Genomic DNA, 57,671 nt, shown 5'->3' on the forward strand with positions numbered 1-57,671 from the left:
TTTTAACAGCAGAAGGGACACTTATTGCCGACAGAGGCACATCTCTATCGCAATGAAGGCGCTTCTATAGGCATCCGTGACTAGAAGAATTGCTCCCTTAAAAGGTAGGCGTGCTGATCGCGGTCGAAGCTCCAGCAGCGTGCCGAGAAGGTAAGGAGCTAGGCTTACTTTGAAGCGGAACGCCGGCTTTCGTACTATTGCTTGTCCCCTAAGCGCTGCGCGGCTGAAACAAATGCGATATACCGCGCAGGCTTAGCTAACTTATAGCGGGCCGTCTATCACTTCAGATCGAACGTCAATGAGATTATCGACGCAACCACTCGGTATTCTGTGCGGCGGCCCAATCAGAGACCAATGTGTGATCCGAAGTCATACACCACCAGTAGGCCTAACACAGTGCCATTTCCGCTGACCTCGGAGACTGGGTTGTAAAAATTGCTCGGATTGAAAATGTATTGGACGCTTGGTTCGAACGCCAGATAGCGCGTCGCCTGCCAATGCATATTGAGCTCGACGCGTGACTCCCCTCTGGACATGTGTTGATCCCGCCCTGTGACATCAAGGCGTTGCTGGTTCTGGTAGTCGTACTGCTTTTCCGACAGCCGCAGATAACTTGCCTTCAAACTGATGGAATCCTGTGGCCGACCAAACGGTCCCACCCGGGTTACTCCGGCCTCCACAAAGTGCTGGAAGGGTTGAGAGTCGTCCGCATTGAATGACCAGGCGCCGAATACCTGCCAGGCCTGGCCAAGCGACTGAGCATCCGCAACTTCATCGCGTGCGATGGTCTGCCGGAAACGGAAAATTGCGCCGCTGCTACCTCGATGCTTCGTGCCATCAGAAATGTCTACCTGCTCAGCGCTATTGAAGAAACCGTTGAGCTCATAGTGGTAAGGATAGGGATCTTGGGCAATGGTCTGCTCAACGCCGATACCCGCAAGACTGGTGACCCCGCTGGCATTATCGGGATTCCAGTGCCACCCGTGGGTCTTGTCGAGATAGTCGTTGGGATTCGACTCGAACGCCCCTCCATGCACGTACCAGCGGTCGTTCACCTGATACTTCGCGTATCCGCCCCAGCTGCCTTAGGGAAATGGAAGGATGCCAGTTGTGTACTCGACCAGCGGGTCGTTGCAGGCAACGATGGCGCCACAATTGGAGAGATAGAAGTAACGCTTGGCGTTGGTACGCCCTGCCGTCACCTGCAACTGTCCATCGAGAAGCTTTTGCTCGTAGGCGAAGAGCGACAGGTAGCCCGTATCGATATCGTTGTGCATGACGGAGCCGGCCAAGCCACTGCCAACCGCGCCCTGCCAATGGTCCTGGGCGGGAATCCCTGCATTGTGCATCCAGGGAAAGAAGGTGTAATCGAACTTCAGGGTGCCGGCCTGGTTATCCAGCAATTTGCCCAGATCCAGATCCGCCCCCACGAAGATGGCGCCGGCATTTGCAACGCTATAAGGCCGGGGGCCGATGTCCAGGTTCTTGAGCGTCTGGTTGGTGATGACGACATGCGGTTTGAACGCGCTGTCATCAGCTCCAGCGAAACCCCCAGCGGCAATACCAATAGACGCCAGTACTGCATTCACACAAAAACGACGGGCACACGGGCGCCCTGAACCCTTGTTCTTTTTCATGATTTGTCCAAACCGTTTATGAATGATGATCGGCGGTGATTAACGAGCGATAGCGGGAATGGGGCCTGGCCCCCAGATGGACTCGAGGGTGCGACCTATGGCGAGCAGTTGATCGTCCTGGCCTGGCAGGGCATCTATCTCCATACCCACCGGAAGTTTCGTTTCTTCGCCAAGACCGACCGGGATACTCAGGCCAGGCATCTTCACGTTACTGCCGGGATCCGAGTTCCTGATGATGCGAAGGAAGTGGTCTGGAGTGCCCGCCCCTGGCCCGCTCTTGATGGCGACTTCCGGCACGGCGGGAAACAGTAAGGCATCGAGTTTGTGTTGCTGGAAGGTCTGCTCATAAACCGCTGCCAACGCGGGAACGCCCTGCTTGATTGCCTTCTCGTAGAGCGGCTGTCCCGGCACCATCCTTCCTGTTGCATCCGGTACGGTTACCGGTACCACCATGGTCTCGAAAATGGCTTTGACATCAGGGCTCGCGATCCCAGACGTCAGCTGTTCGAACGAGACCCCGGTGCCCTGCTCTTTCAAATAGGCCGTGAGCGCCCTCTTCGCTTCGACGATCGCGACGGGCGTCGCCACCGCTGCCACGAGGTTTTTCATGCCGGGCATCTGCACGGGTATCAACTGCACACCCGCGGCCTTGAGCTTGGCCAGGGCTTGCTCGGCTTTTCCGGCGACGTCGCTGTCCAGATCGGCCCAGAAGTAATCGGGCAATCCGAGGCGAATCTGTCTGGCCGGCTTGGCGGGCAGCGGGGTTTTGCCGCTGAGCACGGAATCCATCAGCACGATGTCACCCAGGCTGTTCGCCATCGGCCCGGCGGTATCACGAGTGGACGAAATGGGAGTGATGCCTGCACCGCTGTAACGACCCACGGTAGGACGGAAGCCAAGGCAGCCATTCAGGGCGCAGGGCTCGCGTGTCGATCCGCCGGTGTCGGTACCCATGGCGATCGGCACCAGCCGGGCGCCGAGGGCCGCGGCGCTGCCCGAGGAAGATCCGCCGGCGATGCGCGACTGGTCGAAGGCGTTGCGTACACCAACGACGTTACCTACGTGGTAGGCAACGTTATATCCAGTCGCCCCGAACGCCAGCTCGTGCATGTTGGTCTTGCCAACGATGATCGCGCCGGCCGCTTCCAGCTTGTCGATAATGGGCGCATTCACCTTGGGCATGAATTGCCGCAAGGCGGGCGTGCCGGCGGTGTTGGCGAAGCCCACCACCTGGATGTTGTCCTTGATGGCAATCGGCACGCCTTCAAGGGGACGACATTGGCCGCCGCTGGTGAGCCGGGCGTCCGCTTTCTTCGCCTCGGCGATCGCCCGCGGGTGGTCCAGGGAGATGAAGGCATTGAGTTCGGGGTGAGCATCCACACGGTCCAGCCAATACCTGACAACCTCTTCGCTGGAAACCTGCTTGTTGCAGATCAGCTTGGCGGTTTCTTCCGCACTGAGGCGGTAAAGCGGGGTAGCCGGTAGCGCCGCGAAGGCGCTCGAGTTCGCCAAGGCAATCGCCAAGGCCAGAAAGGGAGACTTGTTCATCACGGTGAAATCCTGAGGTCTGCCCGATGCTCGACTGGCATCGACAACTCATTTATTCACACGCTGGATTTGGCCAAAATCCTCATATTTGAGGAGCCGCTACTGCGGTCGACCCCGTACCGCAAGGTCGGTCCTGTTGCTCGCGCCAGTCTTGTGCATGGCGTTTTTCAGATGCGTTCGCACCGTGGTGAAACCTATGCCCATCAAGCGGGCGATTTCCTTGTCGCTACAACCGGCCGCGACATGCTCCACGACCGCCTGTTCACGTCGCGTCAACAGGGATGGCGGCTGCCGGGCCGGAGACAGCGACTCCTCGAAATAAGGGGTCAAGGCCTTGAGCAGCAGGACATCCCTGATGCCAAAAGGAGGTTGATCGGCACCTCGCCAGATGCGCAGGTCACCGATGTCTCTGCCACCCTGGAAAAAAAATACATTGATCCCGTAGTGCATCCCGCACGGCTTTAGGAATTCGTTGTAGTGCTCACTGGCTTCCAGCGCCCTCCGGTCGATCACATCGTCCACGCGCGCGGCTTGGCGTTGAGCCCTCATCTTCCGGGTAATGCAGTCGGCGAGGTGGTGATGAGCCTGGTACTCGCCGAGTTTGACCTGGTCGATATTCAGCGAAACGCAGCGGGTGGAAACGTCTTTCCGCTCGTCATAGACATAGGACGCGCCGTAATCGGATTTGAGGAGCTGCGTGACATCCAGCAGGATCTGCCGCCTGACCTCTTCCTCGCACCCGCCGGCATGGCGCAACCGCCAAACCACCTGGGTGAAGAGGTCCAGCTCGTTACAGGTCAGGTCAACCTTGACGTCAAGCACGCTGACCTCCCTATCTGGCGGGCCATCCGAGCAATACGCACCAGACCGAACGTCCTCAGCAAGAGTGCGCAGCCTTTAGCCGAAATTCCTTGGGCGTCATTCCGGTTTCTTTTTTGAAGACGCGACTGAAATGCGCACAGCTGCTGTAGCCCCAGTCAAACGCGATATCGCCAATGTGCTTATGGGCGAGATGTTTGCACAGCAGGTCGCGCTTGCAATTCTCCAGGCGCCGGTGCCAGATCCATTGCGACAGTGTCAGGCGTTCGGATTCGAAAATCCGATAAAGCGAACTCATCGAGAGCTTGAGATCCGCGGAAATACGTTCCACGTTGAGGTTGGGATCCTGCAGATTGTCCAGGATGTAGCGCTTGACTCTATGCAGGTGGAACGTCTGCAACTTGCTGCATTCCGCCCCTGGGGCCTCGGGTATGGATTGCAGTCCACCGATGGTCACCTCGATAAACGCCCTGGCCAAAGACTCCTGAACGGAGACGCTGGATGAGGCCGGGCCGGAAAACAGCGCGCTGAGCATCGCGCCCAGTACGAGCCCCGCCTCTGAATCCTTGCTGACGGTCATGCCACACAGCCGTTGAGGCTGGGAGATATGAGCCTGCAGTTTCGCTCGAGGTATGCGAATCACGTACTTGCAGAAGTCTCCGCTGTAGGACATGGCGAACGGTCGCCTGCTGTCATAGAGGACGAAATCTCCCGCAGTCTGTATTGATACCTTCTCGTCTTGCTCCAGCACCCCCTCGCCCCGGCGCTGATAACTGAGCATGAAGAAGTCCGACGCGTCCTTCTGCACCAGCTTGCTGCTTCTCGCCACGGCGTGCGCCGACGCTTCCAACCGCATCAGATCAAGATTCGCCAACTGCAGGACATCGAGATTCGCGGCAAAAGGGACAGCGTTCCTGGACTCGAAATCCAAGGCCATGAAGCGATCGGCAATCACTTGACGCCAGAAGGCCTGGCGATCCGACGGCGGCACATCGCTCGTGGTGAGTGTATTGAGCATCTTCCATCACGCTGAAGCATCAGTAATGTAGCGGCTGACTAGCAAGATGGGCGCCATAAGCGCCGTTTTCCCGATCTGCAGGAGATGCAGACGAAAAATGAGGAAGAGCGAGATAAAAATGAGCGTGAATCAGGGCTGGCGCAGGCTCTACTGCGCTGGATGAGGGCACGAAAGCGCCCTTTTGCCTCAGGACAGAACATCGTAGAGCGCGCTAACCAACGTCGGGTGTTACATCGCCACCTTTGGTAACGCCTGCAGATCCCTGTAGCGGGAACCCAGTAGGCAGCCCATCACGGAAACAGGAGCAAGATCGGCAAGACGCTGAGCACAGCACTTGGCGTCTCTTTGCCTAACCATCTCGATCATCGCCCACTCCTTCGGATCGAGACCCCTATGAATGTCATTCACAGCGCTTACAAGGTGGCCGTTGTACAAGCCGCGCCGGTTTTCATGAATCGCGACGCCACCCTTGATAAGTGCATTCGCTACATCGAAGAAGCGGCGCGTAATGGCGCCCGGCTGATCGCCTTTCCAGAAAACTTCGTGCCCGGGTATCCCTGGTTCTTTTGGCTGGGTACGCCTGCCTAGGCCATGCAGTTCATGCTCAAGTATCACCAGGAGGCCCTGGTGGTGGGCAGCGAAGAGTTCAAAAGGCTCGAAGCCTGCGCCAGGGACAACAAGATCTTCGTTTCCATCGGCTATACCGAGAAAGACGGCGGCAGCCTCTACATGGGGCAAGCGCTGATCGATGACGAGGGTAAAACCCTGGGGACTCGCCGCAAGTTGAAACCCACCGTCGCCGAGAGAATGGTCTTTGGTGAAGGCGACGGCAGCGACATCCAGGTCCACCCGACCGCTCTCGGCAAGATGGGATCTCTGTGCTGCTGGGAACACATCCAGCCGCTGGCGAAGTTCGCGATGTTCAGCGAGCACGAAGAGGTTCATATCGCTGCCTGGCCAGGCTTTTCGTTGTACAACGAGGTCACCCCGGCGATCAGTGGCGACGTCAACAATGCCGTGAGCAGAACCTATGCGGTCGAAGGCCAGTGCTTCGTCCTGGCCCCCTGCGGCATGGTGTCCAGCGACGTGATCGAGCTGCTCTGCACCTCGGAGGAGTCACGAGGATTGCTCAAGGCCGGCGGCGGCTACGCGCGGATCTATGGCCCCGATGGCGCAGAACTCGCCACCCCGCTACCGGTGGATGAAGAAGGCCTGCTCTATGCGCAGGTCGACCTGGCTGCCGTCACCCTGGCGAAGGTCGCCGCAGACCCAGTAGGCCACTACTCCAGAAGCGACATCACCCGGCTGGTGATCGATCGCCAGAGCCGCCGTCCCGTCGTGAACAAGGCCACTAGCCACCACAGCGATGAGTCTTCTTCTCTAGACAAACACACCGACGACTTTTCGGACTGATGGGCGTACCTAACCTCGACCGCACGGAGATCGATTATCTATGAGCACGTTATCCTCTTATGAATGGAAGATGGTCTGGTTATTGGCCATTCTGTTCGGTGTAGTGGGTCTGGATCGCTTGGTTGTCGTTTATCTCTTCCCGATCCTGATCCCGGAGTTGGGTCTGAACAACACCCAGGCCGGGGCCATCGCGTCCATCTTGGCCTTGACCTGGGCTCTCTCTACCTGGGTACTGGGCAGCGTCAGCGATCGCTATGGACGTAAGAAGGTACTGATTTGCTCGGGCGTGTTCTTCTCGCTCATGGCGTGGCTGACCGGGGCAATCAAGAGCTTCACCGGGATGCTGGTGGTACGGGGACTACTGGGGATAGGCGAAGGTGGCGTCTTCAGCACCAGCGTTGCAACACTGGCGCAAATTTCTTCACCAACGCGCAGGGGCATGAACCTGGGCATTCACCAAGCCTTCTTCCCGCTGCTGGGTATCGGCCTGGGTCCTATCATCGCTACCCAGCTAACCCAATACCTGTCATGGCAATGGGTGTTCTTCATCCTGGGTGTACCTAGGCTGATCTTGACGCTGATTCTGGCGAAGGTGATGAAGGAGCCCAGGCGCGCTGCCATCCTTACCCCTGAACACCCCCGTAAAGGCGCGACGTCGGTACTCAGGTACAGGAATATCTGGGTGAGCACCGTGATTGGCTCGCTGTTCCAGACCGGGCTATTCGTTTTCTCCACCTTCGTGGCGCTCTATCTGACCCAGGTCGTGGGGCTGTCACTGGCGGAGACGGGCCTCATCGTCTCCGGCTGGGGATTCGGTGGCTTCATCGGCATGATCGCCATCCCTGCGCTCTCCGATCGCCTCGATCGTAAACCGGTGCTGGTGATCTGCGCAGCTATCTACGGCGCCTTGATGCTTACTTTCGCGATGAGTCACGCGAGTTCGCTCGTGATGTTCTCGATCCTGTTCCTGGCCGGTGTCTTTGGTTTTGGGATCGCGCCGCTGTTCCTGGCGATCATTCCGGCCGAGTCCGTGCCGAGCCAGGTGACGGGGGCGGCAGTTGGGGTGCCCACGGGCGTCAGCGAAATCATCGGCGGCGTAGCAATGCCCATCGTCGCCGGCAGCCTGGCGGACCACTTCGGCCTGATCGTGCCGATACTGATCGTCGGCGTGGTGTCGCTGCTCGCGGCGGCGTTCGGCCTGTTCCTGAAGGAAACGGCGCCGAGCAAAAATCCGGAACTGGCGATGACGCCTACCGACGTAGCCAGCGCCTAAAGAAAGGTTCCTAGGCCAGGATGCAGCCGCCTGCCATGGCGGCCTTGCTCCGCCCGGTCATCCCGTACGGAGGCAGAAGCGACATCGCTGCTCAATCTATAGACAGTTCTTATACAAGCATCATCAACTATCGATTTGATGAATCTTTTGCGACTACCTAGATTGAAGTCCATTTTGATCGGGTTCTGCCTTGAGGGATGTCATGCGCTCAGCTTTTAACGTCGAAGGCTATCGAGAACTGGCTCGGAAACGGTTACCCAGGATGGTGTTCGACTACCTGGACGGCGGCGCGGATGACGAGAAAGGCCTCCAGCGCAATAGGCAGGCCTTCGACCGCCTGGAATTTCTGCCGCGGCGCCTGGTGAACGTGGCCGAGCGGAGTCTTACGACTCAGGTGTTCGGCAAACGCCAGGCATTACCCCTGATGGTGGCACCCATGGGGCTCAATGGAGCCTTCTGGCCGAAGGGCGATCTCGAACTCGCCCGCGCGGCCAAGCAGGCGGACATTCCCTTCATTCTGTCCACCGCAGCCAATGCCTCCATCGAAGAGGTGGCCGACCAGGTCGGTGGCGACCTCTGGTTCCAGCTGTACGTGGTGCACCCTACCCTTGCCGATCAGCTCGTCGCCCGGGCACTGGCGGCGGGCTATCGAACCCTGGTCCTGACTACCGACGTTGCGGTCAACGGCAAGCGAGAGCGCGACCTGCGCAGCGGCTTCGGCCTGCCGTTCAAGTACAGCCCCAGGGTGATACTGGATGGCATGCTACATCCGCGTTGGTCTTGGCGCCTGCTCACAGGGGGCATGCCGCAGATGGCCAATTTCGCCAGCCGGGAAGCCTATGACGTGGAACTACAGGCCGCCCTGCTCTCGCGGAAGATGGATGCGAGCTTCGATTGGAACGCCCTGCAGCGACTGCGGCAGCGTTGGCCCCATCGCTTACTGGTCAAGGGCGTGCTGCACCCTGAGGATGCGGCCCGCTGCATCGAACTGGGCGCCGACGGCGTCATCCTGTCGAACCACGGTGGGCGCCAGCTGGACGCTAGCTGTTCGCCGCTAGCGACGCTGCCGGACATTGCTCAAGCGCACCCCGGTAAGGTGCTGGTCGACAGTGGCTTCCGCCGGGGGTCTGACGTGGTGAAGGCACTCGCCCTAGGCGCCAGTGGTGTACTCATCGGCCGCCCCCTGCTCTATGGGCTTGCCGCCGCTGGAGAGAAGGGGGCGAGCGCGGTGCTCGACATCTTCCAGGATGAGATGAATCGAACCTTGGCCAACCTGGGCTGCGCCTCGGTCGAAGGGTTGTCGGCGGAGCTGGTGATCCGCACGTCTTGAGGAGCGGCGCTACGGGATCGCCCCGTAGCGCCGCTGATACAGGCCGGCGTCCTGTTGGCTACCAATCACCAGCCTCCCGCTGACCCGAGCGAGAGGCTGGTTTGGCTACCTAACCTAGAACGCGTAATGGCGGGGAGTGGCCTGCACGCTGATCCAATGATCGGTGGTGAATTCTTCGATGGCCCAATCACCATTGAAGCGGCCAAGTCCCGAGTTCTTTTCGCCGCCGAAGGGCGCATGGGCTTCGTCATTCACCGGGATGTCGTTGACATGGGTCATGCCGGCCTTGACCTGCCGCGCGAACCGTACTGCCCGCTCCACATCGCCGCTGAACACCGCGCTGGACAGACCGAATTCGCTGTCATTAGCCAACTCCAGGGCGTGGGCTTCATCGCGGGCACGCTGGATACCGACGAGGGGTCCGAAGATCTCTTCGCGGGCTATCTCCATGTCCTGGGTGACATCGGCGAACACATGTGGCGGCAGCAACTGACCTTGCACCTCGCCTTCGACCACCGCGCGAGCACCCTCCTCCTTGGCACGTGAGACCTTTTGCAGCAAACCCTGCAACTGCTTGGCATTGATGATCGGACCGACCACCGTGTCAGCGTCGTGCGGATCACCGACCTTCAGCGCCCTGACCTTCTCGGCATAGCGCTGGACGAAGGCATCATGAATCCCCTCCTCGACGATGATCCGGTTGATCGCCATGCAGATCTGTCCCTGGTGCAGGAACTTGCCCATCACCGCCGCGCTGACAGCCTGCTCCAGATCGGCATCGGCCAAGACCACGAAGGGACTGTTGCCACCCAGCTCGAGCGCGACGTGCTTGAGATGCTTGCCACCCGACGCCAGCCGGCCGATGTTCAGACCGACCGGCGTCGAGCCGGTGAAGGAGATGAATTTCGGTATCTCATGCTCGACGAAGGCATCGCCGATCTTGGCTCCCGCGCCGACCACTACGCTGAGCAGTCCCGCGGGGAGGCCCGCCGCCTCGTAAAGACTGGCCAGCAGCAGGCCTCCCGTGACCGGGGTGTCGCTCGCCGGCTTGATCACCACCGCATTACCCAACGCCAACGCGGGTGCCACCGAGCGTTGCGACAAATGCAGCGGGAAGTTCCAGGGGCTGATCACCCCGACTACGCCCAGCGCCTCGCGGTAGACGCGGTTTTCCTTGCCGGGCACGTTGGAGGGCAATAGCCGACCATGCACCCGGGCCGGGAAGGAGGCCGACTCCAGGGTAATGCTGCGCGCCGCACCCCACTCGATCTGCGCCTTGATACGGGTGCTACCGGATTCACGGATGATCCAGTCGATGATCGCTTCGCGATGCTCATCGAACAGCTGTACCACCCGATGCATCACCGCTGCCCGTTCGGCAGGACCGGTAGCGGCCCACTTCACCTGGGCTTCGGCAGCCTGGCGATAGGCCTCGTCGAGGTCGTCACGATCGGCCTGGACAATTTGCGCCAACTGGCTACCGTCGAACGGATCGGTCACCTGCAGCACACTGCTATCGCGGCCATCACGCCACTGACCAGCAATGAACTGTTGATCGAAGACCGGGAATCGATTGGCAAGGTGAGTCATGAATTACCTCTGCTTGTTAGACGATATGGGCATCGTCGAAAGAGTCGTCGATGACCTTCAGAAAATTAACGTCGCGGACCCGCAAGGCGGGCCAACCTGACTCTGCGATGGCGCCAGGCTCGACCAAGGCGCCCACTTCAATGCTGTTAAGTTCGTCAAGGAGAATGCCGGCCTCTGGAAAAAGCCCATCCACTCGTGCAAACGCCTGGTATCACGGACCCCGACCTCAACCAGCCTTGGCCATACCGCTCGGCAGCCTGGGCATAGCTGGCAAGGCTGCTAGCCCTGGCCCTGGCCCTGGCCCTGGCCCTCACTGACCTTGACCAGGTTGTACAACGCCTGCAACACAAGCGTGGGGACTTCCAGGCGCTTGCCTTGAGCCACTACCGCGCCATTGATGAAGTCGATCTCGGTCTTTCGCCCAGCCTCCAGGTCCTGCAGCATCGAAGGCTTGTGCTGCTGGTGGTTGGCCAAGGCATAGTCCACCGCCGCCTCGACCCGCCGCCGGTCGACGGCGATCCCGGCCGCCCGGGCGACAGCCAGCGTCTCCTCAACGAGATTACCCAGCACCTGCCGGCCGTATGCGGAGCGGCCCACGGCACCTACGGTCTGGCGAGTAACGGCGCACACCGAGTTGAGTGCCGCATTGAAGGCAACCTTTTCCCAGATCGCGACCTGTACCTGCGAATCAGCCGTACAGGGTAGACCCGCCTGACTGAACACAGTGGCCACCTCATGCACCCTGGAAGCGTCCTCTCCGTTGAAAGACCAGAGGTTGATATGGCCCTCACCCTGACTGTGGATCACCCCGGGCGCCACCAGATCAGCGGGCAGGTTGGTCATACCGACGATCACCCGCTCAGCGGGCACTACGCTCGCGATAATGTCGGCGTTACCCAGGCCATTCTGTACCGACAGCGCCCAGGTGTCGGGCCCCACCAGATGACGTACCGAATCGATTGCCGCGGCGGTGTGAAAGCCTTTGGTGAAGATCACCAGCAGATCGAAGGAGCCAGAGAACTGCGCTGCTCGGGCAATGGGTACCTGGACGGTCGTCTGCACCTCCGGAGTCTCCAGCCGCAGGCCTTGTCGGGAGATGACCTCGATGGCTTGAGCGGAAGCCTCGACGAAGGATACCTCTTGCCCTGCCAAGGCCAGACGGGCGCCAAACAGTCCTCCCATCGCTCCCGCACCTACAATCGCAATCTTCATTGCGGCTCCTTTGTGTCAGTGAAACGGACTCGAGACGTCAGCTATCAGGATTGAACATCCAATGCCCGCCCGGGCGTGGCAGGCATCGTACTGCGCCCCTTGCGGATCATCGCGATCGCGAAGATAGCTATCACGCCAGGCACTGCGCAGAGGATGAAGTTGAGTTGCAGCGGCAAATTCATGCTCAACATCAACCCGCCTAGCGCGGGGCCTGCGACCCCACCAAAGCGGCCTATGGCCGAGCACCAGCTGACGCCGGTAGAGCGGATTTCGCTGGGGTATTGCTGGGCAGCGAAGGCATGGATTACCGCCAAGGTGCCAATGGTGGTGGCACCAGCGATCAGCAACATGACGTTCAGCAGCAACGGTCCAGGCTTGATGCCCAGGGTGCACAAGGACACTACGGCAAGCAGGAAGAACAGCATCAGCGTCCGCTTGCAGCCCCAGCGATCAGCCAGCCAGCCGCCACCCAAGGCTCCCGCCGTAGCGCCTAGGTTCAAGGTCACCAGGAACATGAGGCTGGAACCCAGCTCGAAGCCACCGGCAACCATGATCTTCGGTAGCCAGGTATTGAGTCCGTAAACCATCAACAGGCACATACCGAAGCCCAGCCAGAGGAACAGGGTGCCGACCCCGCGGCCCTCGGTGAACAGACGCGAGAGGGGCGCTGCGGAGGAAGTCCTGACCGGTGCGTCCAGGTTGACCTGGCGGGTATCCACCTGGGGGTCGATGCGGGTGAGTAATTGGCTGGCGGCAGTGCGATCCTTCTCAAGCAGATAGTGCAGCGACTCGGGTAGCTGCCGTGCCAACCATGGCAGGAATAGCAGCGGCAGACCGCCGATGATGAAGGTCGCTTCCCAGCCATAACGAGGGATGATAAGCATGGCGACCAAAGCGGAAATCATCGCGCCAACCGAATAAAAGCTGAGCATGATAGTGGTCAGCGAACTGCGTCGAGTGGTCGGCGCTAGGTCATTCATCAAGGCAACGATGTTGGGAATCGCTCCACCCAGCCCTACTCCGGTGAGGAAACGCGCTAGGGCGAAGCTCGGTGCATTCCAAGTGAAGGCCGTGCCAAAGGCACAAAGGCTGGCGAGGCCGATCGAGCCAATGATTACTTTGCGCCGCCCCAAGCGATCCGCCTGAGGGCCAACCGCGACTGCACCGAACATCATGCCGAACAGCGCAGCGCTACCCATCCAGCCGGCGACCACGGGCGTCAAGGCCCACTCCTCCATCAGACGGGGTACCACCGCGCCGTAGATGACCAGGTCGTAGCCATCGAACAGCATGATGAAAGAACACCAGAACAGCAGGGTGTAGTGAAGCTTGCCAAGGGGCGCGGCCCCGGCAATGTCCATCGCACGTTTCTGAGTCATCTTCAGCTCTTCTTGTTGTTATGTCAGGGAGTTGCAGGGGCCGTGGTAGCCCCTGCAGATCAGTGGGGCGCAATGGTGACGGTCGGTACCTCGATTACCGTGGGTTCATTCGCGTCCAGTGCCGCGCGTAATGCCGCCTCGAAGCTTGCACGGGTGTCGGCGTGCACGGCACGCACGCCATAGCCCTGCGCGATGGCACAGAAATCCAGGCCGGGCACGTCCAGGCCTGGGGCGTCTTCCGCCTTGAGCACGCCGGCGAACCAGCGCAGGGCGCCGTAGGTACCGTTCTTGAGGATGATGAAGACCACCGGCACGCGGTACTGCGCAGCCGTCCAGAGCGCGGTGATGCCATAGTTGGCCGAGCCATCGCCGATCAGCGCGATTACCCGCCGCTGCGGTTGCGCCAGCTGGACCCCCACGGCGGCAGGCAAGCCAAAGCCCAGGCCACCCGCGGCAGGAAAGTAATAGCTCCCGGGATGACGCAGGTTCATCCGCTCCCAGAAGGCGCTGGTGGTGGAGGTCGATTCCTTGACGTAGATGGCGTCTTCCGGTGCCACGGCATCGAGCACATCGAACAGTGTTTCAGGGCGCAGGTGCCTAGGCTCATCAACCATCGGCCGCGGCGCCGGTAGCGGCTCGGGATAGCATCGGGAATGCTGGGTCACGCCCTCGGCCAGTGCCTGCAAGGCCGCGGCAATATCGCCGATCAGGGCATCCCCCATCGGCGCCCGCGCCGCTTCCTGCGGGTCGGAGGTGATGTGCAGCAGACGTGCACCGACCGGCAGGTAGTCTCCCGGGGCGAACTGGTGATAGCGGAATACCGGAGCGCCGACGACCACGATCAGGTCATGGCCCTCGAGTATCTTGCTGATCCCGGCGATGGCCGCGGGAAGCACGCCACGGAAACTCGGATGACGAGTGGGGAATGGGCAACGCGATGCTGACGGTGCGATCCACACTGGCAGGTGGAGTTTGTCGGCCAAGGCCACAGCGGCGCCATTGCTGAGGGTGGCGTCGACCTCCGGCCCAAGTACCAGTACCGGATTTCGCGCCTGGTCCAGCTGCTTGATCAACGCCTGCAACTGGTCAGCGTTGGGGTTGCCGGCGACCTGTACGTGACGCTCGAACAGATGCTCGACGCCCGGTGCGCACGGCGCATCCCAATCGTCGTAGGGGATCGAGAGGTACACCGGCGCTTTAGGCGTCGTATTGGCATAGTGGATGGCCTGGCTAAGCGCCCGAGGGACGTCCTGCGCGTTGGCGGGTTCGTAGCTCCATTTCACCAGCGGCTTGGGCAGTTGCACGGCGTCGACATTGGCCAGCATGGCCTCGACACCGATCATCGGTCGGACCTGCTGGCCGGCAGTGATCACCAAAGGACTATGGGAGTACCAGGAGTTGGTCAGGGCTCCCATGCCATTACCGGTGCCTGCCGCCGCGTGCAGGTTGACGAAAGCCGGCTTGCCGCTGGCCAAGGCGTAACCGTCGGCCATACCCACCACGGCGCCCTCATGCAGCCCCAGCACGTACTGGAAGTCTTCGGGAAAGGCTTTGAGGAACGGCAGTTCGTTGGAACCTGGATTACCGAAGAGAGTGGTCATTCCGTGGCGCCGAAGCAGCGTATAGGCGGCAGAGTGAATGGTTGGCATGGGGCGCAATTCCGGGACTGTCGTGAGACTTCCACTCTAGGAATTCCGCAAAAATCTATCAAATAAATGCTTTTCTAGTTTTGCATAAAACACATCTATGATTGCATCTCTGTAAGCAGCCCCAAGAGGACTCACGGCAGTGGGAGTGGGCCACTCTCGATTCCCCATGACGAACAGGCGCGACCATGAGCAGTTTTGACCTCAACCTCATCACCACCTTCATCACCCTTTACGAAACCCAGAGCGTGACGACCACCGCGCAACGCCTGTTCGTCACCCAGCCCTCCGTGAGCTACGCCCTGGCCAAGCTCAGGGAGCAGTTCGATGACGCCCTGTTCGTGCGCAATCGCCTGGGTATGCAGCCAACCCGGCTAGCCAGCCAGCTTTACAGCGGCTTCAAGGAGGCTTCCCGCTGCATCGAGTCGGTAGTGGGCGAAGCCCGTAAATTCGAGCCTGGGCATTCGCAACGCCAGTTTCGCTTGGCGCTGTCCGACCTCGGCGAGATGGCACTCTTGCCTCGGCTGATGGAACACCTGAGCAGCCTGGCGCCGAATATCGAACTGGAGGTGGTACCGCTCGAAATCGATCAGGTCGGAACCTGGTTGAACGACGGCCACATCGACGCCGCGATCTGCAGCAGGAAGCTCAGCGAAACCGGCATGGCCTCCCATGTGCTGATGAAGGAGCGCTACGTCTGCCTAATGGATGCAGACCATCCGCGCATCGGTGAGACCATGGACATGCAGCAGTTCCTGGCCGAACCCCATGTTCAGGTCACCCGCACCTCGGGACACGGCATGGCTGAGGATGCACTGCAACGCCTGGGTGTGGAGCGTCGGATCAAACTGCGCCTGCCTCATTTCTCGGTGCTTCCGCGCTTGATTCCGGGCACTGAGCTACTGGTCATCCTTCCCAGCCAGATCGCCGACAGCTTTTGTCAAAGGCCGCTGCAAGGTCAGCTCAAGACGCTCGAACTCCCTTTCGAGGTTCCTGCCTTCGATGTGACCCTGCACTGGCACAATCGCAGTACCCAGTCCACAGCGCTCAGTTGGTTCATGCGACAGGTGCAAATGGCCTTGGGTAACCCCAAAGGCAACATGGCGCTTTAAACCGATCCTATAAGGCAAAAGTGAGCGCCCAGATCGATCAAGCACGCAGATCTTAGTTATTTGGATCGAACTGATTGGCGGCGGGGCCACTATCGCGAAAGATCGTTGTACACGGATCCATCCAGCGCCGCGTGAAGGTGCTGTGCTCTGAAATAAAGCAAAACGTTGTCGTGCATTTTGAGCAGCACTATGTACCTTGAGAGTGAGGTGCGAATGTTTGTAGTTGCTATGAGTAAAGCTCTGAACCCCCCTAAATAAGCAGTAGCTACCCATGAACATTTCGTAGTCAGCCATCTTTTTGGTGGTTCAACGAGACGCCGCCTTCGCTTTTCACTCTTCCCTTCTATCGCGCGCGGGGCGCGGGGCGATAGCGGGTAAAAGATCGAGTAGAAGGGGTGCAGGGGGTCGGTTGGAATGGGCGGATATGTATTGCTTTTTTGGACTCTGGAGCTCTCTGGACATTCGCTTAGGTCCTCATAGAAGTAGACGAAATTTCTGGCTGACAGATGGCATTTGATCTCGACCAACGTCCGAGACGAATCACTTTGGCACGCCCAGACAGGTTTGGCGGCTGCAAGAAAGACCGAGGGTTGAGGCCTTTCTAGAGTGGAGATGCACAGCGCAACCAGCTGCTCACAACTCCAACAATAGAGCCAGCCTTATGAAAACCTTGCTCAGCAGCACCTTGAGTTTACTCGTAGTCGCCATCTCATTTACGGCGGAAGCGGCCAGTGGTCCCCCGCCGCCCTCGGTCAACGAGCCGGCCGGTATCAACTTGGGCTCTACGAGTTTCTATGACGGGTTTACAGGCCCGACGGGACTCAGTCACCTGGTGTACCTGAGGTATGACCAAGCCAGTTCGTTCCGGGACAGTAATGGCCATGAAAATAAGCAGTTCGATAATCCCAAAATCAGCGTCGCGACGTTGCTCAATCAATTCAGCTACTACTCGCCCCAAGAAATTTGGAAGGGGGCGCATCTAGGCTGGAACCTGATCGTGCCGATCGTCTCACTGGACGGTGATTTTGGTGATGCCGGCCCGAAGTTAAAAGATAACGGCGTTGGTTTGGGTGACATCGTCGCAGGTCCACAAATGGTATTCGATCCGCTGGTGGACGAACACGGTCGACCGGTGCTGGCCAATCGCATCGCCCTAGATGTGATCCTGCCCACAGGGAAGTATGACAAGCACCGGGACCTCAATCAGGGCTCAAACTTCTATTCGTTCAATCCCTACTGGGCTTCGACCTGGTTACCAGCCCCCCGTTGGGAGCTGAGCTGGCGGCTCTACTATCTGTACAACTTCAAGAATCGCGATCCAGCCAGTAGCTCAATTCAGGTGTTCGAAGGCGGACCGGTACGTGATACCCAAGCGGGCCAAGCGGCCTGGGCGAACTTCTCGGCTTCCTATGAGGTGATCCCCAACCTGTCGGTAGGGATCAGCGGCTACTACTTCAAGCAACTCGATGAGGACCAGGTGAATGGTCAGCGCCTAGCCGATTCGCGCGAGAAGGTGCTGGGCATCGGGCCTGGATTGTTCTGGAGAATCAGCACGGCAGAAGGGTTCTGGTTCAATACCTACCGTGAGGTAAGCGCCGAAAATCGCAACCAGAACGACTTTTCCGTGCAAGTGCGTTTTGCACATGCCTTCTGAGCGAGGGACGAGCATGCAAGCTTTCGTTGCGGTAAATAGCAAGACGACCTTAGCGGCCCTCTGCGCCATGACAGTTGTCTCCCTCGGTACGCTACAGATTCAGCCGCTGCTGGGCGGTGGACTCGTCGATCAATTGGGCATCCCCTTGAATGCATTAGGGGCCATCTTCGCCGGAGAACTGTTGGCAATGGCAATAGCCTGCGGTTTCAGCGCAATGCTAATGCCAAAGATCAACCGGCGTTCCTTCGCACGGATAGCACTGGTCAGCCTGGTGCTAGGTAATTTGGCAAGTATTGAAGCGGGCGGCTGGGTCAGTTTGATCGGCTGCCGGTTCATCTGCGGCCTGAGTGGCGGCGGGGTGATGGCGGTGGTATACGCCACGGCAGCTTTGCGAACGTCCAAGGATGCGGGATTTGCCCTGATCAACATGGGTAACCTCGCCTGGGGAATGTTGCTGGTCTCCACGACGCCCTTGGTACTGCAACAAGCCGGTGTTTCCGGCACCTTTCTAATCCTGGCACTCGCGAGCGCCGGGGCCCTGTTGGGTACCGGTCGTATCCCACCCCACTACACCGATGGACCGGATCAATCCCAGGCATCCGTACCTCCATTGAGCCTGACAGCCGTGCTGCTGGTGTCACTATTCGCACTTCTTTTCTTTGGCCACTCCGCGCTATGGGTCTACCAGGAACGCATCGGTAAAAGTATCGGCCTTGCGCCCGAACAGATCGGCGCAATTCTCGGTGCCAGTATCCTCGCAGGGGCTCTGGGTGCTGGCCTCGCAGCCATTATCAAACGCCGACTCGGCTTACTGTTGCCCCAGCTAATCGGCTTCGGCGCCGCTCTGTTAGCCACTTTGGTGATGGTCGAGGGTGCCACTCCACTAGCTTTCGCCGTGACGGCTGCCCTGATCCATTTAGTTTGGTTCTTCAGCCTGCCCTATCTACTCTCGATGACTGCTGAGCTAGACCCCTCCGGCCGCCTGGCGGGCTTGGGCAATGCGGCGATCTTCGTCGGCCAGGGCATGGGGCCTTTCGGGGCGGCTTTGGTCGTAGGTGAAGGCAACTTCCGGGCCGTAGGTTGGCTGGCGGCCGGCATCTATTTAACGGCCTTGATCATCGCTTGCGTAGTGGTCGCACGCATTCGTCGATACCCATCTGCAACCGCCAGATCGCATCCGTCGCAACCCGCGCGCGTCTAAGCGGCACTGGCATTCCCTCACCAACCTGTTCAAGGACTTGCCATGACTAACCGATTTCCCGCCACGCCCGAATTCTCTGGTGCACTTTACCAACCAAGCCGCGTAGAGGCCGACGTCTTCGACCTGGAGGTGGAGGGTAAACTTCCTAGCGCGCTGCGCGGCACCTTTTACCAGGTTGCGCCTGATCCGCAGTATCCGCCGATGTTGGGCCAAGACATCTACTTTAATGGCGATGGCCTGGTGAGCGCCTTCTCCTTCCAAAACAACGGCGTGTCCCTTCGTCGACGTTATGTGAAGACGGATCGCTTAATGGCCCAACGTCGCGAAGGTCGTTCGCTAAATGGCATCTACCGTAATGTTCACACCAACGATCCGCGAGCGGCGACCAACAACACTACGGCCAATACCACGGTGCTCAAGCACAACGGTGTACTGCTCGCACTCAAGGAAGACGCCCTGCCCTACGCCCTGGACCCTCAAACGCTGGAAACGCTGGGCGTTTACGACTGGCAGGGACAAATCACCGCTGACACCTTTACCGCGCACCCGAAGATTGATCCCGGTACGGGCAACCTAATTGCATTCAGCTATGAAGCCAGAGGTGAAGGCACGCCAGACATAGCCTGTTTCGAGATCAGTCCTGAGGGACGGGTCTTACACGAGATATGGTTCAAAGCGCCATATGCAGCCATGGTGCACGACTGCGCAATCACGACCAACTATCTGGTGTTGCCCTTCATTCCTCTGACGGTTGATGTCCAAAGGTTGCGCGAGGGAGGACAGCATTTTCAGTGGCAACCCGATTTGCCCCAGCTATTTGCCGTGGTACCGCGCAGGGGTTCGGCGACTGAGGTTCGCTGGTTCCGAGGACCGGCCAACGGTTTCCAAGGCCATACTCTCAATGCCTTCGAGCAGGACGGTAAGCTCCATCTCGACACACCAGTGACCGGTGGAAATGTTTTTTACTTCTTTCCGCAGAGTGATGGCTATGTCCCTCCGCCGGAAACGCTCGCATCAAGTCTGCACCGATGGACGTTTGATCTGCAGACTCACAGCGATTTCGTTGAGCCCCAACCACTGAACGACTACCCATGCGAATTTCCTCGAGTCGACGAGCGCTATCTGGGTCAACCATACGAACATGGCTTCATGCTGGCGTTCGATCCGAATCGGCCCTACCGCGATGATATCGGCCCACCACCCTTTCAGTTCTTCAATCTACTCACCCATTTCAACTTGCGTACCAAAGCGAGCGAGAGCTGGTTTCCTGGAGATAGCGGGTGCTTTCAGGAGCCTATCTTCGTTCCCCGAACGGCGCAGGCGCCGGAAGGAGATGGCTACCTCGTAGCCCTGCTGAATCACCTGGATACCTACCGGAGTGAATTGGTGGTTCTCGATACACAGGACATGGCCGCAGGCCCTGTGGCGCGCGTCCAGATTCCTCTGCGTATGCGAATGTCGCTACACGGCTGCTGGGCATTCGACGCCTGATCCATCCCCTCTTCGAATCGAGGCCCTGCAACGTGACCGTCCAGCGGCCTTAATTCGGCATCTCGCTTGCTCCGCTAGTGGGTGCCCACCCTGGCGTCCTACCAGCAGCGCTCGTCATAAAAACAAAATTCTCACAATGCAGGATTTTTTATCAAATCCTGCTTTACAGGATTAATTTCGAGATTTAAGTTGAAGCCAACGGAGGCGATGTCTGGGTCGACATCACCCCAAAACAAGAAGAATGAGAGGCTCACGTCATGCACGACATTCCTGCGCGCAGCCCATTGGCCAGCGTGATCGACAACCGCGAGATCGGCGCCCGGCAATATGAAGTGCTAGGGCTCTGCTTGCTGGTCGCCGTGCTCGACGGTTTCGATACCCAGCTGATGGGCTTTCTGGTCAAGCCGATGGCCGATAGCCTATCCATAGCGCCGTCCAGCTTCGGACCGGTATTCGCCGCCGCACTCTTTGGCCTGATGGTTGGCGCCCTGGCGCTGGCCCCCCTCGCCGACCTCATCGGCCGTAAAAGGGTGCTTCTCTTATCAGTCCTCATCTTTGGCGCCTTCGCGCTGCTGACGGCCCTAGTCGAGCGCTACGACGATCTCGTCTGGATCCGCTTCATGACCGGTCTCGGCCTAGGTGGCGCCATTCCGAACCTGGTCGCCCTGGCCTCCGAATACATGCCGCGACGCTCCGCGCGAATAGCGGTGACCCTGGTCTTTTGCGGTATGCCGCTCGGCGCCGTAGCGGCGGGCCTCGCGACGCAGTGGCTGCTCGGCCTCTGGAGTTGGCAGGTAATGTTCGTGGTGGGTGGCGTGCTGCCACTGGTGACCGTGGGACTGATCGCCATTCGCTTGCCGGAGTCGATGGAATTTCTGGCACGCTCACCGCAGCGCCGGACAGAACGAGATCGTGTGCTGGGCGCCCTGTTTCCCGCGGTTGATCCCACCGGAACGGATCGGCCCCAGGCGCTTCCGGCGCACCTCCGCCGGATGCCCGTCGGTCAGCTGTTCCGGCAGGGCCTGTGGCGCCGCACGCTCCTGCTCTGGCTGCCCTACGCCATGAACCTGCTGATCCTCTACTCCATCATGAGTTGGATACCGACAGTCCTGGCGACCGTCGCCGCACCGCTGTCGGCTGGTGTCCTGGCCATTGTCCTGTTCAGTCTTGGAGGTGTACTCGGCTCCCTGCTGCAGGGTCACGTCATGAACCGTTATGGCGCCTACCCGGTGTTGCTAGTGGAGTTCGCCGCCTACCTCATTCTAGTCGTGCTGATGAGCGTGCTACCGGTCGAGCTCGACCGTTTCCTGCCCATGATGCTTGTCCTCGGCATCCTCGTGCAGGGCGCCCAGGCCGGCCTCAATGCAGTGGCGGTAGAAATCTACCCGCCGGCCATCCGCTCCACGGGCGTTGGCTGGGCCCTGGGCGTCGGTCGTATCGGTTCGATCCTCGGCCCCATCGCGGGTGGCCTAATGCTCAGTCATGGGTGGTCGTTGCCGCAGATCTTTCTCGCCGCCCTCGTGCCCGGTGCTTTGGCGCTGGGCGCCGTGCTGGCGCTGCTGCTCGCGCCTAAAACTTCCGCCGACAGCGCCGGCGTCTGAGCCCCCTTACCTCGCGCAAAAGGAGTTCACCATGAAAATCGCCAGCTTCACTCACCAGGGCCGCGACTCATACGGCATCGTCTCAGGTGATCATTTGCTCGACCTACACCCGCTGAAAGCCCAGGTCGGCGACGATCTCGCCCAGGCGCTCGCCCGACATTCACTGTCGAAACTGGATGCCGCAATCCTTGCAGAGCTGCCACGCCTGGCTATGACAGAGGTTCGTTTGCTGCCGGTGATCGCCAAGCCGGGCAAGATCCTGTGCATAGGCATCAACTACGCCACCCACGTCCGCGAGACCGGACGGGAAATGCCGACCTACCCGATGATCTTCACCCGCTTCGCCGACAGCCAGACCGCTCATGGCGCTCCCATCCTTCGTCCCAAGGCGTCGCACAAGCTGGACTTCGAAGGTGAACTTGCGGTTGTGATCGGCAAGCGCGCACGTCATGTCACCGAGGCCGACGCTCTGGAGCATGTGGCCGGTTACGCCTGCTACAACGATGGCAGCGTCCGCGACTGGCAAAAGCACACCATCCAATTCATACCAGGCAAGAACTTCCCGCAGACCGGCGCCTTCGGGCCCTGGCTGGTGACCGCTGACGAGATCTCCAATCCGCAGGATCTCACCCTGACCACCCGCCTCAACGGCGAAGTAATGCAGCACACCTGCACCTCGGACATGATCTTCAGCGTCCGTCAGTTGATCGCCTATTGCTCGACCTTCACCGAGCTTTTACCCGGCGACGTCATCGTCTCAGGCACCACCGGCGGTGTCGGCGCCTTTCGCGAGCCGCCGGTGTGGATGAAGCCGGGCGATATCGTAGAGGTGGACATCGAGTCCATCGGTGTGTTGCGCAACCCCATCGCTGACGAGTGACGAGACATGAACGGCCTTTCCAAAGACACCCAGACTAGCCCACGCATCACTCAGGAAGCTCCCAGGGCGTCCAGTCTCGAGCGCATGCTACGGGTACTAGACATCTTCACCGAGACGCACCCAGTCTGGGCGGTGGACGACATGAGCGCGGCGCTGGGATACACCCGCTCCACGGTCTACCGGTATGTACGTGAGCTGGCCGAGGCGGATCTGCTGTTCCAGGTGGAAGCCGGTCGCTACGCCCTGGGAGCACGCATCATCACCTGGGACCACCAGCTGCGTGTAAGTGACCCCCTGGTAAGGGCCGCGCACCAGCTCGAGGCCACCTGGCCTCGCTGGAGCGCTCAACAGGTGTGGCTGGTCTGCCGGCTGTTCAAGGATCAGGTGGTGTGCGTTCACCAGAGTGGCGGTCTCACCGATACGGTCAGCTATGCCAGGGGTACTCCACGCCCGCTGTTCATGGGCGCCACCTCCAAGACCATTCTTGCCCATCTGGGCACCCGCCAGCACAGTCAACTGTTCCTCGAAAATCCCGAGGCGGTACGCCAGAGCAACCTCGGCCAGACCTGGGACGAGTTCCGACGATCACTCCAGGGTATCCGCCGTCAGGGCTACGTGATCACCGCAGCGGAGGTCGACCCTGGCGTGTTCGGCTTAGCGGCGCCTATCTTCGATGGCGAGAACCGTGTCGTGGGGAGCATCTCTTGCGTCCGACCGCTCACCGCGCGCGAGCCGGAGCAGGATCAGCTCCAGGGTCAGCAGCTCGTGGCGCTGGCGGACAACCTCACGCAACTGGCAGCCGCCTTGGCGCAGCAACCTTTCCAAATGGACTGAAAGCTCTCCCTCATCAAACGCAGGGCATAACAATGACAACCCTCAAGCTGCCATCTGGCGTTCTCATCGTGGGCGCCGGGCCGACCGGTCTCACCCTAGCGAATCTACTCGGTCAGGCTGGCATCGCCACCCTGCTGATTGATCGCAAGCCCAGTACCGTGACCGAGCCGCGCGCCGTCTCCATCGACGACGAATCCTTGCGCACCATGCAGGCCATCGATCTGGCCAGCGACGTCCTGCAGGACGTCGTGCCCGGCTATGGTGTTCATTACTTCGACCGTCCAGGCGGGCATTGCTTCGGCAAGGTGGAACCCACCTCCACGCTCTATGGCTTTCCCAAGCGCAACGCCTTTCGCCAGCCGCTGTTCGAGGCCACACTGCTCCGCGGCCTAGACCGCTTCGCCACCGTCGACGTGCGATTCGAGCACGAGCTGTTGAGCTTTGAGCAGAACGACGACTCCGTAGTGGCGCAAATCAAAGACGCCACGGGCGAGGTTCTTACCGTCAGTGCCCGGTATCTGGTGGCCTGCGACGGTGGCCGTAGCCCAGTCCGCAAACAGCTCGGCGTAGCCATGGTCGGCTCGAGCTTCCAGTCACGCTGGTTGGTGATCGATACCGACCAGGACGACGATCCCTTCTGGCAGACGCGCGTCTATTGCGATGCACGGCGTCCCATCGTCGAGGTACCAGGCCCCCACCGGACCCGCCGTTTCGAGCTGATGCTACGTCCCGAGGAGCGCGATGCGGAGATGCTGGATGAGGACAGGTTGCGCGACCTGCTGCGCCCCTTTCGGGGTGACAAGCCAACCTCGGTGGTGCGCAAGACGGTCTACACCTTCCATGCAAGAGTCGCCGAGCGCTGGAGCGTCGGTCGCGTCTTCCTGGCGGGTGACGCCGCGCATCTGACTCCACCCTACGCCGGCCAGGGTATGAACAGCGGCATCCGCGATGCGCACAACCTGGGCTGGAAACTGATCCAGGTGCTGCGCGGGAACCTGCATCCAATGGTGCTCGACACCTACGAGCAGGAACGACGCGATCATGCCTGGGCACTGATCAAGCTGGCGCTTAACTTGGGGGTGGTCATGGCACCTACCAGCGTCCTGCGAGCTAGCCTGATCAGTGGGCTGTTCCGTGCCATCGCTCACCTGCCTCCACTGCGCGATTACTTTCTGCAAATGCGTTTCAAGCCCAAGCCGCGTTTCCTGAAAGGGCTGGTGACCGACAGCCAGATCACCGGGCCGTACCGTACCGGCGAGATGTTTCCGCAACCGACCCTTCAGGATGCCCAGGGCGGGGATCGTCCCCTCGACGACCTGCTGGGCGAGGGTTTTACGCTGATCCAGGGTGGCCGATCGGCCAGCAATGACCTGACGCAGTTGCGGCACCCCCTATGGCGATCACTGGGCGCACGGATGGTGATCCTCGAAGCCGGCCCAGCACCAGGCGGTGTTGAGGAAGCGACCGCGATTCCGGTGCTGTGGGACCGCCAGCAGACCCTGCCGGCGACCTTTTTCGAATCCCGGGCACTGTGGTTGTTGCGCCCGGACCGTTACATCGCCGCGATCTTCGACTGCCACGACGAAATTCACGTCGCCGACTCGCTGCAACGGCTTTTCGCCCCCGCGCCCGTCACCTCGGCCGCGCCGTTGGCCTTGGCTCCCGACGTCATCGGATAACCCCCAGGAGACCATCCTCATGACTACCCTGCAAACCACTACACCCGCACGCCTACTCTACCTGCACATTGGCAGCAAGGAGCCCCAGCGGCAGATCGACTTCTATGAACGCCTGATGGACCTTAGCTGCACCCGCTATCCAGACGGCAGTGCCGTGCTCCTGGGCCCGCAACGCGCCGTTCGCCTAAGTCCGGCAGATAGATCCGGCCTGCTCGCGGCAGCATTCAGCCTCGGCAACACCGAGCAACTCAACCGCCTGCGTGAGCGCTTGGAGCACCAGGGCTGCGCCACCCTGGACACTCAGTCGCCGCTGCTTGCCGACGGCGCCTTCAGCATTCGTGATCCGCAAGGCCGCGAAACCCTTTTCGGCGTACCGAGCGAACTCATCGAAATCTCGCGCGAGGGCATGCCCGGTCGTCTCCAGCATGTGGTGTTTCAGACCACACAGCTGGAGGCGGTCATCGACTTCTACGTCAATACCGTAGGCTTCAGCGTGTCTGACAATGTGGTGGATCCCGAAAGTGGCCAGCTGATGGTTTGCTTCCTGCGGTCGGACGATGAACACCACTCGCTGGCCTTCTTCCGTGGCTCACAGGACGAGTGGGATCACCACTGCTACGAAACCCAAGAGTGGAACGACATCCGTGACTGGGGTGACCGTTTTGCCAAGGAGCACATCACCCTCTTCTTCGGCCCTGGTCGCCACGGTCCCGGCAACAACTTGTTCTTTATGGTCGTCGATGCCGACCGCAATCGGCTCGAATTCTCCGCCGAGCTGCAGACTATTCCCGCCGGGCAGGAGCCAGGTCATTGGCCGCAGTGTGAGCACACCCTCAACTCCTGGGGCCGCGCCTGGATGCGTAGCTAACCTACTTTTTTGGAGAAATCTCATGACCGCTCCCACTCCCTATGCCATCGCCGGCCGTCAGTACATCGCTGGCGCCTGGGTCGACGGCCGCTCCTCACGCACCCTCGATGACCGCGATCCTTTTACCGGCCACCAGCTTCTGAGCATGTCCCTAGGTTCGCGCGAGGATCTGGACCAGGCTTATCAAAGCGCCCAGCGTGCCCAGCCGAGCTGGGCCACCACCTCGCCACAGCAAAAGGCCGAAGGCTTGAATCGCCTTGCGCAGATCTTCGCGCAACGGGCAGAAGAGATCATTGGCTGGCTAATCCGCGAATCCGGAAGTACGCGTATCAAGGCCACCCTCGAATACCAGTCGTCGCTACGCCTGATCCAGGCGTACGCGGACATGCCGTTCGAGGTGGAAGGCCGCATCCTCACCAGCTACAAGCCTGGGCAGCAAAGCTTTGTCTTCCGCGAGCCATTGGGTGTAGTCGGTGTCATAAGTCCCTGGAACTTCCCGCTGTATCTCAGTCTGCGCTCGGTCATTCCGGCTATCGCCTTGGGCAACACTGTGGTACTCAAGCCGGCCAGTGACACCGCAGTGACCGGCGGTCTCCTGATCGCGCATCTTCTCGAAGAAGCGGACATTCCAACCGGGGTGATAAACGTCATCGTCGGTGCGGGATCGGAGATCGGAGACGCCTTCGTCGCCCATCCGGTACCAAGCTTCATCTCATTCACCGGCTCGACCGAAGTCGGACGCAGCGTCGGTCGGCTCGCCTCGGGCGGAAAGCACCTCAAGCGCGTGGCGCTCGAGCTGGGCGGCAACAGCCCCCTGGTGGTGCTTGACGACGCGGATGTCGAAGCGGCTGCCCACGCGGCAGTGGTCGGTCGCTTTCTGCACCAAGGGCAGATATGCATGAGCGTCAATCGTATCGTGGTCGATCGCAAGGTCTATCGAGACTTCGCCGCATTGGTAGCCGAACGGGTACAGGCGCTGCAGGTGGGCGACCCCAATCAAGCCGATACCGTGATAGGTCCGGTAATCAACCAGGCGCAGCTCGACGGACTGCTGAGCAAAATCGCAGACGCCCGCGCGGCCGGGCTGGCGCAATTGGCCGGCGGCGCCCCCAGGGGGCTGGTCCTGCCACCGCACGTTTTCGGTGAAGTGCCCAATACCCAGGAGCTGGCCCAGGAAGAAACTTTCGGTCCGCTGTTGCCGCTCATTGTGGCTGACAACGAAGAGCACGCTCTGTCGCTGGCCAACGCCGGAGAGTATGGCCTTTCCAGTGCCGTCTTCACCCACGACATGGCCCGAGGCCTGGCCTTCTCCCGGCGGATCGTGGCGGGCATGACGCACATCAACGACATCACCGTGGACGATCAGCCCAACGCGCCCTTCGGCGGCGAAAAGAACTCCGGCCTAGGCCGCTTCAACGGCCACTACGCCCTGGACGAATTCACTCGCGCCCACTGGGTGACGTGGCGTGGAGATCGCGCACCTTACCCCTTCTGAAAACGGCAGATCTGCATGAGAATCGACCGGAACCCCACCGGTCGATGACCTACTCGGAGATTGAGATGAGTGCGTTAGCTACCATCCGTACCGATCAGCTCGTTCACCCCGACAAACTGGCCGGTTGGCGCGAAGCCATGAGTCTGCACCTGGGACGAACGCCAGACCATGTGCGCTCCATAGAGAAAACTCGGTTCGTCCCCATCGATGATCGGCCCCTCAATGGCCGCCTGGAATACGGATCGCTAGGCAACCTGCACTTCTGTCGCATGAGCTGCAGTGCCCATCGCTTTTCGCGAGAACTCGAAGGCACTTCCGCGCCTTCCGGCCTGCCCTGGTTACTCGTGCTGCAAATGACCGAAGTGAGCCATTTCGAACAGGCCGGATCTCGCAATACCCTGGCTGCCGGCGAGATGCTGTTGCTGGATTGTAGCCGTCCTTTCAACGTCACCAGCCCGCGGGGTTGCGACTATTTGATGCTGCTGTGCCACGGCCTTGATCGCACGCTGATGGATACACGGGAGCCACGCCTGGATACCCGCACCGGACTGGCAAGCATGGTGCGAAACCTGATAACCGGTGCATACACTCATTATTCACAGCTGAATGAAACCAGTAGCTTCTCGCTCGGCAAGAGCATCGAGGCACTCCTAATTAACGCGATGGAGCAGCAACAGCAGGCAACCCGGATAGCCCGCGATACCCACTACTATCGACGACTGCGTATCTCCGCATTTATCGAAGATCATCTCGCGGAGCGAAATCTGACCCCAAAGCAAATCGCAGAGGCCGTGCAATGCTCTGTCAGAACCCTGCACCGGATCTTTGAAAGCCTCGATGGCATCCGCCTCACCGAGTACATCTGGCAGCGCCGCCTAGCACGTTGCGCTCAGGCACTACGCGACTCAAGCAGTGCTGAGCGTTCCATCACCGAGATAGCCTACGACTGGGGCTTTACCAGCAGCTCCCACTTCAGCACCGCCTTCAAGGCTGCCTATGGTTTATCGCCGCGGCGTTTTCGTGAGGTTGCCGCCCTGTCCGGCTAAGGTCACCCGGTTCGGGCATGCAGTACCGGCGCCTGGACAGCACGCCTATCTCACTTCTGTAGCCCGGTGTTAGGGCCACGTTGATCAGATAACAGACCCAGTCCACGACTTGCGCAGTCATTTTCCCGTGAGCGATTGGAGTAGTGCTCGCCCCTTTCCCTCCTGTTTTTTCTTTCTTTTCCTCGCTTTTCCCTTCTGCCACGCGCGTAGCGCCGGGTGGAGAGGGGTAGATAAGCGAAGCCATAGGCAGGGTTGGGATTTTATATAGTGGTAATTGCAAACCCTTTCAGCGACATCAAACCTCCCGCTGCGATCCATCTGGTGAACTCCCCAATGTCCCATCGGACGTACCCACGGACAGTCTCGTTACCGGCACGCTCCACCAGCAGCCGAATTCCTTCACCCTGCCGAGGACCTGGACGAAGCCTCTGTCCTATCCCCGCGGCCTGGCATAAGGCCCAGGCCGCCGGCATACGCCTACAAAAGCGCAGCCCCACCCCAGGGCTGCACCCTCGGGATGGACGCTGGAAGTTAAGAGCGGTGGATGGCTGTTCGGTCATCGCCCCGTCGGCAGTGATCACGTCCGATGGCTACAACGGTGTACTCTAGCCAGGGCAAGAGCGATCGAGTTTTGCGAACAACTGCAGTATTCAGCTTTCGCCTCCCTAGTTCACGGATACCCTGGGGATCGAGGGCGTAACGGCTTTTTCTCTTACGCCACAATTGACCGCAGCGGCGATCAGGCTGAGGACCACGGCCGCCTTCCAGACCAGATCGTAGCTCCCGGTCATGTCGTAAGCCATGCCACCGGCCCAACCACCTAGGAATGCGCCGATCTGATGGAAAAAATAGACGAGCCCGCCCAGCATGGACAGATTGCGCACGCCAAATACCGAGGCGATGACGCCGTTAGTTAAAGGTACGGTGGACAGCCAAAGGAAGCCCATGGCCATACCGAACAGATAGGCCGTCACATTGCTCACCGGGAAAGAGACGAAGGCGACGATCACCACCGCTCTCAGCAGATAGAGCGCCGTCAGCAGTTTGGGCTTGGAAAGGCGCCCACCGAGCCGACCCGCCGTGTAGGTCCCAAAGATATTGAACAGTCCGATGAGTGCGAGAACAGTGGTTCCCGTTTGGGTGGTGAGTCCCTTATCCATCAGATAGGCGGGCAAATGCACACCGATGAAGACGACCTGGAAGCCACAGACGAAGAAGCCGAAGGTAAGCAGCCAAAATCCAGAGTGAGAACTCGCGGCGCGTAGCGCTTGCGTCATCGTCTGCTCGCCCAGCTGCCGCTCGGTCGGCTTGTCTTTCAGCATGGCGACCAAAGGAATGATAAGCGCTGCAAAAAGCGCCAGAATCAATAGAGCGTTGTCCCAGCCCAAACCCTGTATCAATCCCAGCGAGCCTGGCAGCATCACAAACTGGCCGAAGGAGCCTGCTGCGCTCGCCAGCCCCATTCCTGCACTGCGTTTTTCCGGGGGCAGCGCCCGCGCCACTACGCCCAGGATCACCGAGAAAGAGGTGCCCGAAAGACCGATCCCGATGAATACCCCCGCACTGACCATTAGGGTCGACGGCGAATCGGATAAACTCATCCCGACAAGACCGATGACATAGAGCAGGCCCCCTATGGCGACGACCTTACCCGCGCCATAGCGATCGGCCAGCGCGCCAGCAAAAGGTTGTGCAATCCCCCAGATCAAATTCTGCATCGCGATCGCGAATGAAAAAATCTCCCGCCCCCAGCCGAATTGAGCACTCATGGGCGCAAGAAATAATCCAAAACCGTGCCGAATCCCAAGTGACAGCGTGAGTATTATGGCGCTCCCCAACAACACATACCTGCTATCGCGCCAGACCTGAGCCATTTACATCCCACCTTGTCAATTTCGACATCCGCATACAGAGTGCATACTCAGATCTGAGCATACGAAGTACAGGAAAATATCTAGAAACACAGGGTACAAAGGTGCCATTTCCGACATCTCTTGGCTGCTTTACGCCGTACCCTGCTCACCTTTCTAAAAAACAAAACCGCTCAAAATAACACCCCGAAATTTATTTTTGGACCAATAAAAACAACCCCTCAGGGTTAAATTTATTTATGACTGAAAAACACCCAAGACAAAGTTGTCCCATACTTGGGGCGTTGTAGCGAAGCGGCGTCGCTCGAATAAGGGAGTGCTAAAGAAGATGGGTTTCCTGCAAAAAAAAGATGCCCGTTCGGACTTTCACGTCGAAAACATTACGAGACTTGGCAGCCGTCCACTCCACACCGTAGCGGCGTCCGTGGCGGCTGACCGTCGACACCCAAGCGGAAACTCAGCGGCTCATGTTCACTACCACTCTTCCGCGGACCTTCCCGTTCAACAAATCGTCGGAGATGGACACGGCGTCCTGCAGGGAGATCTCTCGGCTGATCGCAAGCAGCAGGTCGCTGTCGAGTTCTTCGCTCAATCGCCGCCAGGCTTCCACCCGTCGCTCGTAGGGCTGGGTCACGCTGTTGACGCCGAGCAGGCTCACCCCGCGCAAGATGAAGGGCGCGACCGTCATGGGCAGGTCCATTCCCTGCGCCAGGCCACAGGCGGCGACCGCACCTTCGGCGGCAGTTCCCGCGCAGACGTTGGCCAGGGTATGGCTACCGACGGAATCGATGGCCGCGGCCCAGCGCTCCTTGCCAAGCGGTCGACCCGGCGCGCTGAGCTCTGCCCGATCCATCACGGACTCGGCGCCCAGACGCTTGAGGTATTCCCCTTCCTGTTGCTTGCCCGTGACGGCAATCACCGAGTAACCGCGGCGGGCCAGCAGGGAAATGGCAAAGCTACCTACCCCGCCCGTGGCTCCGGTTACCAGCACCTGGCCGCTTTGCGGGGTGAGTCCGTGGCGCTCCAAGGCCATCAGGCAGAGCATCGCGGTATAGCCGGCAGTGCCCACGGCCATTGCCTGGAACTCCGACAGCGCAGGCGGCAGGGGAATCAACCATCCGCCCTTCACCCTCGCCTTCTCCGCCAGGCCACCCCAGTGGTTCTCGCCCACGCCCCAGCCATTGAGCAAGACCCGGTCTCCGGGTTGGTACTGGGGATTCGAGCTGGCCTCGACCACGCCGGCGAAATCGATCCCGGGAACCATGGGGAACTGACGAACGACCGGGCCACGTCCTGTGATGGCCAGGGCATCCTTGTAGTTGAGGGTGCTGTAGAGGACCCGGACTGTCACGTCACCTTCCGGCAGCTGGGTGTCGGCCAGTTTGGCGATACCGACGCGAGGCGCCTCGTCGTGCTTCTCGATAAGCAGGGCTTGGAACATGAATCCTCCTATTTAGACCGATCGTCTACAAATAAACCAAAAGAAATCAGCGCGTGATTCCAGCCAGGTAGCCCGTGATGAAGATGTCCAGCGGCGTGGCATTCTGCGCCAGTCGCGCGCGCAGCACCGCGCCCTCCCAGCCGATCCAGAAAAAGGCCGCCAGGGCGTCACAGTCGGTGTCCGCAGGTAGCGTCCCGTCCTTGACCGCCGCCCTCAGGCACAGCGCCAGGCGCGCCTGCCAATCCAGCAGGACGGCCTCCAACTGGGCGCGAAAACTCTCCGGAAGCACCAGGATCTCCTGACCGAGATTGCCCACCAGGCAACCGCGGCGGAAGCCATGCCTGGTCATGCCCGCCTTGGCGTCCTGGACGAAATTCCACAGCCGCTCGAGCGGAGGGACATCACTCGCCAGAAACCACAGATCGAGCTTCTTGGCGAAATAGGTGGCGTAGCCCTGCAGGACCTCCTGGCCAAAGACTTCCTTGCTCGCGAAGTAGTGATAGAACGAGCCTTTAGGGACCTGGACCTGCTTGAGCACGGCGTCGATGCCCGTCGCCGAAAAGCCCTGTTCGGTGAAGATCGCCATGCCGACGCGAAGCAAGGCTTCGCGGGTATCGGGATGAGTCCGCGCTACCTTGGGAGGGCGGCCACGGCGAGGAGGGGGGCTGAGTGCGGTCATGGCCCTAGTATTTAGACCGACCGTCTCGAAAGTCAAAGATTTCCGTCAGACGATGTGCAACAGTGGCGCGATACCCAAGAGCGACTGGGGCGGAAGCGCCGCGCCTGGCTCGCCGATCGAGCACCAACCGTCACCTCACCGAGTGAGCCATGAAAAAACGCCTTCCCCCGTTGAATTGGCTGCGTGCCTTCGAGGTATCGGCGCGCCACCTGAACTTCACCCACGCCGCCCAGGAGCTGAACCTGACCCAGGCCGCCATCAGCCAGCAGCTCAAGGCGCTGGAGTCGCAACTGGGAGCCGTGCTGTTCAAACGACTACCCCGTGGGTTGGAACTCACCGAGTTGGGAATGGCGTACTTCCCGGTGGTGCGGGAGTCGGTGGAGCGGTTGGCGGCGGCGACCGATGAAATTTTCGGCCAGGGCCACCGAAGCGTGCTGATCGTTCGCAGCAGCCTGGTGTTTTTCACCCACTGGCTGGCGATCCGACTGCCGCGCTTCAAGGCGCTGCACCCGACTATCCAACTGCGCGTGGACAGCAGCATCTGGGTCGAGGACGCCGATTCCGATGCCGACCTGGAGATTCGCTATGGTCAGGGACGTTGGTCCGGTCGCAAGTCCGAACGGCTGACCTGGGACACGCTCCAGCCGGTCTGCGCGCCCACCTTGCCCACGGCCGCGAAGCCGCTGACGAAACCCGAAGAGCTGAAGCACCACGATCTGCTGCACGTGATGGGCTACGAGGAAGGCTGGGGATACTGGCTCAAATGCAAGGGCGCCGAACACCTCGACTCATCCCAGGGTCTGCAGTTCGACACCCTGATTTCAGCGCTGGAAATGGCCGAACTCGGGCAGGGCGTCGCCCTGGCGCGCTCGTCATTGGTCCAGCATCAGCTGGAGTCCGGTCGGCTGATCGCCCCACTGGCCAACGACATCGTGACGCAAGAGGCGTTCTATCTGGTGTATTCCGCCCACAGCCTGATGAATCCCGCTGCGGCAGCCTTCGCGACCTGGATTGCTAAGGAAGCCCTGACGTTCAGGGATGAATTGCTCGGCAGTGGCGAAGCCCCCGATTAGCGATAAGCCAGCCAGCCGATCCATAAAAAAAATGGCCCCCTAGGGCCATTTTTTATTGCTTTCGCCGTGTGCCGATTTTTCTGACAGTACTGCTCAAATCGTCAGCCCAAGACAGCTCGGGCAAATGACCGATTGAAGGTGTTTCTCGACAACAACAATAACCGAGCGCCTCGGGTGAACGCTCTCGGTTATCAGTAGGGTTCCCTCATGGGACAGGCTAAGCAACTCCCCCTTCAAGGCGTCAAGGTCGTCGACTTCGGCCAATACATCGCCGGCCCCGCCGTGGCGATGATCCTGGGCGATCTCGGGGCCACGGTCATCCATATCGATCCGCCCACGGGTCAGCTGTGGACCAGCCCGGCCAATGCCACGCTCAACCGCAACAAGCTCTGTCTGCGCCTCGATCTCAAAAGCGTGGAAGGCCTGGAGCAAGCCCGGCAACTGATCGCTCACGCGGACATCGTAGTCGAGAACTTCCGTCCCGGCGTCATGAGTGGCCTGGGTCTGGATTTCGCCGAGTTGCGGCGCGACCACCCACAGCTGATCACCCTTTCGATTCCGGGCTTCGCCAGCAACGATGAGCTGCGCCGTGAATGGCGGGCGACGGAAGCGGTCATCGCCTCCGCGTCCGGGGTGTTCACGGACATGGGGCAGAACCGCGTGCTGATGGGCATCAACCCCAGCTTTTCGCCCCTGCCGCTGGCCTCCGCCTACGGCACCATGCTGGCGGTTTCAGCGGTGGTGCTGGCGCTGCAGGCGCGGGAAAAGAGCGGCCTGGGCGACGAGATCGAGGTACCGCTGGCCTCGGCGGTGATGGAAGGCCTCTCCTATAACTCCATCAAGATCGATGGCTATCCCCTGCGCTACAAGACCCTGCGCGAGAAGGAAAGCGAAAGACGCAAGGCCGAGAATCTGCCGATGAACCTCAGCTACGAGGATCTGCAGGAGTATCTCGATCCCTTCTACCGCACCTATGAATGTGCGGATGGCCGGAAATTCTATGCGGTCTGCCCCTCCCATCGTGATCACGCCAAGCGCTGCCTGCAGGCCATGGGGCTCTACGAGGAGATGCTGGCTGCCGGTCTGCCGAAGGTGGAAGACCCCTACTTGCCCATCGAGCAGTGGGAGGGCAACGCCTCCCTGGGCGTGTATCCGCTACCGGCCGACTGGGCCGCGCGCATCTCGGCGCGGATGAAAGAGGTGTTCCTGACCAAGACCGCCGCCGAGTGGGAAGTGATCTTCGGCGAAGGCCGCTTCCCCGGCGCGCCCCATCGCTCCACCCAGGAGTGGCTGCACGACGAGCATGCCAACACGGCAGGCCTGGTCATCGAGGTGGTGGACCGCGAGTACGGCGCCATGCAGCAGCCCGGCCCCGTGGCCTGGCTGGAAGCCACCGCGGAGTCCATGCTCGAGCCGGTCTCCCGCCGTGATGTCACCTACGACGAGGCCTTGGCCACGCTCCGCGAACGCCCGCAGGCCGAGCTCCCGGCTCCCTCGCCGGAGGCGGCTGGCGGCTGGCTGGACGGGGTGAAGATCCTCGACCTCACCAATGTCATCGCCGGCCCGCATTCCACCTCCTTCCTGGGTCGCTTCGGCGCCGAGTTGATCAAGCTCGATCCCGCGGTGCCCAATTACGATCCCTGGAACACGGTCGTCTTCGGCCTCTCCTCGGCACGCGGCAAGGAAAGCATCCTGGTCGATCTGCGGGATGCCGAAGGGCGCGAGGTGTTCAATCAATTGGTCCGCGACGTGGACGTCATCGTCATGAACGCCCCAGATCGCCAGTTGGCGCCGCTGGGACTGGACGAGGCGAGTCTGCAGGCGATCAATCCCGGGGTGATCTTCTGCCAGCTGGACTGCTTCGGCGGGCCGCGTCGAGGCCCGCGGACCGACTACCTCGGCTACGACGATCTGATTCAGGCCACCACCGGCATCATGCTGCGCTTCGGGGGCGGCATGGCCACGCCGGAAGAGCATGCGCACGTCGGCACTATCGACGTGATGTGTGGCTTCGCCGCGGCCCTGGGCGTCGCGACGGCCCTGTATCGCAAGCATCGCCACGGCGAGGCCCATAGAGCCCGTACCTCGCTGGCCGCCCTGGGTAACCTGGTGCAAATCCCGTTCTGCTACGACTACCCGGGCCGCGGGCCTTTCGACGAGCCGTCCGGGCGTGAGGTGGCGGGCTACAGCGAGCTGTCGCGCTTCTACCGGACCGCCGATGGCTGGATCTATATCGATGCGCAAGAGCGCGACCTGGAGCGACTCTGCGCACTCCCCGGCTTCGCCGGCCTGGCCTCGGCGGCCGATCACCAGACCTACCTGCAACAGGTGATCGGTGAGATGTCCGGCGCCGCGCTGCAGGCCAGCCTACAGGCCGCCAACATCGCCGCGGCCGTACCGGACAACATCGATAGCCTGCGGCAAGGCTACAGCCGCCAGGCGGATGGTCTGCCGGGCACCGCGAACGGCAGCTACTCCTTCAGCGTGTACGAGGACCACCCCAGCGGTCACCGCATCACCCAGCTGGACCCCTATGCCATCCGGCCCCGTAGCGCCCGGATCCGGGCCCTGCCACCGGCGGAAAAATTCGGCGCCTCGACGCGCAAGGTCTTGCAACGCCTGGGTTACAGCGCCGAACAGATCAATAGCTTGCTGGAAAAAGGCGCGATCAGCGAAAGCTGGAGCGCGGAGTACCTCCCCAGCTGAGGGAGGGAGAACAGCTCGGTCCCTCAGCGGAACCGAGCCTTGCTGAATAGCCGATTTTTCACCGAACGAGTGCCCACCCTTGCGCGGGTCCTCGTTCCTGCCGCGGACAGTGAGTTCATCATGACCTATACCAGCATTCTTCCCCGCATCCTGCAGACCGGCGCTGGCGCCAGCGCGCAGATTCCCCAGATCCTCGCCAGCCTCGGCTGCCAACGCCCCCTGATCATTACCGATCGGATGATGGTCCAGCTGGGCTATGCCGAGCGTATCCGCAGTGCCCTGGCCGAAGACGGACTGCCCTGCGACGTCTTTGCCGATACCGTGCCGGAGCCCACCGTGGCCTCCATCCAATCCGGTGTCGCGACGGCGCGCGAAGGCCGCTGCGACAGCATCGTCGCGCTCGGTGGCGGCAGCCCGATCGACAGCGCCAAGGCCATCGGCATCCTGGCCAAGCACGGCGGCGAGATGGGCGACTACAAATTCCCGCGCAACGTGACCGAAGCCGGCCTGCCGATCATCGCGATTCCAACCACGGCCGGAACCGGCTCGGAAGTCACCCGCTTCACCATCATCACCGATGAGACCAGCGACGAGAAAATGCTCTGCGTGGGGCCGGCCTTCATGCCGGTGGCCGCACTGGTCGATTACGAGCTGACGTTGAGCTTGCCGCCGCGGGTCACCGCCGATACCGGCATCGACGCCCTCACCCACGCCATAGAAGCCTACGTCAGCAAGAAGGCCAACCTGTTCAGCGATGCCCAGGCCCTGGCGGCCATGCGCCTGATCGGACCCAACCTGCGCCAGGTGTATCAGCAGGGCGACGACCGCGCGGCCCGTGAAGCCGTGATGCTGGGCTCGACCCTCGCGGGCATGGCCTTCTCCGCGGCGTCGGTCGCCCTGGTACACGGTATGAGCCGGCCCATCGGCGCCTTCTTCCATGTGCCGCACGGGCTTTCCAACGCCATGCTGTTGCCCGCCATCACGGCCTTCTCCATCCCGGCAGCCCAGGCGCGTTATGCCGACTGCGCCCGGGCCATGGGCGTCGCCGGCGCGACCGACAGCGACGACGCGGCGGTCGCGAAGCTGCTCACCGAGTTGGAAGCCATCAATCAAGGATTGGACGTCCCGACACCCGAGCAATTCGGCATCGATCGCGAGCAGTTCTTCGAGCTGATGCCGACTATGGCGCGCCGAGCCCTCGCGTCCGGCTCGCCTGGCAACAATCCACGGGTCCCCAGCGAGGCCGACATGATCGAGCTGTATCGCAGCCTTTGGTAGCAGCGGCACAACTGTCGAAATTCATAGACTTGGTGACGCACCAAGCATCGAGGGACATCGAAGGAATCGCTAGGCTATAGCCAGATAGCGAATGCCAGCATCCGCGCCACTTAGAATCAGCTGTCTGATAATCGGAGTTTTGTATGACCAAGACCGACGTCGTTACAGCGGGCAGCGAATCCGCTCAATTTCGCCTCGAACTCAGGTGGCTTATTCCGTGGGCTGTCTTCGCTGGTTTGCCCATGCTACTGGCAATCACCCTTCTCCTAAGCGAGCAGAGTGTGACCGCACTGATCGCGCAAGCGTACCTAAACGAGTTCGTTCAAAATGGCCGTCATTCGCTGGGTATCTCCTGCCACTGAATTACCGGCGCCCCCTGCTGCTCAATATTCCGCGCTGACTGATCGGGTGTAGAGCTCCTCCTCTCGCGTTTCGTTTCCTGCTTTACCTTCTGTCGCGCGCGGGGCGCGGGTGGTCGGTGGGGGGAGCTCGGGCAGAGGGGGTGCAGGGAGTGGTTAGAGGATGAAGTTTGTGCAGGGCTGGTATATTTCTGTTTTCACTGGTGTGACCGTTGCAACCCTTGTCCAACGGAGCACTAACGTTTAACGGCCGACCCAAGCAAAGCGGACTGCCACGTGTTGATGTGTTGGGCCTTGCTCTTTGACCTCGCTACCGTATGTGGCGATGCGATACATCACGTGGAGGCCAACGTCACTGTTTGCCTCTGCGAAGAAGAGCCGGATTCATCCCTTGCTGGTGCCTATTCCGACAGAAAACCTCGACCCCCAGCTGCCAATTGCCGCAGTCGCGGGCAGATCTCGGTGACGCGTTCGGCCAGCGCGGCCGACCAGCCTTCCAGGGTACTGACGATGTGTGCCAGCCCGCAGTCATCGGCGTAGTACAGCAGGCCGCCGCGATAGCGCGGAAAGCCGTAGCCGTGCAGCCAGACCAGATCGATATCCACCGCCTGCTCGACGATGCCTTCCTCCAGCAGCCAGGCCGCCTCGTTGATCATCACGTACAGGCAGCGTTCGAGGATTTCCTTGTCGCTGTGGTTGCGTGGGGCGATGCCACGGCGCTGGCGATGGGCGGCCAGCATTTCGGCAACTATGGGATCCGCCCGGCCCTGCCGCTGGCCGGGCTCATAGCGGTAGTAGCCGGCGCCGGACTTCTGCCCGAGCCGGCCGGCAGCGTGTAGTTGCTCGATGAGGTCACAGGCCCGTTCTGCGGCACTGAGCGCCTCGCCCCGTCCCTGGCGATTGCGCCAGGCGATATCGATGCCTGCCAGGTCACGCAGCTCGAAGGGACCCATGGGAAAGCCGAAGTCACGCAGCACCCGGTCGACCTGCTCCGGCGCGGCGCCCTCTTCCACGAGCAAGGTCGCCTCGCGCTCACGCACCGCCAGCAGGCGATTGCCGACGAAGCCATGGCAGTTGCCCACCGCCACCGTGGTCTTGCCCAGGCGCTCGCCCAGTTGCACGGCGGTCGCCAGCACCGCCGGTGCGCCTGGGCGGGTGCGGACCACCTCCAGCAGCCTCATCACCTGCGCCGGGCTGAAGAAATGCATGCCGATCACCGCCTCGGGCCGGCCGGTCACCGCGGCGATGGCGTCGATGTCGAGATAGGAGGTGTTGGTGGCCAGGATGGCGCCGGGCCTGGCCAGGCGATCGAGCTGGCGAAAGACCTCCTGCTTGACCGCCAGATCCTCAAATACCGCCTCGATGACCAGGTCGACCTCGGCCACCGCCGCCAGGTCAGTCGCGCAGCGGATCAGGGCGGAGCGCGCACTGGCCTGCTCCGCCGTGAGCCGACCCTTCGCCAGGGCGCCGGAAAAATAGCTGTCAATCGTTGCCCGTCCGCGCTCCAGCGCCTGGGCCTGGGTGTCGATCAAGATGGTCCGGATACCGGCATTGGCCAGGCAGAGGGCAATACCGCTACCCATCAGCCCCGCGCCAATCACCGCTACCTGCCGTAACTCAAGGGGTGGCGCTGCCTTGGCCAGGGCCCGGTTGCGCCCGGCCAAGGCGCGTTCGGCAAAGAACACGTGGCGCAGAGCGCGAGCCTGGGCGGACTCACGGCGCGCAACGAACAGCTCGCGCTCGCGCACCATCGCTTCGTTGAAGGGCAGCTGCCAGGCGCTCCGCAGAACTTCCAGCGCCTGCACCGGCGCCTCCTGGCCAGGCAACTTGCGGAGCAGCGCGCGGGCCTGGGCCTCGAAAGCCTCCAGATCAAAGGGCGCCAGGTGACGTTCGCCGGTCGGGCGCTTTGCAAGTCCCGGCTGTTCTTGCAGGAAGGTCTGGGCCAGCGCCAAGGGCTCGCCCTGCCCCAGTCCATCGATCAGCCCGGCGGCGAGCGCTGCGCCGGCATCCAGGCGGGTGCCGCCCACGATCATGTCCAGCGCCAACGGCGCGCCCACCAGCCGCGGCAGCCGCTGGGTGCCGCCGGCCCCCGGGATCAGGCCCAGGCTGACTTCCGGCAAGGCGAAGGTGGTGCCGGTCACCGCGATGCGGTGATGACAGGCCAGCGCCAGCTCCAGGCCGCCGCCCAGTACCGTGCCGTGCAGTGCGGCGATTACTGGTTTGGGCGAAGCCTCGACTACCCCCAGTACCTCAGGCAGATGGGGCTCCTGCAGCGGCAGGTCGAATTCGCGAATGTCGGCACCGGCGACAAAGGTCCGCCCGGCACAGGTGATCACCAGGGCCTTGATCCCGTCATCCGCAACGGCCTCCTGCAGCCGCGCCAGGAGCCCCGCGCGTACCTCGCGAGACAGGGCATTGACCGGAGGATTGTCCAGGGTGATGACGCCCAAGGCGTCGATGCGGTGGAGGGTTACGGTCGTCATAGGGTCTCCCGAAAGGTCAGAGCAGCGAGAGCGGATAGCTGGCGATGACGCGGACGTCATTGGCGTCGCGTGAGAAGTCGGAGCGGTAGGTGGCGCTGCGCAGACGTAGGTTGAGGCCCTTTAACGAGCCACCCTGCAGCACGTATTGCAGCTCCACATCCAGTTCCCGTTCGCCGCCTGACTGGCCACCGCGCAGTTCCGCCTTGCTGCCACGCACGAAGCGCGTCATGAAGTTCAGGCCGGGGATACCGAGCTGGCCCAGGTCGTAGTCGTAGCGCGCCTGCCAGGAGCGCTCATTGGTCTCGGCGAAGTCGCCCACCTGGACGAAGTTGACCAGGTAGGGATCGGTGCCATTGACGTAGGGAAAGGCCGTTGAGCCCGACATCTTCTGATAGCCCAGGCCAAAGGAATGGCCGGCGTGCTTGTAGGTACCCAAGGCGCTGAAGGCGCGGTTGTCGATCCGCCCGCCGCGGGCGATGCCCTCGTCGTCGCTGTCGAACAGCCGCACCTCGGTAAGGAAGGTGCCCCAATCGCCATTGCGCCGGTCAGTCAGGCCGAGAAAGCGCTGGCGATAGACGTCTTCCAGCACGGCGTACTGGGCGCTCACATCGGTGGTGGTGCCGAAGCGATAGAGTGCGCCGACGACATTGAAGTCGCCCCCCTCCAGAGAACCACTGAAGCGGCGATTCTTGTTGTTCAGCGAAAGGCCATCAGCGCCGGAGCTGTCGCGATAGACCGTACGCTGGATATTGGCGCCGGTCAGGGTCAAGCCCTTGATCTCCTTGAATTCGAACTGGCTGCCCTCGAAGGTCTGGGGCAGCAGGCGGCCATTGTTAGTGACCAGGGTCGGCCAGCGTGGCAGCAAGGTGCCGACGCGCAATTCGCTCTTGGAGAGTCGCGCTTTGAAGGTGGCCCCAGCCTTGGCGTATTCGTCGGGGGCGCGACCCTCGTCGTCGACCGGCAGCAAACCGGTGCCGGTGCGGCCACGGCCTGAATCGAGCTTCAAACCCACCAACCCCAAGGCATCCAGGCCGAAGCCGATGGGGCCCTGGGTAAAGCCGGATTCATACTTGAGGATGAAGCCCTGGCCCCACTCCTCCCGCTTGGACTGGCCGCTGCCGTCGCGAAAGTCGCGATTCATGTAGAAGTTGCGCAGCTCCAGCGAAGCTTTGCTGTCTTCGAGAAAGCCTTCGGCATAGCTGAAGGGCGACAGCAGGGCAACACCCAGCCCTGCCGCCAGGATCGGCTTGTCATGATACCTGTGCATAGGAAATCTCTACCGGGCCCTGGCCCTACCAGTGGCGTGCCAGGGCAATGGAGGGAAGCGCGACTCAGCGCACCTGGGTCAGGTAGTCAGCTGCGGTGCCAGGGATCTGGCTGTCCTGAATACGGCCCAGGAAGGTGATGGCGCGCTGGACTTCCTCATCGGTGAGATAGGGAGTGGACGGGAAGGACTTGCGGTTGTTCTTCCAGGCGGCGGCGTAGACCTGGTCGTTGACGCCTTCGAAGCGGGTACGCACCGCCTTGGCCGCTTCATCCGGATGCTGGTTGATCAGTTGGGTGGCGTCGCTCAGGGCGGCGAGGAAGGCCTTGACCGTGTCCGGGTGCTGTTGCGACCACTCGCGGCGAGCACTCAGGGCGATGGAAGGATAGCCGTCCAGGGCCTTCACCTGGCCTTCGGACATGTCCAGCAGCGTAAACCCCTTCTGCTCGATCACCGCGCTGTCCGACGCGGGCGACGACAGCGCGAAGCCATCGATGCGGCCCTGGGCGAAGGCGGCCAGCATGGCTCCGCCATTGTTCAGGTACAGCAGGGTGAAGTCCTTTTCCGATTGCAGCTTGGCTTCCTGGCCAAGGAAGCGCACCAGGAAGTCGGCGCTGCCGCCGGTGCCACTGACCGCCAGGCGCAGGCCCTTGAAGGCGGCCAGGCGCTCTTCCACGGTGGAATTGGCGCTCAGCCCCAGACGATCGGCCACCTCCTGGCGGATCACCACGTTGCTAGCGTACTGGCCGACCATGCGCCCCAGCAGGGTCACGTCGGCACCCTTCACCTTGGCGTTGATGGCGTTCTGGATGGCGCAGGAACAGAACTCCACCGAGCGGCTCACCAGCCCGGAGGCCGCGGCGCCGCCGCCCTTGAACTTGACCAGGCTGACGTCCAGTCCGTGCTTCTTGAACAGCCCGGCATCCAGCGCCACGAACAGCGGCATGTGCACGAAGCCTTCGGTACCGATGGCTACCTTGACCGCTTCGTCGGCTTGCACGGCAGGGATCGCGGCCAGCAATGCGGCGCTCAGGCCGAGGGCGGAAAACAGACGCTTCAGGGACATAGTTGAGACCTCTCTTCTTGTTGTAATGAGTGGATACGGGGCGATCAGATCGAGAGTTCGCGGGCGTCCTGCTCCTTTTTCCAGGGCATCAGCGCGGTTTCCAGCTTGCGCACTGCGGCCTGCAACAGCAGAGCGAGGAAGATGATGGCCAGCAGCGCGGCGAAGACCCCGGCGGTGTCCAACTGGCCGGCGGCATCCTGCAGCAGGTAGCCCAGGCCGCGGTTGGCCGCCATGATCTCGCCGACGATGGCGCCGATCAGCGCATAGGGCACCGACAGTTTGAGGCCGGTGAACACCCACTGGATGGCCGAGGGCAGCACCACCTTGCCGATCAGGTGATGCTCCTTGGCGCCCATCAGTCGCAGGATCTCCAGCTGCTCGCGCTCCACGGCGCGCACGCTGCTGTAGGTATTGAGGAACACCAGGAAGAACACGATGGTGGCGGTCAGGATGATCTTCATTTCGATGCCGATGCCGAACCACATGATGAACAGGGGCGCCAGGGCCACCTTGGGCAGGCTGTAGATGGAGATGAGGATGGGGTCGAGCAGCTTGGCCAGGGTCTCGTTGCGACCCAGCAGCAGGCCGACGCTGATGCCGGCGCAGGCGCCGAAGAAGAAGCCGGCCAGGGTCTCGACGACGGTGATCCAGCCATGGGTGAACAGCCGGCCGCTGGAGACCAGCTCGACGAAGCGCCCGCCGATCTCGCTGGGCGAGCTTACAAAGAAGGGATCTACCAGCGGTCCCGAGGCGAACTGCCAGGACAGCAGGATGAAAGCGAAGATGGCAACGCGGCCGAGAAAAATGTTCATAGCAGTAATCTCCAGTGGTGGGCCGCTCAGGCGTCTTGGCTCGGGGTGATGAATTCCCAGAGGTCACCGCAGATCTGGTGGTAACGCGGGTCCTTGCGCAGCTGCAGGATGTTGCGCTCGTCACCCAGGGGGATGGTCACGTCGCGCACGATGGTGCCGGGACGGCCGGAGAAGATCAGGCAGCGATCGCCCAGGGCGACCGCCTCGTCGAGGTCGTGGGTGACGAACAACACGGTCTTCTTCAGCTGCCGACTGAGCTTGAACAACTCGGTTTGCATGCGCATGCGCAACTGGGCATCGAGCGCCGCGAAGGGCTCATCCATCAGCAGGGTTTCGGGATCGTAGGCCAGCAGCCGGGCCAGGGCAGCGCGCTTGCGCATGCCGCCGGAGAGTTGACTGGGATAGGCCTTCTCGTGCCCTTCGAGCCCGACCAGGGCCAGCAGCTCGCGGATGCGCGCCTGGCGCTCGGCCTTGCCCACGCCGCGGATCTCCAGCGGCACGGCGATGTTGCCAACCACGTCGCGCCAGGGCAGCAGGTGATCGCTCTGGGTCATGTAGCCGGTGCGGCCATTGATGCCCTTGACCGGCTGGCCGCTGTAGAGCACCTGGCCTTCGGTGGGGGCGAACAGGCCGGCCACCATGTTGAGCAGGGTGGACTTGCCGCAGCCGGAGGGACCGACGATGGTCACCACCTGGCCCTGCTGGATGTCGACGTTGATGCTGTGGGAAGCCTGTTTCGCTACGCCCTTGACGGTAAAGGCCTTGGCGACGTTGCGAAAGGAAATCACGGTGGGCGCCGGGGCGATGCTGCCGATCGGCTCGCGAGGGGTGGCGTTCTTAAGTACGGCGGACATGGCGTTACTCCCGGTTCGAGGACGTGGCGTCGGGTTCAGGACTCATGAACGACGCGACGGCGCCAGACGGTAGGAATGCACACCATGGGAGATAGGACGGAAAGCTGTTCATAGTGACCTACTTATTGTTATGAGTCAGAAATGAAGCGTTCTTGGATTATGCAAGGGTGAGTCGGGGCGGCAATGGCGCTGTTCCACCCTGTGGAACAGCGTCTGCTCAGCTCAGAACGGTTAGGCCATCGAGGGCGACCACCCCCTGTCCTTGCGGCCTGACCAGCAGCGGATTGATCTCGGCTTCCTGCAGCCGCTCGCCCAGGCGCTGGGCCATGTCGGAGAAGGCGACGATGCAGCGCGCGGCGGCCTCGACATCGGCCTTGGGACGGCCGCGGAAGCCATCCAGCAAGGGATAGGTGCGCAACTCGGCCAGCATCGCCCGGGCGTCATCCAGGGTCACCGGCAGCAGGCGCAGAGTGGTGTCCTGGAACAGCTCGGCGGTCACCCCGCCCATACCCAGCAGCACGGCCGGACCCAGTTGCGGATCGCGGATGAAGCCGAGGATCAACTCCTCGCCGCCGCTAACCATCTCCTGCACCAGGAAGGCCTCGGGATTGAAGCCGACCTGGGCGGTCACCTCGTCGCGCATCCGTTCCAGGCGCCCCCCGATGTCCTCGGGCCGCTGCCGCAGGGCCACGCCACCCACCTCGCTCTTGTGCGGGATGCGGGCGGAAAGCACCTTGAGTACCACCTCGCCACCCAGATCGCGGGCGGCTGCCTCGGCCTGGCGTGCGTCCGCCACTACCCGCTCGCGGGTCACCGGAATGCCGAAGGTCTCGTACAGCTGCTTGCTACGCGCCTCGTCCAGCGGACCCGGCTGCAGGTCCGCCAGAGCCACCGGCTCGGCCGAGGGGGCAGCGCCGACCTGCCCTAGCCGCTGTCTTGCAAAGCTGCCTTGCAAGGCCAGCGCCTTGAGCGCGCCGGCGCAACTCTCAGGCGCACTGAAGGCCACTCCATCCGAGCCGTTGATGCGCTGCGCCGCTGCAGGAGCATGGGGACTGATATAGGCCAGCACCGGCTTCTCCGAACTGGCCAGGCTGTCGCGGATGGCATCGGCCATCAGGTGCGGCTGGGCGACGCCAGAGGAGCCCACCACGCTGATCACCGCATCGTAATCGGGACTTTCCAGCAGGATGCTGATGGCGCCGCGCATGACTTCGGGCTGCAGCCCTGCCAGGGTCAGGTCGATGGGATTGCGGTCGAGCACCGCCTGGTCACCGACGTCCAAGGCACGCAACCGGGCAGCCGTCTCCGCGCCGGGTGGCGGAGTCTGGAAGCCGTTGACGCCTAGATTGTCGGCGATCAGAGTGCCGGCGCCACCAGTGGAGGTGAGGATGGCCACCCGGGTGCCCTGCATGACCCGGCCGCTGGCCAGGGCGAAGGGAATGTCCAGCAGGTCGGCGAAGGTCTCGGCGCGGATCACCCCGAGCTGGCGAAAATAGGCCGAATAGAGGTCATCCGAGCCGGCCAGGGCGCCGGTATGGGAGGCGGCGGCGCTGGCGCCGGCTTCCGAGCGACCGACCTTGAACACTACCACCGGTTTACCGGCAGCACGGGCGCGGCCCACGGCGCGGGTGAATTTGGCAGTGTCGCGCAGGCCTTCGAGGTAGAGGGCGATCACGGCAGTGGCCGGATCGTCAGCCAGGTAGTCGACGAAGTCCGCGACGTCCAGATCCACCTCGTTGCTGGTGGAGATCAGTTTGGAGAAGCCGATGCCGGCCGCCACGCCGCGGGAGAGCAAGGCGCCGAGGATGCCACCGCTCTGGGACACCAGGGCTACCTTGCCCGGCAGCAGGGCGTCCATGTCCAAGGCGCCGCTAGCGGACAGGGTGATGCGCTCGCTGACATTGACCAGGCCGATGGTGTTGGGGCCAAGGATACGCATGCTGCCGCGTGCCGCCTGCAACTCGGCCTGGCGGCGGATGCCACTCTCCCCCGTTTCGCCATAGCCACCCGCCAGCACGATGGCCGCGGCGCAGCCTAGCGCCGCCAATTCGGCTACCGCCTGGTTGGCGCGCTCGGCGCCGAGCAGGATGACCGCCACGTCGGGCACCTCGGGCAGCTCGGCGATGGACGGATAGCAGCGCAGGCCGTCGATCGCCTCATAGCGCGGATTGACCGGATACAGGCGCCCTTGGAAACCGTGCTTGCGCAGGAAGGCAATGGGCCGGCCAGAGGTCTTTCGGGCATCGCCCGAGGCGCCGATGACGGCGACGCTGGCCGGACTGAGCAGACGGTCGAGAGCGCTCATCGTTGGCCACCATTGCTCTTGCGCGCCAGGAAGGCAGCGACCGACTCCTGGTGTTCGCTAGAGGTGTAGCAGATGCCCTGGGCCTGGCTGCCCATGGCCGAGATCTGCCCCTGGGTCAGTTCGAAGGTGTTGTTGAGGATCGATTTGCTCAGGCCCAGCGCCGTCGCCGAACCGGCCGACAGCTGCAGGGCCCAATCCTGGGCCGCGGGGAGCAGGTCGTCATGGGGCACCACCCGGTCGATCATGCTGATGCGCTCGGCTTCGCTCGGCGAGACGGTGCGACCGCTGAAGATCAGCTCCTTGGCCCGGCTCAGGCCGACCCGCCGCGGCAGGAAGTAGAGACCGCCACCATCGGGGATGAGGCCGCGGGCGATATAACTCATGGCGAAGGATGCCTGCTCCGAGGCGATGATGAAGTCGCAGCTCAGCGCCATGTCGCAGCCCAGGCCAGTGGCGGCGCCGTTGACCGCAGCGAGGGTCGGCTTGGGCAGGTTGTGCAGCAGCGACACGGCGTGGTGGACCCGTTGCTGGCGCTTCCAGCCGTTGAAGGCCACCGAGCCGGCCGGCGCACTCATGCGCGCCTGCATTCCCTTGATGTCGCCACCGGCGCAAAAGCCCTTGCCGGTACCGGTCAGGATCAGCGCCTTGATCTCGTTGTCGGCGGCGATGCGCTCCAGGTGCTCGATCAGCAGGGTGCGCATGTCATCGCTGATAGCGTTGCGCGCCTCGGGACGGTTCAGCGTCAGGGTGGCGATGCCCTGGGTCACCGACAGCTCGATGGGAGTCGCGGATTCGGGAGTTGTCGTCATGGGTGGCCTCTCTCTTATTCTTGGGTTGATTGGCTGCCCGGATCTGCGCCAGGCTTGAAATCAATCTGCGCGAGGAAACCTGTCATGACAACGGACGCATTCCACCAGATGGAACACGCTGGCGCCGAGCTGAACACCGCCGATCTGCCTGGTCAGGGCAAGGCGCCCGCCAACCGCTCGCTGGAGCGAGGCCTGGACGTGCTGCGAGCCTTTCGTCCGGGGACCGAATACCTCACCAACGGTGACCTCAGCGACCTCCTCGGCCTGCCCAAGTCCACGATCAGCCGCCTGACCCAGACCTTGGTACGTACCGGCTTCCTAGACTACGACGGCGGCCGCAGCGCCTACCGCCTGGCCCCGACCTTCCTTGGCCTGGCCCATGCCATGTACCAGGGCAGCAGCCTCCTGCAGGCCGCTTCACCGTTGATGATCAAAGTGGCGCGGGAACACCAGGTCAACGTCAGCCTGGCGGCGGCGGACCGCGACGAGATGATTTACCTGGAATCGATCCGCCTGAGTCAGCGCAAGACGCCGCGCAACGTCTTGGTCGGCCAGCGCCTGCCGATGGACATCACCTCCCTCGGCCGCGCATCCCTTGCCGGCCTGGGCGAAGCCCAGCGCGAAACCCTGATTGCCACCTTTTGCGCGCGGCGCTGCGAGGCCCGTGGGGTGCCACTGGAACAGGAAATACGCGCTGCCATCGCCAGCGTGCACAGCAAGGGTTACTGCCTGGCCGCCTGGCAACCTGAAGTGGTGGCCATTGCGACGCCTCTGGGTCTACCCGGCTATCGCAGTCATGCCCTCAATATCAGCCTGGCCACGCCGCTATCGCTGGCGGAGATCGAGGAGCGCTACTCAGGCGTATTGATGGAGTTGGCAGCTGCGATCAAAGAGGCGCACAGAGCCTCACAGGCCTGATCTTCTCAATGGCCTAGCCAATGAGTGGCTTCTTTCCAAGCGCCAACAGTTACCAGCTCTTCCAGCGTCTCAAGCACGATCTTCTCCCAGCTCAGGGCCAGGCGACTGCTACGACGCTCCTTGAGCCGTGCGAGCGCCACTGTCAAGCGAATGCCAGGCCGCTCGATCTCGTGACCGACCAGTTCGCCGCGGTCAATATCCTGCTGCACGGCGGCGTGGGCGAGGATCGAATAGCCCTGCCCCGCTGCGACCAGCTTCTTGGTCAGGCCGACGCTTTCTACTTCCAGGATTACGTTCAGGGGAACCGTATTTTTCGCCGCCACCTGCTCAACCAGACGTCTATTGCCGTGTGGCAGCCCGGGCAGAATCAGTGGCACCTCGCCTAGCGCGGACAGCCGCTGCGAGCGACTGGCTTCGCCTGGCGGCCCTACCAGCACCATGCGTTCGCTGAACAGTCGCCGTACCTCGAAGGCCTCTCAATAGGTTCGGGCTAGCCCTTGACATAAAGCTTTTGTGATCACATATTTCATCTCACAAAACAAGAAAGGAGCCGGTTATGTCCGACGCCCCCCTCGCCTTTCCCGCACTGCGGCAAGTGGCTCGCGCCACCCTGCAGGACCAGGTCTACCGCCAGCTGCGCGAAGCCCTGATGAGCGGCCGCTTCCAACCGGGTCAGAAACTTACCATCCGTGGGCTGGCAGAGGCTCTGGGCTCCAGCCCCATGCCGGTGCGCGAGGCGCTGCAGCGTCTGAGTGCGGAAAACGCCTTCGAGGTATCGGGCACGGCCCGCTTGCGTGTGCCGATGATGACGGCGGCGCGCCTGCGCGAGATCCGCGACGCCCGGGTTGCCCTTGAAGGGCTGCTGGCAGAGCGCTGTATCCAGCGTCTGGAAGCCAGCGACCTGACGCAGATCGACGCCATTTACCAGGACATGCAGCAGGCCGTGGACAACCATGACGTGCCCCGCTACCTCTGGACCAACTTCGCGTTCCACCGACGCATCTACGCCGTCGCCCGTGCCGAACTGATCGTGGCCGCCGTGGAGACCTTCTGGTTGCACATGGGTCCCTGCTTCGCCCTGGTGGCGCCCGAAGCGGCTCATCTCGCGCGCTCCATGGAGGCCCATGCCCGTATCGTCGCCGCCCTGGAGGCCCGTGATGGCGCCGCCGCCCGCGCCGCTGTCGCGGACGACATCATGCAGGCAGCCGACTCGCTCGGCCGCCTGCTGGTCCAGCGCGAAGGTTCCAAGAGCAACGGAGGCAAACGCGCATGAGCGTACTCGATCGACTCATCCCCTACCCCAACCTGCGGGTACTGATCTCCGGCGGCGCCGCCGGCATCGGCGAAGTCCTCGCCGCGGCCTATCTGGAAGCCGGCGCCCAAGTCCATGTCTGTGACATCAGCGAAACGGCCCTGACAGCCTTTCGCGAACGCCATCCCACCGCCCTTGCCACCCGTGCCGATGTCGCCGTGGCCGCGGACGTTGCCCAGGTCTTCGCCGCACAGCGCGACCACTGGGATGGCCTCGACGTGCTGGTCAACAATGCCGGCATCGCCGGTCCGACGGCAGGCATCGACGAAATCGACGAAGCCGACTGGCAGCGCACCCTGGACATCAATCTCACCGCCCAGTACCGCTTTGCTCACCACGCCGTGCCGCTGCTGCGCGAATCGGCCCATGGCCATCTGCTGCAGATTGCTTCGGTGGCTGGCCGCCTGGGCTATGCCTGGCGCACGCCCTATGCCGCCACCAAGTGGGCCATCGTCGGCATGATGAAGTCCCTGGCGGCCGAATTGGGTGCGGCCGACATCCGGGTCAACGCCCTGCTCCCTGGCATCGTCGAAGGACCGCGCATGGAGGGTGTGATCCGCGCTCGTGCCGAGCAGCTCGGCCTGCCGGAGGCGGAGATGCGCGAGCAATACCTGAAGAAGATTTCCCTGGGGCGCATGGTAACCGCCGAAGACGTCGCCGCCATGGCGCTGTTCCTCTGCTCGCCTGCAGCGCGCAACGTTACCGGCCAGGCGATCAGCGTGGACGGCAACGTCGAGTACCTCTGAAGTCCCAGCGTTTCCACAACAACAATTCACAGGAAACCCGTGTCATGGCCCACGCTCGTCCCGTCATCATCACCTGCGCTGTCACCGGCGCCATCCATACCCCGTCGATGTCGCCGCATCTGCCGGTCACTCCCGAACAGATTGCCGATGCCGCCCTGGGCGCCGCGGCCGCCGGTGCCGCCATCGTTCACCTTCATGCCCGCGATCCTGAGGATGGTCGGCCGGTGCAGGATCCGGAGCTGTTTCGCCGCTTCCTGCCACGCATCAAGCGGGAAAGCGACGTCATCATTAATCTCACTACCGGCGGCGCTCCAACCATGGGCGTGGAAGAGCGCCTGCAACCTGCGCTGCAGCTCAAGCCGGAGCTGGCATCGCTGAACATGGGCTCGATGAACTTCGGCCTTTACGAAATGCTTGGCCGCTTCAAGGACTTCCAACACGCCTGGGAGCGGCCCTACCTGGAAGAGAGCGACGACCGCATCTTCCGCAACACCTTCCGCGACATCGCCCATATCCTCGAGGCCTGCCGCGAGAATCACACGCGCTTCGAGATCGAGTGCTACGACATCGGCCACCTCTATACCGCTGCCCACTTCCTCGAGCGCGGCCTGCTGCCGCGGCCGCTGTTCATCCAGTCGGTGTTCGGCCTGCGCGGCGGCATCGGTGGGCACCCCGAGGACCTCATGCAGATGCGACGCACTGCCGACCGGCTGTTTGGCGAGGATTATCTCTGGTCGGTACTCGGCGCCGGACGCAACCAGATACCACTGGCGACCATGGGCCTGGCCATGGGTGGCAACGCACGGGTTGGCCTGGAGGATTCGCTGTGGGACGGTCCGGGCAAGCTGGCCGCCTCCAACGCCGACCAGGTCCGACGCATCCGCACCGTGGTCGAGGCCCTCGGCGGCCGGGTGGCCAGCCCCGATGAAGCCCGCGAACTCCTGGGGCTGAAGGGACGCAACGCCGTCGACTTCTAGCCCGCCCACCAGACCGCGCTTCCCGCAAAACAACAACAGAGAGGGAAACATCATGCGTATCGAGATCGTCGCCGACCTCAAGACCACGCTTGGCGAAGGGCCGCTGTGGGACGTGGAGCAGCAACGCCTGTACTGGCTGGACAGCTTCGACGGCCGCATCCTGCGCTGCACCGCCGACGGCCGTGAGTTGCGGGCCTGGGACGTCGGCCAGAAGATCGGCTCCATGGCCCTGCGCCGCGAGGGCGATCGCGCCCTGGTAGCCCTTCAGGGCGGTATCCACGATCTGGATCTAGCCAGCGGTGAATTGACGCTCATCCACGCTCCTGAACCCAACTTGCCCCACAATCGCCTCAACGACGGCAAGGTGGATCGCCAGGGACGCTTCGTCTTCGGCTCCATGGACACCCTCGAAGAAAGCGCCTCAGGCCGGCTCTACCGGCTGGACCCGGACCTGTCACTGCACGTCCTGGACGAAGGCATCATCTGCTCCAACGGACCTTGCTGGAGCCCGGATGGCAGCACTCTGTACTTCACCGACACCTGGACCGGCGAGCAGTGGACCTATGCCTATGACACCGCAACAGGCACGGTAGGCGAGCGGCGCACGCGCAACCGGATCGACACCGCCGGCGGCGGTGCCGCGGATGGCGCCACCGTGGATGCCGAAGGCTGCCTTTGGCAGGCCCTGGTCTACGCCGGGCAACTGGTGCGCTACACCCCCGATGGCCAGGTGGACCGGATCATCGAGATGCCGGTAAAGAAGGTCACCAGCGTCATGTTCGGCGGGCCCGAGCTGGACGTTCTCTATGTCACGTCCATGGCTCGCCCGCCCCTGCCACGCTTCCCCGGCGACGGCCAGCTGCGTGGTGCCCTGTTTGCCGTACACGACCTGGGCGTACGCGGCATCGCGGAGCGCCGTTTCGCCGCCTGACCCACCCCCACCGCTTCCAAACCCTTCAGGTTCTGACAGGGCGCCTCGCTGGCGCCCGGAGCACACTCATGCACACTGCAAACAAGGCCTCGCTGCGCCAGATCCACCGCTATTCCTGGGTTTCCCTACTGGTCTGCTGGCTGATCTGGATTCTCAACGCCTATGACCGCGAAATCGTCCTGCGCCTGGGTCCAACCATCTCCAAGCACTTCAACCTCACCCCCGATGACTGGGGCACCATCGCCACCCTGATCATGCTGGCCCTGGCCCTGCTGGATATCCCGGGGGCGATGTGGAGCGACCGCCATGGTGCCGGCTGGAAGCGCGCGCGTTTCCAGGTACCCCTGGTACTGGGCTACACCGCGCTGTCGTTTCTCTCCGGCTTCAAGGCCCTGAGCCATAGCCTGACCAGCTTCGTCGCCCTGCGTATCGGGGTAAACCTGGGCGCCGGCTGGGGCGAGCCGGTCGGCGTGAGCAATACCGCCGAATGGTGGCCAGTGGAACGCCGCGGTTTCGCCCTGGGCGCCCACCACACCGGCTACCCCATAGGCGCGCTGCTCAGCGGCCTGGTGGCCAGCTTCGTGCTCACCACCTTTGGCGAGGACAACTGGCGCTATGTCTTCTTCTTCGCCTTTGTCGTCGCTGTACCCCTTATGGTGTTCTGGTCGCGCTATTCCACCGCCGAGCGAATTACCGCGCTGTATACGGACATGGCAGCCAAGAGACTCACCCCACCCGACCTCACCCCCAGCGGTCAGGTCGCCAAGGGCCAGGCGTGGCGTACCTTCACCGCGACCCTGAGCAATCGCAACATCGCCCTTACCGCTGGCAACACCCTGCTGACCCAGGTGGTGTACATGGGCATCAACATCGTCCTGCCGGCCTACCTCTACAACATCGCCAAACTATCGCTGGCCGAGTCGGCCGGCCTCAGCGTGGTCTTCGCTCTCACCGGCATTCTCGGGCAACTGATCTGGCCTACCCTCTCGGACATCATCGGGCGCAAGATCACCCTGATCATTTGCGGCCTGTGGATGGCCGCCAGCGTCGCTGCCTTCTACTTCGCCAGCAGCGTCACCCTGATCATCTTGGTGCAGCTGCTGTTCGGCCTGGTGGCCAACGCCGTCTGGCCCATCTACTACGCGGTTGCCTCGGATGCCGCGCTGCCGTCGGCCACGTCCACCGCCAATGGCATCATCACCACCGCCATGTTCATTGGCGGCGGCATCGCGCCGGTACTGATGGGCTGGCTGATCAGTGCGGGAGGCGGCTGGACCAGCCTGAACGGCTACGTCTCCTGCTTCTTCCTGATGGCGGGCTGCGCTCTGGGCGGTGCGCTCCTGCAGCTAGGTACCCGGACACCGGCTAGGCCTACAGTTGTAGTGCAGCCAATTAAACCAAGCTGAACTCGCTTATGAACTCGCTAGCGTGGCCCCCGCGACCTTCGACTAGGTATGTGGACCGAAGCAGGCGATGGATTACCTCTCCCTTCCTGCTGTCCCTTCTGCGGGTGCGCTTGGTGGGGGCACTCACTGAGCAATGCTATGTAGCGACTGATATAGGCATACGACTGAATACTAAATATCTCAACCTGCCGTGAGGACTCCCTCTAGTCGCCGCTGGACTACTTCAGGCGTCGCGCCGCGTAGCGTCGTCCAATGCCAGGATGGTGTGGGCGTTGGTGACGGTGGTGGCGAGCGTATTGATAACGCCGGAGCGCAGGGCGCCGAGAATGGCTGCAGCCTTGGTATTTTCGCTGGCGACGGCGATGACATCAGGAATGCGGGCCAGCTCCTGGACGGTAAGGCCTATCACCCGCCCCTGCAGCACATTGACAGCCGGCCGCCCATGGATGTCGATGAAGTCATAACCCATCATGTCGCCCACAGTGCCGGACAGACGAGCCGCCGCGATCTCCTGCGGGGAAAACCAGCCCATACGGACCATATTGCTGCTCTCGCTCATGTCACCGATGCCGATCAGCGCAAGGTCGGCGCGGCGGGCCCGATCCAGGGTGGCACGCACGGTATCGTTGGCGATCAGGGTCGCCCGGAGTTCGGGATTGGCAACCATGGCCGGGGCATATAGGGTTTCGCTCTCGCCACCAAAGCGCGCCGCAAGGCGCCGGCAGATATGGTCCGGGTTCATATACTCCCCTGCGCGCAGGGAGCCTCCAATAGCGCAGACGAAGGTGCAGTTCCGGCCATTTGGTAGAAATACGTTGTCTGCCACCGAACCAACGTTGCGCCCCATCCCCACCGCGACGATCATGCCGTCGGCCAGCACCCGGTTGAGATAGTTGGCTACCAGGCTGGCAACAGCCGAGCGCTGGGTGTCCGGATCCGCGTGATCCACCGCGATGAGGGCGCGATCCAGCCGGAATCGTTCCAGTAGCTTCTGCTCCACTTCGTTGTTCATGGTGGGATGCTGCAGTACCCGCACCTCGACGATGCCTTCGTCGCGGGCGCGCTTGAGCAGTCGGCTGACCTTGGCCCGTGACAGCGACAGGCGCTGGGCGATGGCCTCCTGGTTGACGTTATCCAAGTAGTAGAGCATGGCGATGTCGGTCATCAGCTCGAAGTCACTGGCCCCACGACTGGCATTGTCATTCATGCAGGATCGACTCCGGTTGACTGGCAAAGTCGCCATTGTCCCCAGACCGGGCGGACGGCGTCCAGCACCTAGCAATCACGGCGCTGCTCAAGGGCATTGATACGCTCGACCTTGGGCCCGGAGCGCCCCGCTTCGAAATCCGAACTGAGAAAGGCCTTGACCAAGCTCTTGGCCAGCTCGGGGCCGACTACTCGCGCTCCGATCGAGAGGATCTGGGCATCGTTGCTCTTGCGAGCGCGCTCCGCCGAATAGGTGTCATGGGCTTGGGCCGCCCGAATGCCTTGGACCTTGTTGGCTGAGATAGCCATGCCGATACCAGTCCCACAGACCAGCACGCCGAGTCGATTTCGCCCTTCGCGAATAGCGCTTGCGACAGCATAGGCGATATCTGGGTAGAGCACGGGGTCCGTGGAGTGGGAGCCAAAGTCTTCCACCTCTAGGTTGAGGGAAAGAATAAAGGCCTTGAGCTGCTCTTTAAGTTCGTACCCGGCTTCGTCACAACCGATGGCGATGGATTGGGTGGCGTTCATGCACCTGGCGCTCCTATGAGGGACCAACGCGGTCACGATCATATGATCATCATGTGAAATTCCGATCAAGCGTTTTTACATCGTCACCTCTGCCTTGGCTCTCACCCTAACTGAATAAATATTCTTCTTTACCGGTCATTCTCGCCGATACCGTCCTAGAACGATCACCTATCCAGAAAATTTTCAGACTCCGGTTGACTGATCAGATTTTCATGGTTTAAACATATGCTCACTACGAGCTCCACCGCTGTGACAAGAAAAAAACATCAGCTGAGAGGACGTACCATGGCTTCGCCCTTGCTGCTTCATGCTGAAAAGGTCGCCAAGGCCTATGCCGGGATACCCGCCCTGCGCGACGGACACCTGAGTCTCGAGGCGGGCTCGGTGCATGCGCTCTGCGGAGGCAACGGTGCCGGCAAATCCACCTTCCTCAGCATCCTCATGGGTATCACCCAGAGGGACGCCGGCAGCATCCGATTGGAGGGCCGCGAGGTGATCTTCCAGCGCCCTAGCGAGGCCCTAGCCGCTGGCGTTGCCATGATCACCCAGGAGCTGGAACCTATTCCCGACCTGACCGTGGCCGAAAACATCTGGCTGGGCCGGGAGCCGCGCCGGCTGGGCTGCCTGCTGGATAACCGCGAGCTGAATCGACGCACCCGCGCCTTGCTGGAGGATCTCGGCTTCGACGTCGAGGCCACCATGCCCATGCGCCGCCTGAGCATCGCCCAGACACAGTTGGTGGAGATCGCCAAGGCCTTCAGCCACGACTGCCGAGTGATGATCATGGATGAGCCGACCTCGGCCATCGGCGAGCGGGAGACGGAGACGTTGTTCGCCGCGATCCGCCGCCTGACCACCCGGGGCGCCGGAATCATCTATGTCTCTCACCGCCTGACAGAGCTGGCGCAGATCGCCGACCGGTACACCATCTTCCGTGATGGCGCCTTCGTCGAGACGGGGGCGATGGCGAACGTCGACCGGACACACCTGGTACGGGGCATCGTCGGCCGCGAGCTGGCTCCCATCGACCACAAGCAGGGCCGCACGGCCACCGCCGAGCCCTGCCTGAAGGTGGCCGGCCTAAGCCGCAAGAACGAATTCCAGGATGTCAGCCTCCAGGTGCGCCCGGGTGAGATCCTCGGCATCTATGGATTGATGGGTTCGGGGCGCAGCGAATTTCTCAATTGCGTCTATGGACTGACCACGCCGGACGCCGGCCAGGTGGCACTCAAGGGCGCCCCGGTGCCGGTGGGTGATCCGGCCGCCACCATCCGCGCCGGGATCTCGCTGGTCACCGAGGACCGCAAGGACACCGGCCTGGTACTTACCGGCAACGTCCGCGAGAACGTCGCCCTGGCCGCCTACGACCGCCTATCCAGCCTGGGCGTTATCAGCGGGCGCAAGGAGCACGCGCTGGCGGAAGAGATGGTGCGCCGGCTCAACGTCAAGACCGCGTCCCTCGAGCTGCCGGTGGCGGCCATGAGCGGCGGCAACCAGCAGAAGGTAGTGCTTGCCAAGTGCCTGTCCACCGAGCCGGTTTGCCTGCTTTGCGACGAACCCACCCGCGGCATCGATGAGGGTGCCAAGCAGGAAATCTATCGCCTGCTCGACGAGTTCGTCCGCGCCGGTGGCGCCGCCATCGTCGTCTCCTCCGAAGCCCCGGAACTGCTCCATCTGAGCGATCGCATCGCGGTGTTCAAGGCCGGCCGCCTGGTCACCGTGAGCGAGGACCGGTCCCTGTCCCAGGAAGCCTTGCTGAGTCTTGCCTCATGACCATTCAGACCCTCACTCCCAGTATCACCTCCGCTCCGTCGCGCAGCCGTTTGCGTTTCGCCCTCGACCGCTTCGGTCTGCCACTGGTGTTCGTGCTGTTGTGCGTCGCCCTAGGCTTCAGCAGCGAGTACTTCATGACCTGGCG

The 57,671-nt window shown here is 62.0% G+C and carries 45 protein-coding genes and 3 pseudogenes (1 of these 48 running past the window's edge); 26 read left to right on the top strand and 22 right to left on the bottom strand.

Translation table 11 applies throughout. The features are described from left to right. Window positions 1-344 precede the first annotated feature (344 nt). The 5 genes and pseudogenes from DBY63_RS21060 to DBY63_RS21075 form a co-directional block, all read right to left on the bottom strand. A pseudogene (locus tag DBY63_RS21060) lies at window positions 345-1,070 on the bottom strand (carbohydrate porin); the annotation flags it as partial. Between the two features lie 15 nt (window positions 1,071-1,085). Continuing rightward, window positions 1,086-1,637 carry a hypothetical protein gene (locus tag DBY63_RS25305; RefSeq protein WP_256594473.1) on the bottom strand — a complete coding sequence of 184 codons (552 nt, stop codon included), beginning with the start codon at window positions 1,635-1,637 and terminating at the stop codon, window positions 1,086-1,088. 39 nt (window positions 1,638-1,676) lie between these two features. After that, a complete protein-coding gene (iaaH, locus tag DBY63_RS21065) occupies window positions 1,677-3,185 on the bottom strand; it encodes an indoleacetamide hydrolase (RefSeq protein WP_108576271.1) in 1,509 nt (502 codons plus the stop codon). A 99-nt stretch (window positions 3,186-3,284) separates the two neighbouring features. Further along, complete coding sequence (locus tag DBY63_RS21070) at window positions 3,285-4,007, bottom strand: LuxR C-terminal-related transcriptional regulator (RefSeq protein WP_108576272.1); 723 nt, start codon at window positions 4,005-4,007, stop codon at window positions 3,285-3,287. A 55-nt stretch (window positions 4,008-4,062) separates the two neighbouring features. Continuing rightward, on the bottom strand, window positions 4,063-5,022 hold the full coding sequence (locus tag DBY63_RS21075) for a helix-turn-helix domain-containing protein (protein WP_108576273.1): 960 nt from the start codon (window positions 5,020-5,022) through the stop codon (window positions 4,063-4,065). Between the two features lie 393 nt (window positions 5,023-5,415). Here DBY63_RS21075 and DBY63_RS21080 point away from each other — a divergent pair. From DBY63_RS21080 to DBY63_RS21090, 3 genes and pseudogenes are all read left to right on the top strand, one after another. Continuing rightward, a pseudogene (locus DBY63_RS21080) lies at window positions 5,416-6,435 on the top strand (carbon-nitrogen hydrolase family protein). Window positions 6,436-6,475: 40 nt separating this feature from the next. Beyond that, the gene (locus DBY63_RS21085; RefSeq protein ID WP_177411487.1) at window positions 6,476-7,708 is read left to right on the top strand and encodes an MFS transporter; all 1,233 of its coding nucleotides are present in this window, start codon (window positions 6,476-6,478) and stop codon (window positions 7,706-7,708) included. A 202-nt stretch (window positions 7,709-7,910) separates the two neighbouring features. Next, window positions 7,911-9,038, top strand: a complete 1,128-nt coding sequence (locus DBY63_RS21090) for an alpha-hydroxy-acid oxidizing protein (protein ID WP_108576275.1) — start codon at window positions 7,911-7,913, stop codon at window positions 9,036-9,038. 114 nt (window positions 9,039-9,152) lie between these two features. Here DBY63_RS21090 and DBY63_RS21095 read toward each other — a convergent pair whose 3' ends face one another. The 4 genes from DBY63_RS21095 to mdlC all read right to left on the bottom strand — a co-directional run bounded on the left by DBY63_RS21095 (window position 9,153) and on the right by mdlC (window position 14,868). Further along, window positions 9,153-10,628 carry an aldehyde dehydrogenase family protein gene (locus DBY63_RS21095; RefSeq protein WP_108582807.1) on the bottom strand — a complete coding sequence of 492 codons (1,476 nt, stop codon included), beginning with the start codon at window positions 10,626-10,628 and terminating at the stop codon, window positions 9,153-9,155. A gap of 279 nt (window positions 10,629-10,907) precedes the next feature. After that, window positions 10,908-11,840 (bottom strand): 2-dehydropantoate 2-reductase, encoded by a 933-nt coding sequence (locus DBY63_RS21100; protein ID WP_108576277.1) that lies wholly within the window; start codon window positions 11,838-11,840, stop codon window positions 10,908-10,910. 44 nt (window positions 11,841-11,884) lie between these two features. Continuing rightward, complete coding sequence (locus DBY63_RS21105) at window positions 11,885-13,219, bottom strand: aromatic acid/H+ symport family MFS transporter (protein ID WP_108576278.1); 1,335 nt, start codon at window positions 13,217-13,219, stop codon at window positions 11,885-11,887. Between the two features lie 59 nt (window positions 13,220-13,278). Further along, window positions 13,279-14,868 (bottom strand): benzoylformate decarboxylase, encoded by a 1,590-nt coding sequence (gene mdlC, locus DBY63_RS21110; RefSeq protein WP_108576279.1) that lies wholly within the window; start codon window positions 14,866-14,868, stop codon window positions 13,279-13,281. Between the two features lie 185 nt (window positions 14,869-15,053). Between mdlC and DBY63_RS21115 the strand changes: the two genes are divergently transcribed. From DBY63_RS21115 to DBY63_RS21165, 11 genes are all read left to right on the top strand, one after another. Then, window positions 15,054-15,977, top strand: a complete 924-nt coding sequence (locus tag DBY63_RS21115) for a LysR family transcriptional regulator (RefSeq protein WP_108576280.1) — start codon at window positions 15,054-15,056, stop codon at window positions 15,975-15,977. 661 nt (window positions 15,978-16,638) lie between these two features. After that, entirely contained in the window at window positions 16,639-17,631 is a 993-nt protein-coding gene (locus DBY63_RS21120; RefSeq protein WP_108576281.1) for a transporter, read from the top strand. Between the two features lie 13 nt (window positions 17,632-17,644). Continuing rightward, window positions 17,645-18,832 carry an MFS transporter gene (locus tag DBY63_RS21125; protein ID WP_108576282.1) on the top strand — a complete coding sequence of 396 codons (1,188 nt, stop codon included), beginning with the start codon at window positions 17,645-17,647 and terminating at the stop codon, window positions 18,830-18,832. Window positions 18,833-18,874: 42 nt separating this feature from the next. After that, window positions 18,875-20,323 carry a carotenoid oxygenase family protein gene (locus tag DBY63_RS21130; protein ID WP_108576283.1) on the top strand — a complete coding sequence of 483 codons (1,449 nt, stop codon included), beginning with the start codon at window positions 18,875-18,877 and terminating at the stop codon, window positions 20,321-20,323. Window positions 20,324-20,580: 257 nt separating this feature from the next. After that, the gene (locus tag DBY63_RS21135) at window positions 20,581-21,924 is read left to right on the top strand and encodes an MFS transporter (protein ID WP_108576284.1); all 1,344 of its coding nucleotides are present in this window, start codon (window positions 20,581-20,583) and stop codon (window positions 21,922-21,924) included. A gap of 31 nt (window positions 21,925-21,955) precedes the next feature. After that, window positions 21,956-22,804 carry a fumarylacetoacetate hydrolase family protein gene (locus DBY63_RS21140; RefSeq protein WP_108576285.1) on the top strand — a complete coding sequence of 283 codons (849 nt, stop codon included), beginning with the start codon at window positions 21,956-21,958 and terminating at the stop codon, window positions 22,802-22,804. Between the two features lie 84 nt (window positions 22,805-22,888). Then, a complete protein-coding gene (locus DBY63_RS21145) occupies window positions 22,889-23,638 on the top strand; it encodes an IclR family transcriptional regulator C-terminal domain-containing protein (RefSeq protein WP_256594476.1) in 750 nt (249 codons plus the stop codon). A 32-nt stretch (window positions 23,639-23,670) separates the two neighbouring features. Beyond that, on the top strand, window positions 23,671-25,317 hold the full coding sequence (locus tag DBY63_RS21150) for a bifunctional 3-(3-hydroxy-phenyl)propionate/3-hydroxycinnamic acid hydroxylase (RefSeq protein ID WP_108576287.1): 1,647 nt from the start codon (window positions 23,671-23,673) through the stop codon (window positions 25,315-25,317). 19 nt (window positions 25,318-25,336) lie between these two features. Next, window positions 25,337-26,185 carry a VOC family protein gene (locus DBY63_RS21155; RefSeq protein WP_108576288.1) on the top strand — a complete coding sequence of 283 codons (849 nt, stop codon included), beginning with the start codon at window positions 25,337-25,339 and terminating at the stop codon, window positions 26,183-26,185. A gap of 22 nt (window positions 26,186-26,207) precedes the next feature. Beyond that, window positions 26,208-27,680, top strand: coding sequence for an aldehyde dehydrogenase family protein (locus tag DBY63_RS21160; RefSeq protein WP_108576289.1), 1,473 nt, complete (start codon window positions 26,208-26,210; stop codon window positions 27,678-27,680). A 65-nt stretch (window positions 27,681-27,745) separates the two neighbouring features. Next, window positions 27,746-28,726, top strand: coding sequence for a helix-turn-helix domain-containing protein (locus DBY63_RS21165; RefSeq protein ID WP_108576295.1), 981 nt, complete (start codon window positions 27,746-27,748; stop codon window positions 28,724-28,726). A gap of 665 nt (window positions 28,727-29,391) precedes the next feature. On the opposite strand, the gene DBY63_RS21170 is transcribed toward DBY63_RS21165, so the two are convergent. The 3 genes from DBY63_RS21170 to DBY63_RS21180 all read right to left on the bottom strand — a co-directional run bounded on the left by DBY63_RS21170 (window position 29,392) and on the right by DBY63_RS21180 (window position 32,717). Further along, complete coding sequence (locus tag DBY63_RS21170; protein WP_108576290.1) at window positions 29,392-30,600, bottom strand: MFS transporter; 1,209 nt, start codon at window positions 30,598-30,600, stop codon at window positions 29,392-29,394. A 454-nt stretch (window positions 30,601-31,054) separates the two neighbouring features. After that, window positions 31,055-32,038 carry an MDR family oxidoreductase gene (locus tag DBY63_RS21175; protein ID WP_108576291.1) on the bottom strand — a complete coding sequence of 328 codons (984 nt, stop codon included), beginning with the start codon at window positions 32,036-32,038 and terminating at the stop codon, window positions 31,055-31,057. A 46-nt stretch (window positions 32,039-32,084) separates the two neighbouring features. Continuing rightward, window positions 32,085-32,717, bottom strand: a complete 633-nt coding sequence (locus DBY63_RS21180) for a TetR/AcrR family transcriptional regulator (protein WP_177411488.1) — start codon at window positions 32,715-32,717, stop codon at window positions 32,085-32,087. 149 nt (window positions 32,718-32,866) lie between these two features. Between DBY63_RS21180 and gcvA the strand changes: the two genes are divergently transcribed. The 4 genes from gcvA to DBY63_RS21200 all read left to right on the top strand — a co-directional run bounded on the left by gcvA (window position 32,867) and on the right by DBY63_RS21200 (window position 38,136). Next, window positions 32,867-33,790 (top strand): transcriptional regulator GcvA, encoded by a 924-nt coding sequence (gene gcvA, locus DBY63_RS21185; RefSeq protein ID WP_108576293.1) that lies wholly within the window; start codon window positions 32,867-32,869, stop codon window positions 33,788-33,790. A 207-nt stretch (window positions 33,791-33,997) separates the two neighbouring features. Beyond that, on the top strand, window positions 33,998-36,496 hold the full coding sequence (locus tag DBY63_RS21190) for a CoA transferase (RefSeq protein WP_108576294.1): 2,499 nt from the start codon (window positions 33,998-34,000) through the stop codon (window positions 36,494-36,496). Between the two features lie 120 nt (window positions 36,497-36,616). Further along, complete coding sequence (locus tag DBY63_RS21195; protein WP_108576296.1) at window positions 36,617-37,774, top strand: iron-containing alcohol dehydrogenase; 1,158 nt, start codon at window positions 36,617-36,619, stop codon at window positions 37,772-37,774. Window positions 37,775-37,917: 143 nt separating this feature from the next. Further along, a complete protein-coding gene (locus DBY63_RS21200) occupies window positions 37,918-38,136 on the top strand; it encodes a CbtB-domain containing protein (protein WP_177411489.1) in 219 nt (72 codons plus the stop codon). A 398-nt stretch (window positions 38,137-38,534) separates the two neighbouring features. Here DBY63_RS21200 and DBY63_RS21205 read toward each other — a convergent pair whose 3' ends face one another. The 7 genes from DBY63_RS21205 to DBY63_RS21235 form a co-directional block, all read right to left on the bottom strand. Then, window positions 38,535-40,616, bottom strand: a complete 2,082-nt coding sequence (locus DBY63_RS21205; RefSeq protein WP_108576232.1) for a 3-hydroxyacyl-CoA dehydrogenase NAD-binding domain-containing protein — start codon at window positions 40,614-40,616, stop codon at window positions 38,535-38,537. A 16-nt stretch (window positions 40,617-40,632) separates the two neighbouring features. Beyond that, entirely contained in the window at window positions 40,633-41,883 is a 1,251-nt protein-coding gene (locus DBY63_RS21210; RefSeq protein WP_108576233.1) for an OprD family porin, read from the bottom strand. A gap of 64 nt (window positions 41,884-41,947) precedes the next feature. Continuing rightward, window positions 41,948-42,946, bottom strand: a complete 999-nt coding sequence (locus tag DBY63_RS21215) for an ABC transporter substrate-binding protein (protein ID WP_108576234.1) — start codon at window positions 42,944-42,946, stop codon at window positions 41,948-41,950. Window positions 42,947-42,990: 44 nt separating this feature from the next. Beyond that, entirely contained in the window at window positions 42,991-43,758 is a 768-nt protein-coding gene (locus DBY63_RS21220; protein ID WP_108576235.1) for an ABC transporter permease, read from the bottom strand. Window positions 43,759-43,784: 26 nt separating this feature from the next. Next, window positions 43,785-44,612, bottom strand: a complete 828-nt coding sequence (locus tag DBY63_RS21225; protein WP_108576236.1) for an ABC transporter ATP-binding protein — start codon at window positions 44,610-44,612, stop codon at window positions 43,785-43,787. A gap of 217 nt (window positions 44,613-44,829) precedes the next feature. Beyond that, complete coding sequence (locus tag DBY63_RS21230; RefSeq protein ID WP_108576237.1) at window positions 44,830-46,917, bottom strand: acetate--CoA ligase family protein; 2,088 nt, start codon at window positions 46,915-46,917, stop codon at window positions 44,830-44,832. Further along, window positions 46,914-47,726: an enoyl-CoA hydratase/isomerase family protein gene (locus tag DBY63_RS21235; protein ID WP_108576238.1), complete on the bottom strand. Its 813-nt coding sequence runs from the start codon at window positions 47,724-47,726 to the stop codon at window positions 46,914-46,916. Before DBY63_RS21235 ends, DBY63_RS21230 begins: the two co-directional genes overlap by 4 nt. 84 nt (window positions 47,727-47,810) lie before the next feature. Here DBY63_RS21235 and DBY63_RS21240 point away from each other — a divergent pair, with 84 nt between their 5' ends. Beyond that, window positions 47,811-48,644, top strand: a complete 834-nt coding sequence (locus DBY63_RS21240; RefSeq protein ID WP_108576239.1) for an IclR family transcriptional regulator — start codon at window positions 47,811-47,813, stop codon at window positions 48,642-48,644. Between the two features lie 5 nt (window positions 48,645-48,649). Here DBY63_RS21240 and DBY63_RS21245 read toward each other — a convergent pair. Further along, window positions 48,650-49,105: pseudogene (locus DBY63_RS21245) on the bottom strand (LysR substrate-binding domain-containing protein); the annotation flags it as partial. A 95-nt stretch (window positions 49,106-49,200) separates the two neighbouring features. On the opposite strand from DBY63_RS21245, the gene DBY63_RS21250 reads away from it, so the two are divergent. The 5 genes from DBY63_RS21250 (at window position 49,201) to DBY63_RS21270 (ending at window position 54,016) form a co-directional block, all read left to right on the top strand. Beyond that, entirely contained in the window at window positions 49,201-49,917 is a 717-nt protein-coding gene (locus DBY63_RS21250; RefSeq protein WP_108576241.1) for a GntR family transcriptional regulator, read from the top strand. Next, window positions 49,914-50,702, top strand: a complete 789-nt coding sequence (locus DBY63_RS21255) for an SDR family oxidoreductase (protein WP_108576242.1) — start codon at window positions 49,914-49,916, stop codon at window positions 50,700-50,702. Before DBY63_RS21250 ends, DBY63_RS21255 begins: the two co-directional genes overlap by 4 nt. A gap of 44 nt (window positions 50,703-50,746) precedes the next feature. Continuing rightward, window positions 50,747-51,679, top strand: coding sequence for a 3-keto-5-aminohexanoate cleavage protein (locus DBY63_RS21260; protein WP_108576243.1), 933 nt, complete (start codon window positions 50,747-50,749; stop codon window positions 51,677-51,679). Between the two features lie 52 nt (window positions 51,680-51,731). Beyond that, the gene (locus tag DBY63_RS21265; protein WP_108576244.1) at window positions 51,732-52,610 is read left to right on the top strand and encodes an SMP-30/gluconolactonase/LRE family protein; all 879 of its coding nucleotides are present in this window, start codon (window positions 51,732-51,734) and stop codon (window positions 52,608-52,610) included. 68 nt (window positions 52,611-52,678) lie between these two features. Beyond that, window positions 52,679-54,016, top strand: a complete 1,338-nt coding sequence (locus DBY63_RS21270; protein ID WP_108576245.1) for an MFS transporter — start codon at window positions 52,679-52,681, stop codon at window positions 54,014-54,016. 223 nt (window positions 54,017-54,239) lie between these two features. Here the strand turns inward: DBY63_RS21270 and DBY63_RS21275 are convergent, their stop codons facing one another. Both DBY63_RS21275 and rpiB read right to left on the bottom strand, forming a co-directional pair. Next, entirely contained in the window at window positions 54,240-55,223 is a 984-nt protein-coding gene (locus DBY63_RS21275; RefSeq protein WP_108576246.1) for a sugar-binding transcriptional regulator, read from the bottom strand. A 68-nt stretch (window positions 55,224-55,291) separates the two neighbouring features. Beyond that, the gene (gene rpiB / locus DBY63_RS21280) at window positions 55,292-55,753 is read right to left on the bottom strand and encodes a ribose 5-phosphate isomerase B (protein ID WP_108576269.1); all 462 of its coding nucleotides are present in this window, start codon (window positions 55,751-55,753) and stop codon (window positions 55,292-55,294) included. Window positions 55,754-56,038: 285 nt separating this feature from the next. Here rpiB and DBY63_RS21285 point away from each other — a divergent pair, with 285 nt between their 5' ends. Continuing rightward, window positions 56,039-57,526: a sugar ABC transporter ATP-binding protein gene (locus DBY63_RS21285; RefSeq protein WP_108576247.1), complete on the top strand. Its 1,488-nt coding sequence runs from the start codon at window positions 56,039-56,041 to the stop codon at window positions 57,524-57,526. Further along, window positions 57,523-57,671, top strand: partial view of an ABC transporter permease gene (locus DBY63_RS21290; protein WP_108576248.1) — the beginning only. It continues 832 nt past the right edge of the window; 149 of the gene's 981 nt are visible here — the first part of the coding sequence; its start codon is at window positions 57,523-57,525; the stop codon falls past the right edge of the window. Before DBY63_RS21285 ends, DBY63_RS21290 begins: the two co-directional genes overlap by 4 nt.

Origin of the sequence: Pseudomonas sp. RIT411, assembly GCF_003057735.2 — a bacterium.
Classification (GTDB): domain Bacteria; phylum Pseudomonadota; class Gammaproteobacteria; order Pseudomonadales; family Pseudomonadaceae; genus Chryseomonas; species Chryseomonas oryzihabitans.

Bases quoted from the DNA above. Each gene is read 5' to 3' on its own strand.
- DBY63_RS25305 (WP_256594473.1), bottom strand. From the start codon at position 1,637: ATGAAAAAGAACAAGGGTTCAGGGCGCCCGTGTGCCCGTCGTTTTTGT.
- iaaH (WP_108576271.1), bottom strand. From the start codon at position 3,185: ATGAACAAGTCTCCCTTTCTGGCCTTGGCGATTGCCTTGGCGAACTCG.
- DBY63_RS21075 (WP_108576273.1), bottom strand. From the start codon at position 5,022: ATGCTCAATACACTCACCACGAGCGATGTGCCGCCGTCGGATCGCCAG.
- DBY63_RS21085 (WP_177411487.1), top strand. From the start codon at position 6,476: ATGAGCACGTTATCCTCTTATGAATGGAAGATGGTCTGGTTATTGGCC.
- DBY63_RS21090 (WP_108576275.1), top strand. From the start codon at position 7,911: ATGCGCTCAGCTTTTAACGTCGAAGGCTATCGAGAACTGGCTCGGAAA.
- DBY63_RS21095 (WP_108582807.1), bottom strand. From the start codon at position 10,628: ATGACTCACCTTGCCAATCGATTCCCGGTCTTCGATCAACAGTTCATT.
- DBY63_RS21100 (WP_108576277.1), bottom strand. From the start codon at position 11,840: ATGAAGATTGCGATTGTAGGTGCGGGAGCGATGGGAGGACTGTTTGGC.
- DBY63_RS21105 (WP_108576278.1), bottom strand. From the start codon at position 13,219: ATGACTCAGAAACGTGCGATGGACATTGCCGGGGCCGCGCCCCTTGGC.
- mdlC (WP_108576279.1), bottom strand. From the start codon at position 14,868: ATGCCAACCATTCACTCTGCCGCCTATACGCTGCTTCGGCGCCACGGA.
- DBY63_RS21115 (WP_108576280.1), top strand. From the start codon at position 15,054: ATGAGCAGTTTTGACCTCAACCTCATCACCACCTTCATCACCCTTTAC.
- DBY63_RS21120 (WP_108576281.1), top strand. From the start codon at position 16,639: ATGAAAACCTTGCTCAGCAGCACCTTGAGTTTACTCGTAGTCGCCATC.
- DBY63_RS21125 (WP_108576282.1), top strand. From the start codon at position 17,645: ATGCAAGCTTTCGTTGCGGTAAATAGCAAGACGACCTTAGCGGCCCTC.
- DBY63_RS21130 (WP_108576283.1), top strand. From the start codon at position 18,875: ATGACTAACCGATTTCCCGCCACGCCCGAATTCTCTGGTGCACTTTAC.
- DBY63_RS21135 (WP_108576284.1), top strand. From the start codon at position 20,581: ATGCACGACATTCCTGCGCGCAGCCCATTGGCCAGCGTGATCGACAAC.
- DBY63_RS21140 (WP_108576285.1), top strand. From the start codon at position 21,956: ATGAAAATCGCCAGCTTCACTCACCAGGGCCGCGACTCATACGGCATC.
- DBY63_RS21145 (WP_256594476.1), top strand. From the start codon at position 22,889: ATGCTACGGGTACTAGACATCTTCACCGAGACGCACCCAGTCTGGGCG.
- DBY63_RS21150 (WP_108576287.1), top strand. From the start codon at position 23,671: ATGACAACCCTCAAGCTGCCATCTGGCGTTCTCATCGTGGGCGCCGGG.
- DBY63_RS21155 (WP_108576288.1), top strand. From the start codon at position 25,337: ATGACTACCCTGCAAACCACTACACCCGCACGCCTACTCTACCTGCAC.
- DBY63_RS21160 (WP_108576289.1), top strand. From the start codon at position 26,208: ATGACCGCTCCCACTCCCTATGCCATCGCCGGCCGTCAGTACATCGCT.
- DBY63_RS21165 (WP_108576295.1), top strand. From the start codon at position 27,746: ATGAGTGCGTTAGCTACCATCCGTACCGATCAGCTCGTTCACCCCGAC.
- DBY63_RS21170 (WP_108576290.1), bottom strand. From the start codon at position 30,600: ATGGCTCAGGTCTGGCGCGATAGCAGGTATGTGTTGTTGGGGAGCGCC.
- DBY63_RS21175 (WP_108576291.1), bottom strand. From the start codon at position 32,038: ATGTTCCAAGCCCTGCTTATCGAGAAGCACGACGAGGCGCCTCGCGTC.
- DBY63_RS21180 (WP_177411488.1), bottom strand. From the start codon at position 32,717: ATGACCGCACTCAGCCCCCCTCCTCGCCGTGGCCGCCCTCCCAAGGTA.
- gcvA (WP_108576293.1), top strand. From the start codon at position 32,867: ATGAAAAAACGCCTTCCCCCGTTGAATTGGCTGCGTGCCTTCGAGGTA.
- DBY63_RS21190 (WP_108576294.1), top strand. From the start codon at position 33,998: ATGGGACAGGCTAAGCAACTCCCCCTTCAAGGCGTCAAGGTCGTCGAC.
- DBY63_RS21195 (WP_108576296.1), top strand. From the start codon at position 36,617: ATGACCTATACCAGCATTCTTCCCCGCATCCTGCAGACCGGCGCTGGC.
- DBY63_RS21200 (WP_177411489.1), top strand. From the start codon at position 37,918: ATGACCAAGACCGACGTCGTTACAGCGGGCAGCGAATCCGCTCAATTT.
- DBY63_RS21205 (WP_108576232.1), bottom strand. From the start codon at position 40,616: ATGACGACCGTAACCCTCCACCGCATCGACGCCTTGGGCGTCATCACC.
- DBY63_RS21210 (WP_108576233.1), bottom strand. From the start codon at position 41,883: ATGCACAGGTATCATGACAAGCCGATCCTGGCGGCAGGGCTGGGTGTT.
- DBY63_RS21215 (WP_108576234.1), bottom strand. From the start codon at position 42,946: ATGTCCCTGAAGCGTCTGTTTTCCGCCCTCGGCCTGAGCGCCGCATTG.
- DBY63_RS21220 (WP_108576235.1), bottom strand. From the start codon at position 43,758: ATGAACATTTTTCTCGGCCGCGTTGCCATCTTCGCTTTCATCCTGCTG.
- DBY63_RS21225 (WP_108576236.1), bottom strand. From the start codon at position 44,612: ATGTCCGCCGTACTTAAGAACGCCACCCCTCGCGAGCCGATCGGCAGC.
- DBY63_RS21230 (WP_108576237.1), bottom strand. From the start codon at position 46,917: ATGAGCGCTCTCGACCGTCTGCTCAGTCCGGCCAGCGTCGCCGTCATC.
- DBY63_RS21235 (WP_108576238.1), bottom strand. From the start codon at position 47,726: ATGACGACAACTCCCGAATCCGCGACTCCCATCGAGCTGTCGGTGACC.
- DBY63_RS21240 (WP_108576239.1), top strand. From the start codon at position 47,811: ATGACAACGGACGCATTCCACCAGATGGAACACGCTGGCGCCGAGCTG.
- DBY63_RS21250 (WP_108576241.1), top strand. From the start codon at position 49,201: ATGTCCGACGCCCCCCTCGCCTTTCCCGCACTGCGGCAAGTGGCTCGC.
- DBY63_RS21255 (WP_108576242.1), top strand. From the start codon at position 49,914: ATGAGCGTACTCGATCGACTCATCCCCTACCCCAACCTGCGGGTACTG.
- DBY63_RS21260 (WP_108576243.1), top strand. From the start codon at position 50,747: ATGGCCCACGCTCGTCCCGTCATCATCACCTGCGCTGTCACCGGCGCC.
- DBY63_RS21265 (WP_108576244.1), top strand. From the start codon at position 51,732: ATGCGTATCGAGATCGTCGCCGACCTCAAGACCACGCTTGGCGAAGGG.
- DBY63_RS21270 (WP_108576245.1), top strand. From the start codon at position 52,679: ATGCACACTGCAAACAAGGCCTCGCTGCGCCAGATCCACCGCTATTCC.
- DBY63_RS21275 (WP_108576246.1), bottom strand. From the start codon at position 55,223: ATGAATGACAATGCCAGTCGTGGGGCCAGTGACTTCGAGCTGATGACC.
- rpiB (WP_108576269.1), bottom strand. From the start codon at position 55,753: ATGAACGCCACCCAATCCATCGCCATCGGTTGTGACGAAGCCGGGTAC.
- DBY63_RS21285 (WP_108576247.1), top strand. From the start codon at position 56,039: ATGGCTTCGCCCTTGCTGCTTCATGCTGAAAAGGTCGCCAAGGCCTAT.